Origin of the sequence: Clostridium disporicum (genome assembly GCF_001405015.1) — a bacterium.
Classification (GTDB): domain Bacteria; phylum Bacillota; class Clostridia; order Clostridiales; family Clostridiaceae; genus Clostridium; species Clostridium disporicum_B.
In genome coordinates this window covers 1-57,671 of sequence record NZ_CYZX01000023.1, presented here as the reverse complement: position 1 = coordinate 57,671, position 57,671 = coordinate 1, and the positions used below count along the sequence as shown (strand labels likewise).

At 29.9% G+C, this 57,671-nt stretch carries 45 protein-coding genes and 1 tRNA gene (1 of these 46 running past the window's edge); 43 read left to right on the top strand and 3 right to left on the bottom strand.

The window, feature by feature from the left end:
- A tRNA-Pro gene (locus ARA56_RS13800) sits at nt 1-39 on the bottom strand; it reaches 37 nt to the left of the window's first position.
- A gap of 285 nt (nt 40-324) precedes the next feature.
- Here ARA56_RS13800 and ARA56_RS13795 point away from each other — a divergent pair.
- The 3 genes from ARA56_RS13795 (at nt 325) to rsmI (ending at nt 3,203) form a co-directional block, all read left to right on the top strand.
- Entirely contained in the window at nt 325-1,536 is a 1,212-nt protein-coding gene (locus ARA56_RS13795; RefSeq protein WP_055267667.1) for a C40 family peptidase, read from the top strand.
- Nucleotides 1,537-1,612: 76 nt separating this feature from the next.
- Nucleotides 1,613-2,353 carry a tRNA1(Val) (adenine(37)-N6)-methyltransferase gene (locus ARA56_RS13790; RefSeq protein WP_055267665.1) on the top strand — a complete coding sequence of 247 codons (741 nt, stop codon included), beginning with the start codon at nt 1,613-1,615 and terminating at the stop codon, nt 2,351-2,353.
- A 1-nt stretch (nt 2,354) separates the two neighbouring features.
- Nucleotides 2,355-3,203, top strand: coding sequence for a 16S rRNA (cytidine(1402)-2'-O)-methyltransferase (gene rsmI / locus ARA56_RS13785; protein ID WP_055267663.1), 849 nt, complete (start codon nt 2,355-2,357; stop codon nt 3,201-3,203).
- A 114-nt stretch (nt 3,204-3,317) separates the two neighbouring features.
- On the opposite strand, the gene ARA56_RS13780 is transcribed toward rsmI, so the two are convergent.
- Nucleotides 3,318-3,563, bottom strand: a complete 246-nt coding sequence (locus ARA56_RS13780; protein WP_032120359.1) for an AbrB/MazE/SpoVT family DNA-binding domain-containing protein — start codon at nt 3,561-3,563, stop codon at nt 3,318-3,320.
- 408 nt (nt 3,564-3,971) lie between these two features.
- Between ARA56_RS13780 and ARA56_RS13775 the strand changes: the two genes are divergently transcribed.
- Both ARA56_RS13775 and ARA56_RS13770 read left to right on the top strand, forming a co-directional pair.
- Nucleotides 3,972-4,562, top strand: a complete 591-nt coding sequence (locus tag ARA56_RS13775) for a DUF1836 domain-containing protein (RefSeq protein WP_055267661.1) — start codon at nt 3,972-3,974, stop codon at nt 4,560-4,562.
- A gap of 87 nt (nt 4,563-4,649) precedes the next feature.
- Nucleotides 4,650-6,938: an ATP-dependent DNA helicase gene (locus ARA56_RS13770; RefSeq protein ID WP_055267659.1), complete on the top strand. Its 2,289-nt coding sequence runs from the start codon at nt 4,650-4,652 to the stop codon at nt 6,936-6,938.
- A gap of 242 nt (nt 6,939-7,180) precedes the next feature.
- On the opposite strand, the gene ARA56_RS13765 is transcribed toward ARA56_RS13770, so the two are convergent.
- Nucleotides 7,181-8,062 carry an aldose 1-epimerase family protein gene (locus ARA56_RS13765; RefSeq protein ID WP_055267657.1) on the bottom strand — a complete coding sequence of 294 codons (882 nt, stop codon included), beginning with the start codon at nt 8,060-8,062 and terminating at the stop codon, nt 7,181-7,183.
- Between the two features lie 156 nt (nt 8,063-8,218).
- Here ARA56_RS13765 and ARA56_RS13760 point away from each other — a divergent pair, with 156 nt between their 5' ends.
- From ARA56_RS13760 to ARA56_RS13575, 38 genes are all read left to right on the top strand, one after another.
- Complete coding sequence (locus ARA56_RS13760; RefSeq protein WP_055267655.1) at nt 8,219-9,073, top strand: YihY/virulence factor BrkB family protein; 855 nt, start codon at nt 8,219-8,221, stop codon at nt 9,071-9,073.
- A gap of 191 nt (nt 9,074-9,264) precedes the next feature.
- Nucleotides 9,265-9,627, top strand: coding sequence for a single-stranded DNA-binding protein (locus tag ARA56_RS13755; RefSeq protein WP_055267653.1), 363 nt, complete (start codon nt 9,265-9,267; stop codon nt 9,625-9,627).
- 290 nt (nt 9,628-9,917) lie between these two features.
- Nucleotides 9,918-10,247 carry a DUF6514 family protein gene (locus ARA56_RS13750; protein ID WP_055267651.1) on the top strand — a complete coding sequence of 110 codons (330 nt, stop codon included), beginning with the start codon at nt 9,918-9,920 and terminating at the stop codon, nt 10,245-10,247.
- Nucleotides 10,248-10,287: 40 nt separating this feature from the next.
- On the top strand, nt 10,288-10,659 hold the full coding sequence (acpS, locus tag ARA56_RS13745) for a holo-ACP synthase (RefSeq protein WP_055267649.1): 372 nt from the start codon (nt 10,288-10,290) through the stop codon (nt 10,657-10,659).
- Nucleotides 10,660-12,156: a bifunctional ADP-dependent NAD(P)H-hydrate dehydratase/NAD(P)H-hydrate epimerase gene (locus ARA56_RS13740; RefSeq protein ID WP_055267647.1), complete on the top strand. Its 1,497-nt coding sequence runs from the start codon at nt 10,660-10,662 to the stop codon at nt 12,154-12,156. It begins immediately after the preceding gene.
- Between the two features lie 65 nt (nt 12,157-12,221).
- Entirely contained in the window at nt 12,222-12,830 is a 609-nt protein-coding gene (locus tag ARA56_RS13735) for a germination lipoprotein GerS-related protein (RefSeq protein WP_055267645.1), read from the top strand.
- A gap of 31 nt (nt 12,831-12,861) precedes the next feature.
- Nucleotides 12,862-14,022: an alanine racemase gene (alr, locus tag ARA56_RS13730; protein WP_055267643.1), complete on the top strand. Its 1,161-nt coding sequence runs from the start codon at nt 12,862-12,864 to the stop codon at nt 14,020-14,022.
- Between the two features lie 87 nt (nt 14,023-14,109).
- Entirely contained in the window at nt 14,110-14,358 is a 249-nt protein-coding gene (locus ARA56_RS13725; RefSeq protein ID WP_055267641.1) for a hypothetical protein, read from the top strand.
- Nucleotides 14,359-14,363: 5 nt separating this feature from the next.
- A complete protein-coding gene (locus ARA56_RS13720) occupies nt 14,364-14,717 on the top strand; it encodes a type II toxin-antitoxin system PemK/MazF family toxin (RefSeq protein WP_032120348.1) in 354 nt (117 codons plus the stop codon).
- Between the two features lie 461 nt (nt 14,718-15,178).
- The gene (locus ARA56_RS13715) at nt 15,179-15,997 is read left to right on the top strand and encodes a transketolase (protein WP_055267639.1); all 819 of its coding nucleotides are present in this window, start codon (nt 15,179-15,181) and stop codon (nt 15,995-15,997) included.
- 1 nt (nt 15,998) lies between these two features.
- Nucleotides 15,999-16,943, top strand: a complete 945-nt coding sequence (locus ARA56_RS13710) for a transketolase family protein (protein ID WP_055267637.1) — start codon at nt 15,999-16,001, stop codon at nt 16,941-16,943.
- A 258-nt stretch (nt 16,944-17,201) separates the two neighbouring features.
- Nucleotides 17,202-18,053 carry a YitT family protein gene (locus ARA56_RS13705; protein ID WP_055267635.1) on the top strand — a complete coding sequence of 284 codons (852 nt, stop codon included), beginning with the start codon at nt 17,202-17,204 and terminating at the stop codon, nt 18,051-18,053.
- Nucleotides 18,054-18,089: 36 nt separating this feature from the next.
- Nucleotides 18,090-18,929 (top strand): YitT family protein, encoded by an 840-nt coding sequence (locus ARA56_RS13700; RefSeq protein WP_055267633.1) that lies wholly within the window; start codon nt 18,090-18,092, stop codon nt 18,927-18,929.
- Between the two features lie 101 nt (nt 18,930-19,030).
- A complete protein-coding gene (gene ftsE, locus ARA56_RS13695) occupies nt 19,031-19,717 on the top strand; it encodes a cell division ATP-binding protein FtsE (protein WP_055267631.1) in 687 nt (228 codons plus the stop codon).
- Nucleotides 19,707-20,597: a permease-like cell division protein FtsX gene (gene ftsX, locus ARA56_RS13690; RefSeq protein WP_055267629.1), complete on the top strand. Its 891-nt coding sequence runs from the start codon at nt 19,707-19,709 to the stop codon at nt 20,595-20,597. The genes ftsE and ftsX overlap by 11 nt, the downstream gene beginning before the upstream one ends.
- Before the next feature lie 127 nt (nt 20,598-20,724).
- A complete protein-coding gene (locus ARA56_RS13685; RefSeq protein ID WP_055267627.1) occupies nt 20,725-21,984 on the top strand; it encodes a S41 family peptidase in 1,260 nt (419 codons plus the stop codon).
- A gap of 13 nt (nt 21,985-21,997) precedes the next feature.
- Nucleotides 21,998-23,260, top strand: a complete 1,263-nt coding sequence (locus ARA56_RS13680; RefSeq protein ID WP_055267625.1) for a PDZ domain-containing protein — start codon at nt 21,998-22,000, stop codon at nt 23,258-23,260.
- Between the two features lie 420 nt (nt 23,261-23,680).
- Entirely contained in the window at nt 23,681-25,648 is a 1,968-nt protein-coding gene (uvrB, locus tag ARA56_RS13675) for an excinuclease ABC subunit UvrB (protein WP_055267677.1), read from the top strand.
- 123 nt (nt 25,649-25,771) lie between these two features.
- Nucleotides 25,772-28,597 (top strand): excinuclease ABC subunit UvrA, encoded by a 2,826-nt coding sequence (gene uvrA, locus ARA56_RS13670; RefSeq protein WP_055267623.1) that lies wholly within the window; start codon nt 25,772-25,774, stop codon nt 28,595-28,597.
- Between the two features lie 76 nt (nt 28,598-28,673).
- Nucleotides 28,674-29,126, top strand: a complete 453-nt coding sequence (locus ARA56_RS13665) for an FHA domain-containing protein (protein WP_055267621.1) — start codon at nt 28,674-28,676, stop codon at nt 29,124-29,126.
- An 11-nt stretch (nt 29,127-29,137) separates the two neighbouring features.
- Nucleotides 29,138-30,358: an FtsW/RodA/SpoVE family cell cycle protein gene (locus tag ARA56_RS13660; protein ID WP_055267619.1), complete on the top strand. Its 1,221-nt coding sequence runs from the start codon at nt 29,138-29,140 to the stop codon at nt 30,356-30,358.
- Between the two features lie 3 nt (nt 30,359-30,361).
- Entirely contained in the window at nt 30,362-31,918 is a 1,557-nt protein-coding gene (locus tag ARA56_RS13655) for a peptidoglycan D,D-transpeptidase FtsI family protein (RefSeq protein WP_055267617.1), read from the top strand.
- 248 nt (nt 31,919-32,166) lie between these two features.
- Nucleotides 32,167-34,032 (top strand): excinuclease ABC subunit UvrC, encoded by a 1,866-nt coding sequence (uvrC, locus tag ARA56_RS13650; protein ID WP_055267616.1) that lies wholly within the window; start codon nt 32,167-32,169, stop codon nt 34,030-34,032.
- Nucleotides 34,033-34,117: 85 nt separating this feature from the next.
- On the top strand, nt 34,118-35,035 hold the full coding sequence (murB, locus tag ARA56_RS13645) for a UDP-N-acetylmuramate dehydrogenase (protein WP_055267614.1): 918 nt from the start codon (nt 34,118-34,120) through the stop codon (nt 35,033-35,035).
- A gap of 299 nt (nt 35,036-35,334) precedes the next feature.
- Nucleotides 35,335-36,219 carry an RNase adapter RapZ gene (rapZ, locus tag ARA56_RS13640; RefSeq protein ID WP_055267612.1) on the top strand — a complete coding sequence of 295 codons (885 nt, stop codon included), beginning with the start codon at nt 35,335-35,337 and terminating at the stop codon, nt 36,217-36,219.
- Nucleotides 36,216-37,553, top strand: coding sequence for a gluconeogenesis factor YvcK family protein (locus ARA56_RS13635; RefSeq protein WP_172675774.1), 1,338 nt, complete (start codon nt 36,216-36,218; stop codon nt 37,551-37,553). Before rapZ ends, ARA56_RS13635 begins: the two co-directional genes overlap by 4 nt.
- 261 nt (nt 37,554-37,814) lie before the next feature.
- A complete protein-coding gene (whiA, locus tag ARA56_RS13630) occupies nt 37,815-38,765 on the top strand; it encodes a DNA-binding protein WhiA (RefSeq protein ID WP_055267609.1) in 951 nt (316 codons plus the stop codon).
- Between the two features lie 148 nt (nt 38,766-38,913).
- Entirely contained in the window at nt 38,914-42,468 is a 3,555-nt protein-coding gene (locus ARA56_RS13625) for a DNA polymerase III subunit alpha (RefSeq protein WP_055267607.1), read from the top strand.
- 391 nt (nt 42,469-42,859) lie between these two features.
- Nucleotides 42,860-43,819: a 6-phosphofructokinase gene (gene pfkA, locus ARA56_RS13620; protein ID WP_055267675.1), complete on the top strand. Its 960-nt coding sequence runs from the start codon at nt 42,860-42,862 to the stop codon at nt 43,817-43,819.
- Between the two features lie 50 nt (nt 43,820-43,869).
- The gene (gene pyk, locus ARA56_RS13615) at nt 43,870-45,282 is read left to right on the top strand and encodes a pyruvate kinase (RefSeq protein ID WP_055267605.1); all 1,413 of its coding nucleotides are present in this window, start codon (nt 43,870-43,872) and stop codon (nt 45,280-45,282) included.
- Between the two features lie 538 nt (nt 45,283-45,820).
- Nucleotides 45,821-47,200 (top strand): 23S rRNA (uracil(1939)-C(5))-methyltransferase RlmD, encoded by a 1,380-nt coding sequence (gene rlmD / locus ARA56_RS13610; protein WP_055267603.1) that lies wholly within the window; start codon nt 45,821-45,823, stop codon nt 47,198-47,200.
- Nucleotides 47,201-47,768: 568 nt separating this feature from the next.
- On the top strand, nt 47,769-49,451 hold the full coding sequence (locus ARA56_RS13605; protein WP_055267600.1) for an FAD-binding protein: 1,683 nt from the start codon (nt 47,769-47,771) through the stop codon (nt 49,449-49,451).
- 342 nt (nt 49,452-49,793) lie between these two features.
- Nucleotides 49,794-51,464 (top strand): FAD-binding protein, encoded by a 1,671-nt coding sequence (locus ARA56_RS13600; protein WP_055267598.1) that lies wholly within the window; start codon nt 49,794-49,796, stop codon nt 51,462-51,464.
- A 297-nt stretch (nt 51,465-51,761) separates the two neighbouring features.
- Entirely contained in the window at nt 51,762-52,349 is a 588-nt protein-coding gene (locus ARA56_RS13595; RefSeq protein WP_055267596.1) for a TetR/AcrR family transcriptional regulator C-terminal domain-containing protein, read from the top strand.
- Between the two features lie 182 nt (nt 52,350-52,531).
- Nucleotides 52,532-53,113 (top strand): manganese efflux pump MntP, encoded by a 582-nt coding sequence (locus ARA56_RS13590; protein ID WP_055267593.1) that lies wholly within the window; start codon nt 52,532-52,534, stop codon nt 53,111-53,113.
- Between the two features lie 15 nt (nt 53,114-53,128).
- Nucleotides 53,129-54,535 (top strand): radical SAM/SPASM domain-containing protein, encoded by a 1,407-nt coding sequence (locus tag ARA56_RS13585; protein WP_055267589.1) that lies wholly within the window; start codon nt 53,129-53,131, stop codon nt 54,533-54,535.
- A 125-nt stretch (nt 54,536-54,660) separates the two neighbouring features.
- Complete coding sequence (locus tag ARA56_RS13580) at nt 54,661-55,482, top strand: MerR family transcriptional regulator (RefSeq protein WP_055267587.1); 822 nt, start codon at nt 54,661-54,663, stop codon at nt 55,480-55,482.
- A gap of 89 nt (nt 55,483-55,571) precedes the next feature.
- Nucleotides 55,572-57,506: an FAD-dependent oxidoreductase gene (locus tag ARA56_RS13575; protein ID WP_055267585.1), complete on the top strand. Its 1,935-nt coding sequence runs from the start codon at nt 55,572-55,574 to the stop codon at nt 57,504-57,506.
- Nucleotides 57,507-57,671: the final 165 nt, after the last annotated feature.

Here is a 57,671-nt window from a genome sequence, read left to right as displayed (position 1 = left end):
GTCCCAAACCACGCGCGCTCCCATCTGCGCTACACCCCGTAGCACATGATTATTATAAAACTTATATAGATATATGTCAACAAGTTTTTTAAAAAATATATAAATTTTTTTAAAAGTATAATAAATTAAGAAATTTAGTAATATAAATAAAATGATAAATCATTTTCATACAAGTATAAGTATGGTAATTTGTATGTATTGTATACATTATAATAGCGTATTATGGCTAAATAAGAAAAATTACCATTGTCCTAACTTTCCATAAGTGTTATAATGGTAATGTGTTACAAAAGGAAAGGGGGAAGGTCTGAAGACCAAGCAAAGATGAGAAAGAAAATTTTATCTGCGATTTTGGCCACGACAATTATAGCAAGTTTTAGTATGCCAGCTTTCGCAACACCAGAACAAGATGTAATAGAAAATCAACAAGAATATGACAGATTAACTCAAAAAATAGATGAAATAAATGGTGAGATATATGCGTTAAATGGACAAATCGAGCCATTACTGGAAACGATAGAAAATAACCAAAAACAAATGGATGACATTAAAGTTGAGGTTACAAATACTGAAAAAGAAATTGAAGCTGCCAAAGAAAAAATACAGAAAACAGAAGAAGTACTAGGTAAAAGAGTTAGAGAACTATACAAGTCAGGTGGACAAGCAAGTTATTTAACACTTATATTTAGTGCAGATAGTTTTAATGATTTATTAACTAAGGTAGAAGCTACATCAAGATTAATTAACATCGATAAAAAGATGGTTAAAGAACTTAATGACAAGCAAGAAAAACTAGATAATAAGATTAAGTCACTTGATGAGAAAAATGCTGAATTAGCTAAGATTAATGAAGAAACCTCAAAAACTTTAAGTGAATTTGAAGAAAAGAAAGCAGAACAAGAAAAATTAATTGAAGAAGCAAAAGCAGAACAAGCTATATTTGAAAGAGATTATTTAGCTGTATCTGAAAGAAAATTAATTCAATATCAAATTGGTGTAATTCAAGATTCATCAAGTTCGCTTGATGAACTACAAAGTGCAATTAGCCAATTAAGAAACATCAGAGACAATCAAATTAAGAGTAGTATAGTTGAAGAAGAAATAAATGAATATATAGAAACTGCTAAGGTTAGGGTTGCTGAGATTGAAGCTGAACAAGCTGCTGCTAATAAACCTAACAGAGGTGAAGTTTCTGCAACAGGAAATGCTATAGTTGATTTTGCTTATGGATATCTTGGGTCTCCATACGTTTGGGGAGCTACAGGTCCAACAAGCTTTGACTGTTCAGGATTTACAAGTTTCGTATATAGAAACGCTGCAGGTGTTGAAATTACAAGAACAACTTATAGCCAAATGGGAGTAGGAACTGCTATTTCTTACGATCAACTTCAACCAGGAGATTTAGTATTTACTTATGGTGGAGATCATGTTGGTATATATGTTGGAGGAGGAAGTTACATACACGCTCCAACTGAAGGAGATGTTGTTAAGGTATCACCTGTAACATCATTCTACACAGCTAGAAGAGTACTTTAATATGTATTTTAGGACTAGGGTTTAATTCCTAGTCTTTTTTGTGCATAATAGTAGTAAAGATATTTGGAGGATTAATATGGACGTTAATATAAATATAGATGAGAGTATTGATGATTTACAGTTAAATGGATTAATGTTAATTCAAAAGCAATCAGGATTTAGATTTGGTGTAGATGCTGTGCTTTTATCAGATTTTGCTAATGTGAAAAAGAAGCATAGAGTCTTAGATTTATGTACAGGAACAGGAATAGTTCCATTTTTAGTTTATGGAAAGTATAGTCCTAAAGAAGTATGGGGGGTAGAAATCCAAGAAGATATGGTTGAGATGGCCAATAGAAGTTCACAATTAAATAAAACTGATGATATAGTAAAGTTTAAGTGTGCTGATTTAAAAGATAAAAAGCTTGTTAATGAATTAGGTAGATTTGATGTTGTTACTGTTAATCCACCATATAAGCTTAATAATGCTGGAATTTTAAATCCTAATGATAAACTTGCTATAGCTAGACATGAAATACTTTGTAATTTAGAAGATGTTATAGTGTCAGCTAGAAGATTATTAGCTGATAACGGAAGAATGTTTATAGTACATAGACCAGAGAGATTAGCTGATATATTTGGGTTAATGAGAAAGTATAATATAGAGCCTAAAAGGGTTAAGATGATTCATCCAAGTGCTAAGAAGGCACCTAATATAGTTTTAGTTGAAGGACAAAGAGATGGTGGAGTATTCTTAAAATGGGATGAACCGTTGTATGTATATGATGAAAACGGAAATTATAGCAAAGAAATAGATAAGATTTACGGGAGACTTTAAAATGAGTTTAGGAAAAATATTTTTAGTACCAACTCCAATAGGAAATTTAAAAGATATAACATTAAGAGCGTTAGAGGCCTTAGAAAATGCTGATGAAATAGCAGCTGAAGATACAAGACAAACTTTAAAATTGCTTAATCATTTTAATATAAAGAAACCTTTATTTAGTTATCATCAACATAATGAGCAAGGAAAGAGTGATGATATAATAGAAAAACTAAAGGATGGCAAAAATATTGCTTTGGTTACTGATGCTGGTACACCAGGAATATCAGATCCAGGAAGTGTAGTGGTTCAAAAATGTATTGAACAAGATATACCTTTTGAAGTATTACCAGGGGCAACAGCTTTTACAACAGCTTTAGTTTATTCAGGACTAGATACTACTAAATTTGTTTTCAGAGGGTTTATACCAAGGGAAAACAAAGATAGAAAATCTCTTATGGAAGAAGTAAAAGATAAAAGAGAAACAGTTATTTTCTATGAATCACCACATAGGCTTATAGAAACTTTAGATTTCTTAAATAAATCATTAGGAAATAGGAGAATAGCTGTATGTAGAGAATTAACTAAATTACATGAAGATATATTTAGGGGAACAATAGAGGAAGCGTATAATTGGTTTGTAGCTAATAGACCAAGAGGTGAGTTTGTTTTAGTTATTGAAGGTAAAACAGATAGTGAGATTAGAGCTGAAAAAGAAGAAGCATTTGCTAACATTTCTATAGAAGATCATTTAAAAAAACTTATAGATACTGGAATAAGTAAAAAAGAGGCTATAAAGGTCGTATCTAAGGAAAGAGATTTACCTAAGAAGGATGTTTATAAGATAGCAATAGAAATTGAATAAAAGTGTGCACTAAGTGCATAAGTGAAAAGGCAGCTACACCGAAGTGATTTGCACTTTGTTAAAAAAGGAGCATTGCATTTAAGCAAAGCTCCTTTTAAAAAATATGTATATAAACTATCTATCTGACTTTAATTCGTTTAAGCAGTTTTTACAGATGTTTTTACCTTTGTAGTTAGCAACATCTCTAGCATCTCCACAGAATATACAAGCAGGCTCGTATTTCTTTAAGATTATTTGCTCACCATCTACATAAATTTCTAAAGCATCTTTTTCAGCTATATCTAAAGTTCTTCTTAACTCTATAGGAATAACTATTCTCCCTAGTTCATCTACTCTTCTAACAACACCAGTTGATTTCATTTTAAATTCCTCCTTAACAAGTTTCGACATTTTGCAGTTCAATATTAACAAATTTGTAATTTAAAGTCAATACAAAAACGTAAAAAAAAATATTTATATAGAATATTAATTCTAAATAAATTTATAAATAAACTATACTACCATATTTTTGAAAAGTCAAGGGCGTTTTAAAAAAATATGTAATAAAATGAATGATGAAAAATGGCTTGCTTACTAAGCTTTCGGTAAAAATATTCGCAAATTGAAGCAAATTAAAAAAAAAATAAAAAAATTGGTAAAAAATGAGATGGGGAGTGAGGAAATATTAAAATGACTAAAAATAATTACAAAAAAAGGGAAAAGTAACTTGTAATAAGTTTTTCTTTACTATATAATATAATAAATAAATAAAATATGAGGTGAATAGGAATGGCTGATAAAATGGACGAAAACTATATAAGAGAATTGGCAGAAGAAATTTCTAAAGATTCTATAGTATCATATGATGATTTACCTAAATATGACCTTTTCTTATCACAAGTTATAGATTTTTTAAATGATAAATTTGTAGATGATAAATATACTAATAATATAGTACAAAATTATATTAAAAGTGAAGTAATTAGTAAGCCAGAAGATGGTAAGAAAAGAGGATATACTAAAATTCATTTAGTTCAACTTGTATTATTAAGTTTTATGAGACCTGTACTTACTACTGAAGAGATTAAAAAAGTATTTAGGTTAGCATTTAATGATATAAACGATAGATCGGATGATATTATTGCATGGGAAACAGCGTATAAAATTTTTGTCGAAACTCAGAGCAATAGCTTTACAGAGTATTTAAATACCCCAGCATTAAATGAAGATAAATTAAATGAAGTAATAAAAGAACTTAAATTAGATGAAAAAGATGAAAATAGTATAAGAACTTTTGTTGTAGTTATGACATTAATTGCTCAAGCAAGTGCAATTAAGAAATTAGTTCAAAAAATAGTAAACGAATATCATTCAGAATAAGAACTGTCTTAAGTGGGCAGTTCTTTTATTATGATTACTATTAAAATTTGATATAATAAGTATATTAGATTTAGGTAGGGATAAGACATGAATTTAGTAGTTAAAGAATCTGTAAGAGGAATAGTTGAATATATATTACAACAAGGAAGTCTTGACGATAGGCATGTATCAAGAATGAGAGCTATAGAAGGAACTATAGCTCATGGAAAACTTCAAAGCGATAATGCAAAGATATATGTCGAATATGAAAAAGAAGTTAAGATGGAAGGGAAATTTGACTATGGAGATATTTTATTATTAGTAGAAGGTAGAGCAGATGGAATAATAAAAGAAAATAGTGAAGTTATAATTGAGGAAATTAAATCTACTTATAGAGATTTATTATATATAGATGAAGATTATAATCCATTACATTGGGCTCAAAGTAAGTTTTATGGATATTTTTATTGTAAGGATAATGAATTAGATAGTATTTCTATAAGATTAAGTTATTATAATTTGAATACTAGTGAAGTAAAAAGTTTTCAAAAGGTATTTTCATTTAATTTATTAAAAGAGTTTGTATTTAATATAGTAGATAAATATATAGATACTGTTAGATTAAGAGAAAATTTCAAAGTTGAAAGAAACAAAAGTATAAAAGAGATTAAATTTCCTTTCGACACATATAGAAAAGGGCAACGAGAGTTAGCAATGAACTGTTATAGCTCTATAAAGCAGAGATGTATATTATTTGCTCAAGCGCCAACTGGCATAGGAAAGACTATATCTACTATATTTCCTTCTATAAAAAGCTTAGCTGAAGGAAGAGGGGAAAGAATAGTATATCTAACATCTAAAACTATAACTAGAGTTGTTGCAGAAGAAGCTTATATGAGACTTATTAATAATGGATTAAAGTTTAGATTTATAACCTTAACTGCTAAAGAAAAAGCTTGTATAAACAGCGAAGTTAAATGTAATCCAGATGATTGCCCATATGCAATAGATTATTTTACAAAGATTAATTCAGTAATAAGTGAAATATTAAGAGAGGAAAGTATATTTTCTAGGACAACATTAGAGAAGTATGCAAGAAAATTTAAAGTATGTCCTTTTGAATTAGCTTTAGATTTATCATTATGGTGTGATGGAGTTATTTGTGATTATAATTATGCATTTGATCCTAGAGCAAAATTAAAACGGATTTTTGAAGATGACAATGAAAAAAATATAATCTTAATAGATGAGGCTCATAATTTAGTAAACAGAGCAAGAGATATGTATAGTGGAGAAATATTTAAAAGTAAAGTTCTATCAATTACTAGGTTATTAAAAGGGAAAGTTCCTAAATTATATAAAGTGGCTAATAATATAAATAAAGAATTAATTGAAATAAGAAGAGAATTAGAGGAAAGAAATGTTAATACGCTATATCACAATGTTCAATATAAAGAATTAATTAAATTACTTAAGGTATTTATAGCTGAAGCAGATGAGTATCTAGTAAAAAGCAAAAATACTAATGGATATGAAGAAATATTAGATTTTTATTATGAGGTAAGAAGCTTTGTTTCTTTAAGTGAACTATATTCTAAACAATATACAACAATACTAAAAAAAGAAAAAAATGAGTTTTCCATAAAAATATTTTGTATAGATCCATCTAAAAATATAGGTGAAGTTATAAATGGTTCATATTCAACTGTAATTTTTTCAGCAACGCTATCACCTATTAAGTATTATATAGACTTATTAGGGGGAAGTGAAAGTAGTTTTAGAGTTAAATTTAGCTCACCATTCAAAAAAGAAAATTTATCAACATATTTATATCCGTTAGATATGAGATATGTGAATAGATATAATAATATAGATAAGTTATGCACAGTTATTAATAAATTTATTAATGAGGTAAAAGGAAATTATATGGTCTTTTTACCTTCATTCGAATATTTGAAAAAAGTCTATTCAAGATATGTTGAAATTTATAGTGAAGAAAATACTATAGTTCAAGGAGAAGGACTTTCTGAGAGTGATAAAGAGGAATTTTTAAATAAATTTGAGGAAGGGGCAAATTTGGCTGCTTTTTCAGTAGTAGGTGGAATGTTTTCGGAAGGAGTAGATCTACCAGGCGATAAATTAATAGGTGCTGTTGTAGTAGGAGTAGGATTTCCTATGGTATCTATTGAAAATGACATAATTAGAGAATATTTTGGGGTAAATGGGTTTGATTATGCATATGCCTATCCAGGAATAAATAAAGTTTTACAGTCAGCAGGAAGAGTTATAAGAACTGAAACTGATAAAGGAAGGGTTTTATTAGTAGATAACAGGTATAATAGTTCGAAATATAGAAGTATGTTACCACAAGAATGGGAATTAGAACTATATAAATAAAGAGCGAATCACTTTGGTGAAAAGTTTGACTTTGCCAAATGGGAAAAGTCAGCTGAAGGAAAAATGTCACTGACGTGACGGTGAAAGGATTGCATATAGCAATTAGAGAAAGTATATCGGTGTTACTACTTTCATTGCTACGATAGTAGCACTTTCACTTTAAATTAACTTTTCCCTGCTACGTGAGTAGCATTTTCAGTTAGACGAAGTCGACTTTTAACCTACGAGATTCGCTCTTAATATTATTCTGTTACTATTATGCTGTATGAGCAGTTAAACTCTTTACCGATTTCTAGTGATTGAATTCCTGCTTTATCTTTTAGCTCTCCATCGAAGTCTACAAAATCAGCATGACCGAACCAAGGTTCTATACAAACAAAAGGACATCCTGTTGGCATAGCCCATAAGCCCATATAAGGGAATCCTGTGAAATCCATTGATAACACTTGATTATGATTTTTAGATTTAATACTAATTAAGTTAGAGTCTAAATTTTTGAATATTAAAGCATCGTTTTTAAATAATTCTTTATGAAGAGGAATAATATTTTCATCGTTTAAATATGGAATAGTATTATGAGATATTAATCCAACATTCATATCTAAAGTCATTAGCTCAGCAGTTTCTTTTTTATTAAATTCAAAGTAGTAATCGTTAAGAGTTTCATTATCTTTTAAAGGACACATAAAACCAGGATGAGCACCTATTGAAAAATAAATAGTCTTATTATCTAAATTAGTTACTTTGTAAGAAACTTTAAGATTGTTATCTATTAATTCATATGAAATACATAAAGAAAATTTATAAGGATAAACTTTAAGAGTATCTTCTGAATAAATTAATTCATAAGTAATTTTGTTGCCTTCAGAGTTTTTAATAGAAAAATCTTTAACTCTAGCAAGACCATGTTGAGGAAGTTCGTATGTTTTTCCATCAACTTTATATTTACCATCTTTAACTTTACCTACTATAGGAAAAAGAATTGGAGCATGATATTTCCAAAAGTCAGGATTTCCGTTCCATAGATATTCAGTATTAGTTTTTTTACTTTGTATACTGTGAAGTTCTCCACCGTGTATTGATGAAGAGATTTTTAAAAAATCGTTTTCTATTACTTGTAGCATTAGTACACCCCCGAAAATTGTTATTTAATTGAATTATACAACATAGTTATTAAATAATTAAGATAGAAAAATAAAAATATTATAAGTATAATAAAATTTGGTAAAAACTATTATATAATATAATAACAAATTATTTATAAAGATGTGGTGAGATTTATGTCGAAAGAGAACAGGATTAATAAGAGGTCTTTCTTTGATTTTATGATATATTTTATTATTAAGATTAAGAATGATGATATCTTCGCACTAGGAGCACAGTTAGCATATTATTTAATATTATCATTTTTCCCTTTTCTAATATTCTTGATGACAATAATAGGTTTTAGTAAGTTGGATTCTATGCAAATAATTGAAGGGCTAAGTGCTATACTTCCTAGTAGTGTTTTTGAATTAACATCTAGCATTGTAGTGGAGGTTGTAGAAAATCAATATACAGGATTATTAGGAGTATCTATAGTATTATCTATGTGGGCAGCATCTTCTGCATTTAGAGCTGTTACTAAAGGTATTAATAAGGCGTATAATTTAAAAGAAAATAGGTCATTTATAAAGAGAGTAATAATAGCTTTAATATGTACATTTGCTTTAGCATTTACTATAGTTGTAGCATTGGTATTATTAGTATTTGGAAATCTGATAGGCAATTTATTGATTTCATATATACCGTATAATGCACTCATAGGAAAGCTATGGAATTTGCTGAGATATATCATGGTTTTAATTATAATGATTTGTATATTTGCAGGAATATATAGATATACACCAGCTAAAAGAATAAGCTGGAGGGAAGCATTTCCAGGAGCTATAGTTAGTACAATTGGGTGGCTTATAGTTTCATTATGCTTTTCATTTTATATAAATAATTTTAGTAATTACTCAAGACTATATGGTAGTCTTGGAGCTGTTTTTGTATTAATGACTTGGCTTTATATATCATCGATAATTTTAATCTTAGGTGGAGAAATAAATTCTGTCCTTGTAATTCGAAAAAATAATTTAAGAATAAAGTAAAAAAGATTATGCATAGCATAGTCTTTTTTTAGTTAAGATTGGATTTCAGAGATTTATTTAAAAGTATTCTTACTCATTATTTTAATTAAATACACAATTTTTAATTTGTTAAAGAAAAAATAGATATAAAATGTATAGAATGCATCTAGTTGGGCATAATCAAAGAAGTAATATTCAGGAGGTGGAATTTAATGAATAAAATAGTTTTAGTAGGAAAATTAATTAAAGACCCTGAACTAAAAACTATAGAAGATGGTGAGAAGGTATTTACTAGATTTATAGTTGCAGTTGAAAGAAATTTTAAAGCAGCTGATGGAACAAGAAAAGCTGATTTAATACCAGTTACTATATGGGGTAGAAAAGCGGAAGTAATATGTAAGTATATGAGAAAAGGAAGCTATATTAGTTTAAGTGGTAGATTAAGGACTGGAAGCTATGAAGATAAGCTTGGTAATAAGAAATATATAGCTGAAGTAGTAGCAGAGGACTTCAAATTTGTCGGTAATAGAAGAATTGATAAAAATGATGAAGATATGAATATAGAAACTCAATAAATTTGTTAAAAGTGGCTGTAAAAAAGAATGAATAAATTACTAAAAAAGTAGTTTATAAATCTTTTTTATCAGCCTTTTAATTTATGTATTATATTATTCGACAATAAGCAAATAAAAATTGCTTTATATTTACAAATAGAAGGGTAAAACGTAATGGTAAATAATTTAAAATAACATTTTATGTAGAATTAGTAAGGAATTTTTAGATAAATATGGAACAATTTTTGACATAATTTGAAAAAATAATGTGATATCTTTAATAATATGAAATATGTGAAGGAGGTATTACTATGAAGATAGTAGAATCATTAAGTTTAGCTATTGAAAATAAAGGAAAAAAGATTATGTACTTCTACAGATTAACTCAATGTCAAACAAAAAGCGGACAAGCTTTTGGAATTGAGGTCGAAAGACAAGACTTTAAAGATGAATCTTTAATAAATATTGAAAGAGATTCTGTAGATATAATTTCTACAAAAAAAGAAAAGGTTAGACCTATATTAGAATTATTGTATAAAAATAATGTATCACCTATCCATTTAATAGATATTATAGGTGCATATGTTGATGAGTGTATAGAAGATTTTAATAACGAGGAAGTTTTAGTTGCTAGTGTATAATTATTATGTATAGTATGATAGATACATAAGAGGTGATAGCATGATACTTGGAGTTGGAACAGATATCATAGAAATTGAAAGAATAAAAAAGGCCATAGAAAGAACACCTAAGTTTTTAGAAAAGACATTTACTGAAAAAGAAATAGAATTATTTAAGAGCAAATCTATGAAGCTTGAAAGTATAGCAGGAAATTTTGCTGCTAAGGAAGCTATAAGCAAAGCTATAGGAAGAGGATTTAGGGGATTTTCTTTTAATGACTTAGAAGTTCTTAGAGATGAACTTGGAAAACCTATAGTTAATATATCTAATAAGGTGAAGGAATTTTTAGAATACGAAGAAGTTATATTTCATATATCTATATCACATAATAAAAGTTGTGCAATTGCATTTGTTACTATGGAGGTTAGATAAATGTATGTTATGAGTAGAGATGGCTGTAAAATGATAGATAAAAAGGCAATAGAAATAGTAGGTATTCCAAGTATTGTTCTAATGGAAAATGCAGCTAATGAAGTGTTTTCAAAAATTAAAGATTTAGGTCAAAGTTTTACAGTTATTTGTGGAACTGGGAATAATGGTGGAGATGGACTTGCTATTGGCAGAAAACTTGTATTAGCTAAAAGAGAAGTTCATTTTGTTATTATAAGCCCAAGAGAAAATTATAGTAATGATTTTAATGTTAATTATAACATAATTGACAATATGAACTGTAAAATATCTTTTATAAAAGACATAAGCGATATACATAACTTAAAAGAAATAATAAATTTTAATGAAATAATTATAGATAGCATATTTGGGATAGGCATAAATAAAGAATTAAATGAATTTTATAAAGAAGTAATAAAGGTAATAAATGATAGCAAAAAATATATAATAGCTGTAGATGTTCCTTCGGGACTAGATTGTAATACTGGGAATCCGATGGGAGGAGCTGTTAAGGCATCAACTACATATACTTTTGAAGTGGTAAAATTAGGGTTTATAAATTACAATTCATTTAAATATCTAGGGAACCTTGAAGTAATTCCAATTGGTATTCCTAATGAAATAAAAGATATTATAAATGAAGGTGTAACTATTTTAGAAGATTATTATTATAGAGACATTATAAGAAAAAGAGAAATATATGGGCATAAAGGTGATTATGGTAGAGCAATAATTTTTGCTGGTAGCAAAGGATTTACAGGGGCAGCGTACTTGGCTACAAAAGCTTGTTTAAAGACTGGAGCAGGATTGACTACATTAATTACTCCTAAAGATATACAAGATATATTAAGTGGAATGTTAATAGAATCCATGACTTCTAATTTTAATGAAGAAGAAAAGGTGGACAAGTTAATATCAACAGCAAATGCTATAGCATATGGGCCTGGATTACCAAGTAGTAAGGAATATGAAGATTTTCTATTATATATTTCTAAAAATAGTAGTTGTCACTTAGTTATAGATGCTGAAGGGATAAATATATTATCAAGAAGGCCTGAAATATTAGATAGATTAAAAGGAAGAATGATTTTAACACCTCATCCTGGAGAAATGTCTAGGCTTGTTGGTAAAAGTATCTCAGAAGTAGAAAGTGATAGAATAAATATTGCCAAAGAATATGCTAAAAAATATAAGAGTATAGTTTTATTGAAAGGTTATAATACAGTTATTACAGATGGGGAAAAAACATATATAAATACCACTGGTAATAGTAAAATGGCCGCTGGTGGCTCTGGTGATTGTTTGACTGGAATGATAGTATCATTATTAGCACAGAAACACAGTCCTCTTGAAAGTGCATTAATCGGTGCATATGTTCATGGGAAAGCTGGAGAAATAGCAGGTAAATACAAATACTCAGTGACTGCAAGTGATATAATAGATAACATTTCAACTATTATTCATAATATAATAATGTAAAATATGAATAAATCTGAGGATTACTTAATATTAGTAATAATGAAATATTAGTAAGTGGAGGATTTATGAAGAAGAAAATTATTATAGCAGTATTATTATGTATTCCTTTTATTTCAATATTATTAGTTATTGTCTTTAGAGGAGTTATGCTTCCAACAAATGAGGAAATTATAAAATCTTTAAAAGATATAAAGTGCTATGAAGCCAACGTAGAATATATAATTAAAAATAGCAGAGGCGAAGAAAGAGAAGATACGGTACAGTATTATTCGAGGGATAAAGGCGTAAGAGTAGAGTTTGGAGAAGATATAGTTAAAGTATACAAAAACGATGGTATCCAAGTTATAGATAATATATCTAACTCAGATTATGTAATAGATAAAAGTTTAGATGTATTACATCCTTTAGCGTTTATGAATAGAATATTATCATTCCCAATTAAAAGTGATTCATTAAAACAAGATCAAGAAGAGTGGGGAGATACAGTTTATATACAAGTGGATTTAGAGTTGTTTTTAGATAATGAACATTTAAATGTAGCTAGATTATTTGTAGATAAAAAGAATAAAACGCCTATAGGAATAATTGTGTATAACAAAGATGGTGAAGATACACTAAGAATAATATTTAAGGATTTTAAAAAAGTAAAACAAATAGATGATAGTTTATTGTAGTTTGATATAATAAATATGAGGTGTTAGTAAAATGGATGTAAATATTAGACCAGTATGGGCAGAAGTAAATTTAGATAATATTATAAATAATATAAAAGAAATTAAGAAAAATATTAATGGTGAAGAAATTATAGCAGTTGTTAAAGCTAATGCTTATGGACATGGGGCTGTAGATGTAGCTCCTGTTCTTATAGAAAATGGAGCTGATAGGCTAGCAGTAGCTATGTTAAGTGAAGCTTTAGAGCTAAGAGAAGCAGGGATAAAAGTACCTATTTTAATTTTAGGATATACTGATGTAGCATTTTCAGAAATGCTAATAAATAATGATATAGAACAAACTGTTTACTCTTTAGACTATGCTAAAGAATTATCTAAAAAGGCAGAGGCTTTAGGAAAGGTAGCAAAAATTCATATAGCTGTTGATACTGGTATGGGTAGAATAGGATTTTTACCTAATGAGAAAAGTGTTGAAGAGGTTGTGGAAATTAGTAAATTAAGCAATTTAAGAATCACAGGGATATTTACACATTTTTCGAATGCAGATGAACAAGATAAAAGCTATGCACATAATCAAATAGAAAAATTTAATTCCTTTATAAATGAAATAGAGAAAAGAGAAGTAAACTTAGGACTAAAACATATTTCAAACAGTGCATCTATTATTGATATAGAAGATGCACATTATAATGCAATAAGACCAGGGATAATACTTTATGGTTATTATCCATCAGATTATATAAATAAAGATAAGTTAAAATTAATGCCAGCATTATCATTAAAATGTCAGGTTATTCATGTGAAGGAACTTCCAAAAGGTGAGTACATAGGGTATGGAAGAAAGTTTAGGACTGAAAGAGATAGCGTAATAGCTACTTTACCTATAGGATATGCAGATGGATATGTTAGAGGGCTTTATGAGAAAGCTCATGTAATAATAAATGGTAAGCTAGCTCCAGTAGTAGGAAAGATATGTATGGATCAATGTATGGTAGATGTTACAGATATAGGTCCAGTTAAGGTTGGAGATGAGGTCGTATTATTAGGAGAAGATAATGGAGTGAAGAATAATGCTGATGATATGGCCAAAATGTTAGATACTATAAATTATGAAATATTGTGTATGATAGGTAGAAGAGTTCCTAGAATTTATATTAAAGATGGGAAAATGGTAAATGTAAGAAATTATTTATAAAAATAAAGACATTTCTATTTACAAATTGACATATTTTGCAATATAATTTTCTTATGGTAGAAAATATGCACTCTTTGGAGGCGAAATATGTCAAAATTGTTCAATAATAAAAATAAATTAGAATTTAAAAAAAATAGGAAATTTATCGGCGAAGATTTAATAAGATATAATGAAGACAAAAATAATATGGAATTTTATGAATTAATGAAAAGTGGATATATTGAGATGGCTAATATTAATTTAGAAATTTCTCAGTTATTTGAGTCGTCACCTGAAACCTTACAGTATGAATTTGACAGTATTAATGAATATGAGAAATGGCTTTGCGGAGTGTGAATTTAATGACGACTATGGTTGTAAAAAGAGGGGATATTTTTTATGCAGATTTAAGCCCTGTTATTGGCTCTGAGCAAGGTGGAATTAGACCAGTGATAATAATACAAAATGATATTGGGAATAAATATAGCCCAACAGTTATTGTAGCTGCTATTACATCTCAAATTAATAAGGCTAAACTTCCAACTCATGTTGAAATTTCGTCTGAAGAATACGGATTAAATAGAGATTCAGTTGTATTGCTAGAGCAAGTGAGAACATTAGATAAGAGAAGATTAAAAGAGAAAATAGGGCATATGACAGATGCTGATATGAAAAAAGTAGATAGAGCATTACTTATTAGCATAGGATTGATTTAATATTTTACTATCTATTAAATTTAAAGCGGAGCGTAATTGCTCTGCTTTTATTTTGTAAAATGATAATTTTATATAATAATTACATATTAAATATATTGTTAATTAGATAAAAAAATAATTAATTAACAATAAGTGATATACAATATAACGAATAAAAGAAAATATGATATACTTTTTAAAAATATGTAGTATACAGTGATTAGTATTTATGGTAAAATATTTTTAAAGATTTTACATACAATAGATTTATACTTTTAAGTGAAGCTCCAAATTTTATTAGAAGGATACATATAATTTGGCTAGCTGAACTTACACATTCGACAATAGGAGAAAGTGTTTCATATAAGTGAAGCTCCAAATTTTACTCGAAGGGTACATATAATTTGGCTAGCTGAACTTACACATTCGACAATAGGAGAAAGTGTTTCATATATATAAATTAAAGGAGGATGTTCAAAATTATGAATACCGAAGAATTAAAGTTAATGGCTAAAAATATAAGAGCAGACATAGTAACAATGCTGACTGAATCTGCATCAGGGCACCCAGGAGGATCATTATCAGCAGCTGATATAGTAACAACTCTTTACTTTAAAGAAATGAATATAGATCCATCAGATGACAAAAACCCTAATAGAGATAGATTTGTGTTATCTAAAGGTCATGCTGCACCAGTTTTATATAGTGCTTTAGCGAGAAAAGGATTTTTTGATGTAGAAGAATTAAAGACATTAAGAAAATTTGGTTCAAGATTACAAGGACATCCAAGTATGAAGTGTTTACCTGGAATAGATATGTCAACTGGATCATTAGGTCAAGGTATATCTACAGCTGTTGGAATGGCTTTAGCAGGGAAATTAGATAATAAAGATTATAGAGTATATACACTTCTAGGTGATGGAGAGTTAGAAGAAGGTCAAGTTTGGGAAGCTGCTATGTGTGGAGCTCATTACAAATTAGACAACTTAACTGCATTCATAGATTTTAATGGATTACAAATAGATGGAGATATTACAAAAGTAATGAATCCAACTCCAATAGATAAAAAATTTGAAGCTTTTGGGTGGAATGTTATGATTATTGATGGTCATAATATTGATGAAATAATAGATGCTATAGAAAAGGCTAAGAATCACAAAGGTCAACCTACTGCAATAGTTTGTAAGACTGTTAAAGGTAAAGGTGTATCATTTATGGAAAATGAAGCTGGATGGCATGGAACTGCACCAAGCAAAGAACAATGTGAAAAAGCTTTAGCTGAAATTGGAGGGGACAGATAAAATGAGCAAGAAGATAGCAACAAGAGAATCTTATGGTAAAGCGTTAGCTGAATTAGCAAATACAAATACTAATATAGTAGTTTTAGATGCAGACCTTTCAAAATCAACTAAAACTGCTGATTTTAAAGCTGTTTGCCCAGAAAGATTTTTAAATATGGGAATAGCTGAAGGAAATATGATGGGGGTAGCTGCTGGTTTATCAACTTGTGGTAAGATACCATTTGTAAGTACTTTTGCCATGTTTGCAGCAGGAAGAGCTTTTGAGCAAATCAGAAATTCAATATGTTACCCAAAATTAAATGTTAAAGTATGTGCTACACATGCTGGTTTAACAGTTGGAGAAGATGGTGCGTCTCACCAATCAGTCGAAGATTTATCATTAATGAGAAGTATACCAAATATGGTAGTTATATCTCCAAGTGATGATGTTGAAACTAGAGCGGCTATAAAGGCTATAGCAGAATATAATGGACCTTGCTATGTAAGATTAGGTAGAGCTGCAGTTAATGTTATTAATGATGAAGCTACTTATAAGTTCGAATTAGGTAAAGGTGTTGTAGTTTCTGAAGGTACTGATGCAACTATATTTGCTACAGGTATAATGGTTGATTCAGCTATAGAAGCAAAAGATATATTAAGTAAAGAAGGAATCAACGTTAAGGTTGTTAATATACATACTTTAAAACCAATAGATGAAGAATTAATAATAAAATCAGCAAAAGAAACTGGTGCTATAGTTACTGCTGAAGAGCATAGCATAATTGGTGGATTAGGATCAGCTGTAGCTGAAGTTTTAGCTGAAAATTATCCAGTTCCAGTTTTAAGAGTTGGAATAAATGATACTTTTGGTGAAAGTGGTAAGCCAGATGAATTATTAAAAGCGTATAACTTAACTTCAGAAGATATAGTAGCTAAAGTAAAAAAAGCAATTAATTTAAAGAAATAGATAAATTATGACTAAAGACTGCGGTTAAGAATCGCAGTCTTTTATAGTTAGAAATTTTTTAATATAAGATAATAATAAAGAAAGAAGAGTTAAAATATAATTTGAAAATTTCCATTAATTACAACATATTTAGGTCTTTTTTAATAAAATATTAATTAGAAAAACTTGACTCTTATCAAGTTTTAGAATATTTTGGATAAATGAGGTATAAATGAGTAAAACTAATAGAAGTGAATTTGGTTAATAAGGAGAGAGAATATGAGAACGGATAAAATAAAAGATTTTGTATTATTAACTATTGGTGTATTATTAGTAGCGATATCAGTTGTTTATTTTTTTGAACCTAATAACATTACAGCTGGTGGAATAACAGGGTTAGCAATAGTTATAAATAATTATTTGCCATCTATACCAATAGGTGTTCTTATGCTTATAATGGATGCTATACTATATGTAGTTGCATTTTTAATTATAGGGAGTAAATTTGGCAGGAAGAGTATATATGCAAGTATAGTATTATCAACATTTATATATATATTGGAAAAGTTTGCACCTTTTAATATAACGAATGATTTAATGCTAGCTACTGTTTTTGGGACAATTATTTCAGCTTTGGGTATGGCTATAGTATTTAATGCTAATGCATCAACCGGAGGCACTGATATTATTGCAAAGATATTAAATAAGTTTATGCACATTGATATAGGAAAAGGGTTATTAATGGTAGATTTTTTTGTAACACTATTAGGAGCAATTACTTTTGGAATAAATGCAGGTTTATATTCGTTACTATCTGTAATAGCAAATGGATTTGCAATTGATAATGTTATAGCTGGTTTTAATGTGTGTAAGGAAGTTACGATAATAAGTCCTAAAAATGAAGAGATTAGTAAGTTTATATTAGAAGACCTTGAAAGAGGATGTACCTTTATAAATGGAGTAGGTGGGTTTACTGGAAAAGAAACAACACTTTTATATACGATATTAGGTAGAAATGAATTTATAAAATTGAAAAGATTTATAGCTGATGTTGATAAAAATGCTTTCATAACAGTTGGGGAAGTTCATGAGGTTATGGGAGAAGGTTTTAAAGGTATTGATGAAGAGTAAGAGATGAATAATTAATGATGGGATGGGTGGTTAAAGATGAAAAAAATTAAGGAGTATTTACTTATAACGATTGGAATAGCGTTAACAGCTATAGCATTAGAATATTTCTTCTTTCCAAATGATATTGCCTCAGGAGGGGTATCTGGTATAGGGTTAGTAGTTAATAGCCTTACAGGAATAAGCACAAGTATAGTTGTATTTGTACTTAATATACTATTATTTGTGGTAGCCTTTTTTGTTTTAGGAAAATCATTTGGAGCTAAAAGTATTTATGCAACTATAATGCTTTCAGTATTTATGTATATTATTGAAACATTTTTTACTCCAGGAATTTTAACAGAAAACTTATTTTTAGCTAGCTTTTTTGGGTCAGGAATTTTAGCCATGGGAGCAGCTATTGTATTTAATGAGGGAGCATCAACAGGAGGAACTAGTATAATAGCAGCTATAATAAGCAAATATACAGCAATAGGTGTTGGAAGTGCAGTTCTTATTACAGATTCATTAGTTTGTTTAATGGCTATTGGAGCTTTTGGTGTTGATAAAGGATTATTTGGATTCTTTAGCGTAGTTATGATTGGAATATTAATAGATAAATTTATTGATGGATTTAATACTTGTAAACAAGTATTTATCGTAACTAATAAGGAAAAATTAGTTTTAGAATACATAACTAAGGATATAAATAGAGGTTGTACGGTGTTAAATGCACAAGGTGGATTTACAGGAAGTGATGTTAAGATTATATATACAGTTTTAGATACTAAACAATTTATAACTTTAAAGAAATTTATAAAAGAAAAAAATCCTGAAGCATTTATAACAGTAAACGAATCTGCAGAAGTATTAGGTGAAGGATTTAAATCATATAATTAAGAGAAAATAACTGGAAAAACTTTAAAACTTGGTGTAATAATGCTATTATGATATAATAAGCCTATAGTATAAGGATGAACATGTGGAGGAGAGGTGTAGATATGATAGAGTTTAAAGGCGTATCTAAAATATACAATAATAATGTAAAAGCACTATCAGATGTAAATGTTAAAATAGATACAGGTGAATTTGTATTTTTAGTTGGACCTTCAGGATCAGGTAAATCAACTTTTATAAAAATGTTACTTAAAGAAGTTGAACCTACAACAGGAGATGTAATAGTAGCAGATAAAAAACTAGCTGATATTACAAGAAAGCAGGTTCCATATTACAGAAGAAAGATAGGGATGGTATTCCAAGACTTTAGATTAATTCCTAACTTAAATGTTTATGAAAATGTAGCCTTTGCTATGAGAGTAGTAGAAGCATCACCAAGAGAAATAAGAAAAAGAGTACCAACAGTATTATCTCTAGTTGGATTATCTCATAAATATAAAATGTTCCCTAATGAATTATCAGGGGGAGAACAACAAAGAGTTTCATTAGCAAGAGCTATTGTTAATAATCCATCAGTATTAATTGCCGATGAGCCTACAGGAAATTTAGATCCAGAAACAGCTAAAGAAATAATGGATCTCCTTAAGGATATAAATACAGCAGGGACAACTATAGTAATGGCTACTCACGCAAAAGACATAGTAGATACTATGAAAAAGAGAGTTATAGCTATAGAGAGTGGAAATATTGTAAGAGATGATTCGAGGGGGATGTACGAAAATGAAGATTAATACTATTAACTATTTTATAGTAGATGCCCTAAAAAGTATAAAAAGAAATAGAACTATTAGTTTTGCCGCAATGCTAACTGTTTTAATAACATTCTTTATATTTGGAACATTTACTTTATTAGCATTAAATTTTAATAAAAGTATTGAAGATATAGCATCTCAAGTAGAAATAAGAGTATACTTAAATGATGATATAAAAATGGTAGATCAAAGAGAAATAGAAGTAAAACTTAATGAGCAAACAGGTGTAAAAAATGTTACATATGAATCAAAAGATGAAGCTTTTTTAAACTTACAAGAAAGTTTAGCTGAAAATAAGGGTATATTAGAAGGGTATGACTTAACAAATAACCCATTACCAAGTTCATTTATAGTAACTTTAGAAGATCCAAGTTATGCTGATGCAGTAAGCAATGCAGTTGAAAAAATGAGCGGAGTTGAAAGTATAAGAAATCAAAAAGAACAAATTGAAAAGATAAGCTCATTTGTTAAGGTTGTTCAAGTAGTAGGTATAGGATTATTTGTAATATTCATAGGAGTATCTGTTTTCTTAATAATGAATACTATTAAATTAACTGTTTACTCTAGAAGAAGAGAAGTAGGAATAATGAAGTTCGTTGGAGCTACAGATTGGTTTATTAGATGGCCATTTGTTATTGAAGGTATTATAATTGGTTCTATAGGAGCAGGTTTATCAAGTGTTCTTTTATACTTCGCATATAATGGGGTATTTAATTGGATACTATCATCAATGTTCTTAATTAATTTAGTTACTCCAGCATTTGTATTAACTACTATGTTAGGTGGATTTATACTTGGTGGTGTAATTGTAGGTGCAATAGGAAGTATTGCAGCTTTAAGAAAATTCTTAATAGTTTAATATAATCTAGTTTTCTAGGGATTTTTTATTGATATGATGTATCTGCATTAGTAGATACATCATATCAATATTTTAATATAAAAAAATGATAATTTTTCAAAATTTATTTCGAAAGGAAGTATAAGGTATGGAGGATTTGAACAGAGGTGAAAATAATTCTAAAAAGGGAGGAAAAAAGGCTTTAAGGATAGGGTTGATAGTTGTAGTATTATTAGCCTCACATGGACTACTATTATATTTAGGAAATGTATTAGCCATTAATGGAGTTATTTTTAAGGGTGCACCTCAGAAAGCTATCGCGGACTTATCAAGTGTAGGAGATACTTCGAAATATAAGTACTTATTTACATTAAGAGATCTTATCTATTCAAAATATGATGGCGATATAGATGATCAAAAATTATTAGAAGGAGCCATGAAAGGTATGGCATCAGCTGTTAAAGATCCATATACTGTTTATATGACTCAAGAAGAATTTGATACTTTTATGGAATCAAGTCAAGGAAGTTTTTATGGAATAGGAGCTCAATTAGGTGTTAGAGATAATAAAGTTACGATAATTGCACCAATTGAAGGTTCACCTGCAGAAGAAGCAGGATTAAAAGCTGGAGATGTAATATTAAAGGTAGATGATTATGAAGTAGTTGATCTTAATACTGAAGCAGTAGTAGCTAGAGTAAGGGGAGAAGAAGGTCAGCCGGTAACGTTAACTATCCAAAGAGGTGATGGTGAGCCATTTGAAGTTGAGATAGTTAGAGCAGAAATTAAAAATGAATCAGTAAAAGGTGAAATGCTGGATGATTCAACGGCATATGTTCAGATAACTACATTTAGTGATGAAGAAGTAAGCCAAAAATTCACAGATGAAATAAATGAATTAAAAGCGCAAGGAATGAAAAAACTAATATTAGATTTAAGAGGAAACCCAGGTGGATACTTAGATCAATGTGTTGAAATAGCATCTCATTTTATTAAAGAAGGTGAAATCGTTACTTATACAATTGATAAGTATGATCAGAAAGTAGTTTCAAAATCAAAAGGTGGAGATTTACTAGGAATGCCATTAGTAGTACTTGTAGATGGAGGAAGTGCTTCTGCATCAGAAGTAGTTACAGGTGCTTTAAGAGATCATGATGCTGCTACAATAATAGGAACTACTACTTTTGGTAAGGGTATAGTTCAACAACTTATAAGTCTTCCAGACAATGAAGGAGGATTAAAAGTTACAACTTCTAAGTATTATACTCCAGATGGAGAAAATATACATGGAACTGGAATATCTCCAGATATAACTGTAGAAATTCCACAAGAAGTATTAGAAGTAGAATATAGTAGAAATATAGACCCACAATTTCAAAAAGCTTTAGAGGTAATTAAAGAAAAGTAAATAGGAGACTAATATGGATTTAATAATATATACTTTAAAATCCGTAGCGACAGCTATAGTTGAGCCATTACATTTGCTTATGCTTATAATTATGGGAATAATGTTTTATCTTAAAAATAGACGTATCTCAATTGTTCAAAAGATGACTTTAGGGGAAAGCTTAGACTCTCCCCTAGAACTTACATTATCTCAAATTGTATTAGGTATAATTGCAGGTGCGCTAGGTAGTTTAATATTAAGTTTATTAGGAGTAACTTTTTATGAAAACTCAGGTATAGAGTTTGTGTTTATGATTTCTATACTAATGTTATTTTACAAACCTAAATTTGTTGAGTTTGCATACTCTAGTGCTATATTAGCTATATTAAGTTTAGTGTTTAATATTTTAGCTAGCTTAATAAATCAGAAATCACTTATTAGTGTTGATATATTATCTCTTATGACTTTTGTAGGAGTTATATATATTATTCAAGGTATATTAATAATAATTGATGGAAGTAGAGGTGCAATTCCTGTATTTACAAGTAAAGAAGGAAAGATAATAGGTGGATTTTCATTAAATAGATATTGGGCATTACCTATAGCTATTTTTATGATTTTTAATAATCAAATATCATCAGGAACAACAATGACAGCACCAAATTGGTGGCCAATTATTAATCATACAAATATATTAAGTATTTTAACAACAGCGATGATAGCTACAATACCTTTCTATGGAGTTATAGGATACAATGCTGTTACATTTACGAAGAAAAAGAAGGAAAAATCATTAAGTTCTGGAGCAATAGCTTTACTTTATGGCATTTCAGTAATATGTGTAGCTCAGATAAGTGGTTTTGGAATAGTAGGACAAATATTAACAATAATATATGTACCACTTGCTTATGAAGGTATCTTAAGATATCAAAGAAGAATTGAAGCAAAAGGTGAATATATATATGTTAGTGATGAAGAAGGAATTTCTGTTTTAGAAGTAGCTCCAAGTTCTCCAGCATTTGAAGCTGGCATACGAAGAGGAGATAAGATTCTAGCTATTAATGATGAAGTGGTTAAGTCAGAAACAGATATTTTTAAACTAGCAAAAGATAGTATTTTTAAATTAAAGATAAGAATAAAAAAAGATGCAGGTAACGTTGTTGAATATTTGGTACAACCTAGAAACAAAAGGTTAGGGATATTATTAGTTCCTAAAATGGTAAAACAAGAGGATATACTAGGTGTAGGAGCGGATGATTTAAAGAAAGTATTAGAAGAACTTAGAGAAAAGAAGTAAATTTTGTTAAAAACTAAATATGAAAAGTTAAGAATTAATGTGGAAACTGCTTTGTGCAGTTTCTTTTATTTTAATATTAATTTTAATTTTAATGGAAGGCGTTGTAGATATACATTTACAGTGTAACTTGAAGTTTATAAATCGGATATTTGGACTTTCAGTTAAATTCGAAGAATCAGACTAAATATTTAAATTTAAAAAAGTAAGATTACTACTCATATGAATTTCTATGAGTAAGTTCGAGCAACCAAATATGAAATTTCTGAAGGTTAAATGAAATACCCTCTCACATGCGTTCGAATGTGTAAGTTCGCCCAACCAAATATGAAATTTGGGGGCTCACTTATAAAACATTTGAATATGGTAAAAATTAAAAGTAAAATTAGTATATTAGATTATGAAAAGTTTGGAGTTGAAGTAATGGGAGAATTTAAGATACATTCTAAGTTTAAGCCTATGGGGGATCAACCTAAGGCTATTGAAAGTCTAGCTAATGGTATAGAGAGTGGAGAAAAGTTTCAGACATTATTAGGAGTTACTGGATCAGGGAAAACCTATACTATGGCAAATATAATTGAAAAGGTACAAAAGCCTACTATTGTTTTAGCTCATAATAAAACTTTAGCAGCTCAATTATGTTCAGAATTTAAGGAGTTTTTCCCAAACAATATAGTAGAGTACTTTGTTTCTTATTATGATTATTATCAACCAGAAGCATATGTTCCTCAAACAGATACATTTATTGAAAAGGATGCTTCTATTAATGATGAAATAGATAAGCTTAGACACTCGGCTACATCAGCACTGTTTGAAAGAAGAGATGTAATAATAGTAGCTTCAGTATCTTGTATTTATGGATTAGGTAATCCTGATGAATATAAAAAGCTTACAATATCACTTAGAGTTGGAATGGAAAAAGAAAGAGATGAAATTATTAGAAAGCTAATAGAAATACAATATGAACGTAATGATATAGATTTCTCTAGAGGTACTTTTAGAGTAAGAGGAGATTCTTTAGATATTGTACCGGCATCATCATCTACAAAAGGAATTAGAGTAGAGTTTTTTGGAGATGAGATTGAAAGAATTAGAGAGTTTGATATCTTAACAGGTAAGATATTAGGTGAAAGAGATCATATAGCTATATTCCCTGCATCTCACTTTGCTGCTTCACAAGAAACTATTGATAAAGCTATACATAAAATTGAAGATGAATTAGAAGTAAGGCTTAAGGAACTTACATCTCAAGATAAGTTATTAGAAGCACAAAGATTAAGACAAAGAACAAACTTTGACCTAGAAATGATTAAAGAGATGGGATATTGTAGTGGAATAGAAAATTATTCGAGAATACTGGATGGAAGAGACCCAGGAACAGCACCGAAGACTCTTTTAGACTTCTTCCCAGACGATTTTTTAATGTTTATAGATGAAAGCCATGTTACATTACCACAAGTTAGAGCTATGTATGCCGGTGATAGATCAAGAAAGGACTCATTAGTAGAGTATGGATTTAGACTTCCATGTGCTTATGATAATAGACCTTTAAAATTCCAAGAGTTTGAGAAGAAACTAAATCAAGTAGTATTTGTATCTGCAACACCAGCTCAATATGAGTTAGATCATTCAACTAATATTGCTGAGCAAATAATAAGGCCTACAGGATTATTAGACCCAGTAGTAGAAATAAGACCTGTTACAGGACAAATAGATGACCTTTATGCAGAGATTATTAAAACTTCTGAAAGAGGATTTAGAACACTTGTAACTACACTTACGAAGAGAATGGCTGAAGATTTGACTAAATATTTAACTGAACTAGGAGTGAAAACAACTTATATGCATTCTGATATAGAGACTATAGAAAGAATGAAGATAATTAGAAGTTTAAGATTAGGAGAATTTGATGTTCTGGTAGGAATAAACCTTTTAAGAGAAGGTCTAGATATTCCAGAAGTAGCTTTAGTAGCAATATTAGATGCTGATAAGGAAGGATTTTTACGTTCGGAAACATCAATGATACAAACTATAGGTAGAGCTGCAAGAAATTCTGAAAGTAAAGTAATAATGTATGCTGATAGAATCACTGGTTCTATGGATAGAGCTATAAAGGAAACTAATAGAAGAAGAGAAATTCAAAATAAATATAATGAGGAGCACGGAATTGTTCCAAAGACAATTATTAAGGCTGTTAGAGATGTAATAGAAGCAACTAAGGTAGCAGAGGAATCTTCAGATTATAATGTTGATGAAAAGGTTGAATTATCAGCTAAGGATAAGAAGAAGTTAATTAAGCAATATACAGATGAAATGATGGATGCAGCTAAAAACCTTCAATTTGAAAGAGCCGCAGAGCTTAGAGATATGATAGAGAAACTAAAGAAATAACAATTGACAATTTCCGTGGAAATATCTACAATAATATACAAACACAAGTTCGGGGTTAAAGGTCGGAAATTATGTGAAAAATAAGTAATATACGAGGTTAATACTGAAAGATTGGAGTAGTTTATGAAAGATAAAATCATTGTAAAGGGTGCAAGAGTACATAATTTGAAAAATGTTTCATTAGAGATACCAAGAGATAAATTAATAGTGTTTACTGGATTATCTGGTTCAGGAAAATCTTCATTAGCATTTGATACTTTATATGCAGAAGGTCAAAGAAGATACGTAGAATCACTATCTGCATATGCAAGACAATTCTTAGGGCAAATGAATAAACCAGATGTTGATTATATAGAAGGATTATCTCCAGCAATTTCAATAGATCAAAAGACAACAAGTAAAAATCCAAGATCTACTGTTGGTACTATAACAGAAATTTATGATTATTTAAGGTTATTATATGCAAGGGTAGGAATTCCTCACTGTCCTAAGTGCGGAAAGCAAATATCCCAACAATCAGTGGATCAAATTGTTGATAAGGTAATGGAGCTTGGGGATAAAACTAAAATTCAAGTTTTAGCTCCTATAATCAGGGGAAAAAAAGGTGCTCATGAAAAACTATTAGAGAATATTAAAAAGAATGGATATATTAGAGCTAGAGTTGATGGTGAAATATATGAGCTAGCAGAAGATGAAATAAAACTAGAAAAGAATAAGAAACATAATATTGATGCAGTTGTCGATAGAATTATTATTAAAGAAGGAATTGAAGGAAGGCTAACAGATTCTATAGAAGCAGCTTTTAAATTAGCTGATGGGTTAGTTGTTATAAATATTATTGGTGGAAAAGACATTTTATTTAGTGAAAACTTTGCTTGTCCTGATTGTGGTATAAGTATCAATGAACTAGAACCAAGATTATTTTCTTTTAATACACCATTTGGAAAGTGTGATAGATGTGATGGATTAGGAACTTTGATAGAGCTTAATCCAGATTTAGTAATACCTAATAAAGAATTAAGTATTATGGAAGGGGCTATAGCAACTTGGGGAGAAGGAAGACTTAAGGAAGATTCTTGGACATTTGCTATATTAAAGGCGTTAGCTAAGGAATATGATTTAGATTTAAATAAGCCTGTAAAGGAGTTAAGCAAAAAGGATTTAGATTTAATTCTTTATGGAACTAATGGGAAGAGGCTAACAGTAGAGTATGTTAAGGATGGAGTGAAATCTAAGTATCTTTATTCATATGAAGGTGAATTAAATGCATTAGAAAGAAGATATAGAGAAACTAACTCAGATGTTATTAAAGGCGAAATAGAGCAGTATATGAGCAATAATAAGTGTCCAAAGTGTAAAGGAGCTAGATTAAATAATGAAGCATTAGCTGTTACTATTGGGGATAAGAATATTTATGAATTCACAACAATGTCAATAAAAGAAGAACTTGAATTTATAAATAAGGTACAATTATCAGATAAAGAAAAGATAATATCAGAACAAGTATTAAAAGAAATAAAAAGTAGACTGAATTTCTTATTAAACGTAGGATTAGACTATTTAAGTTTGGCTAGAAGTTCTGGAACTTTATCAGGAGGAGAGTCTCAAAGAATAAGACTAGCAACTCAAATTGGGTCAGCTCTTATGGGAGTTTTATATATTTTAGATGAACCAAGTATAGGACTTCATCAAAGGGATAATGATAGACTTATTGAAACTCTTAAAAATTTAAGAGATGTAGGTAACACTGTTATAGTAGTTGAACATGATGAAGATACTATAAGAGAAGCAGATTTTATAGTTGATATTGGACCTAGAGCAGGAGAACATGGTGGAGAAATTATAGCAGCAGGACCTGTTGATGTAATTAAAAACTGTAAAGAATCTATAACTGGTCAATATTTAACTGGGGTAAAGGAAGTTAAGGTTCCAGAAGTAAGAAGAGAAGGTAATGGTAACTTTATAACTGTAACTGGAGCAAAGGAAAATAACTTGAAAAATGTATCTATTAAAATTCCTCTTGGAGTTTTAACTATGATTACTGGGGTATCAGGATCTGGAAAGAGTACTTTAGTAAATGAGATATTATATAAGGGATTAAATAAAATAATAAATAAGAGTAAAAATCCAGTTGGTCAATATAAAGAAATAACAGGATTTGAAAATATAGATAAGATTATAGATATCGACCAAAGTCCTATAGGAAGAACACCTAGATCAAACCCAGCAACATACACAGGAACCTTTGATATAATAAGAGAATTATTCTCACAAACAACAGAAGCAAAGATGAGAGGATATAAACCAGGAAGATTTAGCTTTAATGTTAAAGGTGGAAGATGTGAAGCTTGTACAGGAGACGGAATTATTAAAATTGAAATGCAATTCCTTTCTGATGTATATGTACCTTGCGAGGTTTGTAAAGGAAAGAGATACAATAGAGAGACTTTAGAAGTAAAATATAAAGGTAAAAATATAGATGATATATTAAATATGACAGTTGAAGAGGCTTTAGAGTTCTTTGAAAATATACCTAGAATTAAAAATAGAATTCAAACTTTATATGATGTAGGTTTAGGATATATAAGATTAGGTCAACCATCAACACAATTATCAGGTGGTGAAGCCCAAAGAATTAAGCTAGCATTTGAACTGTCTAAAAGAAGTACAGGAAAGACTTTATATATATTAGATGAACCTACTACAGGACTTCACGTAGATGACGTAAATAGATTAGTTGAGATATTACAAAGACTAGTTGATGCAGGAAATACTGTAGTTGTTATTGAACATAACTTAGATATGATCAAATGTGCAGATCATATAATAGACCTTGGACCAGAAGGTGGAGATAAAGGTGGAACGATAATTGCCACAGGTACCCCTGAGGAAGTAGCGAAGGTTGATAAGTCTTATACTGGAAAATATCTTAAAAAGATATTAAGATAGCGTGCTATATCTTGTTATTTTTATAGATAAGATTTAATATATAATGGTAAATATAAGAAAAATATGAGGTGGAGTAATGAATATAAGTAGGCTGATTACATTTGCATCAGGAATAGTATTTATCATAATCCTATACTTAATAATATATTATGCATTAAAAATAATGTACAAGGATGTTAAGACAGGAGGAAAGAAGAATACAAATCCTAATTTAAATAAATATGGTCTTGAAATTACAAAAGCTGGTGGAAATGAGGACCTTGAAGAGGAATCAGTAATGTTAATAAGAGGTGATGTTACAATAGGTAGAATGGATGATAATGCTATTATATTATCTGAACCATTTGTATCAGGACATCATGCAAGAGTATATGCAAAAAATAATACATTATATATTGAAGACTTAAATAGTACCAACGGTATATATGTAAATGATGAAAAAGTTGAAGGAAAAATAAAACTTACAACTGGAGATGAAATAAAAATAGGAAGTGCTATTTTTACAGTACTAAGAGCAGATAAGCTTTAGAGGTGAAGTAGATGAAGGTATTGAAAAAAGAAAAAAGACTATTAAAACTAATATACTTATTATGCTTGCTGCTTTTTGTCAATCTAGGTTTTTTAGAACAACCTTATGATAAATTTGCAATAATTATGGGAGTTATTTTATGTGTATTAATAGGATATTCTCATTTTGTAATAAGGAGATTTTATCCCGATGGGGATAAATTCATCCTTATTTTTGCAAGTATATTAGCTGTAATAGGAATAGCTACCTTGTATAGATTAGATAAGATATTGGCAATAAAGCAGTTAGTGTGGGTTACATTGGGAATGGTTGGTTACATATTGATAGTAGCTATATTACCAGATTTAAGAAGTTTTGCTAAATATAAAAAGATATATATGATTATTACTTTAATACTTATGCCTTTAGCATTGATATTTGGAACAACAGTAGGTGGAGCTAAAAACTGGATAGAAATAGGGCCATTTATGTTTCAACCATCAGAGTTTGGTAAGATTGCATTAGTATTATATTTAGCATCTTCTTTAGCAACATATGAAAATAAAGAAACTTTTAAAGAGGATTTTAAAAGTTTATTAGAGCCTGCCTTAGTAACTATGTTTTCTTTAGCATGTATGGTTTTACAAGCAGATTTAGGTTCGGCATTAATTTTCTTTGGTATTTCTGTAACCATGTTATATGTTGCAACAGCTAAAAAGAAATATGTTTTTACTTGCTTGGGATTATCAGCAGTAGGAGCAACTGCAGCATACTTTTTATTTGCTCATGTCAAAAGAAGAGTTAAGGTATGGTTAGATCCGTGGGCTTATAGATATGATGAGGGAATGCAGATAGTTCAAGGATTGTATGGAATTGCATCTGGCGGATTATTTGGATCAGGATTGGGGCAGGGATATCCAGAGTATATACCTGTTAATGATTCAGATTTTATTTATGCAGTTATATGTGAGGAATTTGGAATTATATTCGCTATAGGAATTATGATAGTTTATTTTTTATTATTCTATAGAGGAATAAGAGCTGCTTTCGTCACTAATGATAAATTTTCACAATTAATAGCAGTAGGGTTTAGTACAATGATAGCATGTCAGACACTAGTAATTATAGGTGGAATATTTACTGTAATACCACTTACAGGTATAACTTTACCAATTATAAGTTACGGTGGTTCTTCGATTTTAACTACATTCTTTGCATTAGGAATATTGCAAAAGATTTCTGAGGAGGCATAAAGGATGAATGATTTAGGGAAAAGTGTAAGACATGTTATGACTATCTTTTTATTTTGTTTTATTGCACTAATATCTTATATAGCATATTTTCAGGTGTTTAAAGGTCCTAATATAGCGAATGATTCTGGGAATGTGAGATTATGGGCAAAAAGAAATGAAATATTAAGAGGGACTATTTACGATAGAAATGGAACAGCTTTAGCTACAAGTGAAAGAATAGATGAAACATCTCAACAAAGAAATTATCTATATGGAAATTTATTTGTTCATCCATTAGGATATATAGATCAAACATATGGCTTAAGTGGATTAGAGGAAACTTATGATGGTGAGCTAAGTAACTATAGTACATTTAGAAATGGAATAAATGATTTTTTAGATACTGTTCATCCAAGAGATTTTATAAGAAACTTAAAAGAAGATAAGGCTAATACAGGTAGCTTTAATTTTAAAGAAAACTTTAAGACATTTATTGATGATATGAATTTTGGAATGCTAGTTGGGAAATCAGATACTAAAGAGGGAAATGGAATAATAACAACTTTAGATACTACACTTCAACAAGTTGCTTATGATGCATTAGGAGATAATAAAGGGGCAGTAGTAGCTATAAATCCTAAAACAGGAGAGATTTTAGCTATGGTGTCTAAACCAACATTTAATCCAAATGATTTAGATGCAGAGATAGATAAGGCAAATTCAGGAAGTGCAGATGATACTCCTCTTATAAATAGGGCTATAGATGGGATATATCCTCCAGGGTCAGTATTTAAAACAGTAACTTTATCAAGTGCTTTAGAGAATATTCCAGGAATTGCTGAAAGACAATTTGATGATGAAGGTAAAATAACATTTGACGATGGGACAGAGCTTAATAACTTTGCTTATGAAGTTCACGGAATTATAGATTTAAGAAGAGCTTATAGGGTTTCAAGTAATGTTGTATTTGGTACATTGGCTATGGAATTAGGAAATGAAAAGTTAAAAGATACAGCAGAGAGCTTTGGATTTAACTCTGTAATTAGAGGAGAAGGATTTACAGCTACAGCGAGTCAATTTCCGACATTAGAAGATTACGAAAAAGGAAATATGGCTCAAAGCGGAATAGGTCAAGGATCAGTATTATCAACTCCAATGCAAATGGCACTAGTTACAGCTACTGTAGCTAATGATGGGGTACTAATGAAGCCAAAGTTAGTAAATAGTATAGTTGATAAGAATGGAAATATTGTTAGAAATATAGCTAGTACAGAAATACGTCAAGCTATTCCTTCAGATGTAGCAGCTACAGTAAAAGATTATATGAAATATCTTGTAGATAATAATATATATAGATGGCCAGCTTTTGAAGGAACAAATGCAGGTGGAAAAACTGGTACAGCAGATTATAATTTACCAGATGGAAGTGAAGCTGTGCCACATGGATGGTTTATAGCGGCAGCACCTATGGATGATCCACAAATTGCAGTAGCAGTTATAGTTGAAAATGGAGAAAGTGGTGCAGGATCAGCAGCAGTAATAGCTAGCCAAGTAGTACGACAAGCAGTTTTAGGATATTAAGCTAGTTAAGAGTGAAAAGTTATAAACGTTGGTGTAGAAACTTTTCGACACTCTTAGAGTTATTTCTTAATAAGATAGGTTATAGTAGATATAAATTAATAGATGTAATAGAAAAAACTAATAAGTTAGTAATTAATTTTGTAGAGTTAAAGGTTTGGGGATATCATAATTTTAGAAACTGAATACAGTTTCATCCTAAACTCTTAACTCTTATATTTTAACTTTTAACTATGGAGTGAGGTGGTTAAGTGTTTGATTTTGAGTATCATTTAAAGAATCTTCCTGATAAGCCTGGTGTTTATATGATGAAGAACTCTTTAGGTGAAGTTATATATGTTGGAAAAGCTAAGGTTTTAAAGAATAGAGTTAAAAGTTATTTTCAGAATTCTAAGAATCATTCTGAAAAGGTTAGAGTTATGGTTAAAAACATAGCTGAATTTGAGTACATAGTAACTGATTCTGAAATGGAAGCTTTAATTTTAGAATGTAACTTAATTAAGAAATATAGTCCTAGATATAATATATTATTGAAAGATGATAAGTTCTATCCATTTATTAAAGTAACACTTCAAGATGATTTTCCTAAGGTTTTTGTAACTAGAAATTATGCCAAAGATGGAAGTAAGTACTTTGGGCCATATACTAATGGAAGTGCTGTATATGAGACAATAAATCTTATAAATAAGATATTTCCAATAAGAACTTGTAAGTTATCAATAAAAGAGAATGGTGAAAAGTACAGGCCTTGCTTAAATTATCATATAAAAAAATGTTTAGGTCCTTGTGGAGGACATATATCAAAAGATGAATATAGAAAGATGATAGATAACATTATAGATATATTAAGTGGGAAAGATAATGTAGTTGTTAAAGATTTAAAATCACAGATGGAAGAGGCATCTATGAATTTAGAATTTGAAAAAGCAGCATCTTTTAGAGATAAAATTTTAGCTATTGAAGCTATAGTTGAAAAACAAAAGATTTTTAAGACTATGGAAGGCGATGAAGATTTTATTAATGTAGATCAAGATGAGAAGGATAGTTGTATCCAAGTATTTTTTTCACGTGATGGAAAGATTTTAGGAAGAGAACATTTTATATTTGAAAATACAGCAAATGAAAGTCTTGAAGAATTGCTTCAAGAGTTTATAACTTCGTTTTATTCAGGAACAGCCAAAGTTCCAAAGATGATATATGTACCAGCTATACAAGATGAGGATTTAATAGAAGAATATTTATCTATAAAAAGAGGGTCTAAAGTATTTGTTAAAGTGCCGCAAAAGGGTATGAAAAAGGAAATGCTAGAGATGGTTAAAAACAATGCTAAGATAACATTAGAAAAGTTTAAGGATAAATATTTTAGAGAAAAAGAAATAAATAGAATTTCTTTAGAGGAATTACAACAACTATTAGATTTAGAAAATTGGCCAACAAGGATTGAGGCATATGATATATCAAATATTCAAGGTGTTGATTCTGTAGGAACTATGATAGTTTTTGAAGAGGGTAGATCTAAAAATAGTGATTATAGAAGATTTAAGATAAAGACAGTAAAAGGTGCTAATGATTATGATAGCATGAGAGAAATACTTACAAGAAGATTTACTCACGGATTAGAAGAAATAAAAGCTATACAAGAAAGTAAAATAAAATTTTCAGCAGGAAAATTTTCGGTATTTCCTGATTTAATAATGATGGATGGTGGAAAAGGTCAAGTAAATGTGGCTCTTGAAGTTTTAAAGGAGCTTAATATAGATATACCAGTCTGTGGACTTGTTAAGGATGATAAACACCAAACTAGAGGAATTGTATATAATAATACAGAATTAATTATTAATAGGTCATCAAATTTAATGCAGATGATAAGAAGAATACAAGATGAAGTTCATAGATTTGCAATTACTTATCATAGAAGCTTAAGAGATAAAAGAACGTTACATTCAATATTAGATGATATACCATATGTAGGAGAAAAAAGAAGAAGAGCATTACTTATGAAATTTGGAAGTGTTGATAAGATAAGAGAAGCTACACTTGAGGAAATATTAGAAACACCATCAATAGATAAGAAAGCAGCAGAAAGTATATATAATCACTTTAATGGAAATAAATAGAATATAAGTGAAAGCACTTGTTAAATATTAGTATTTAATTTATACTATTTAACTATGGAGAATATCGAAAAATAAGGAGCCAATAATGAATAAGTATAATAATTACGTGGATTTATTTACTAGTTTTTATAGTGATGAAGATGTTAAGATAAATGAAAAATTAAGCCAATATGTAAATTTTAAGGTAGGAGGTCCTGCAGATATATTAGTTACTCCTAGAAATAAGGAGCAAATAATAAGAACGGTTAATATTTGTAAGGAAAATAATATACCTTTTTATGTTATAGGAAATGGGTCAAATTTATTAGTTAAAGATGGTGGATTTAGAGGTGTAGTTATGTCATTAACTAAGGTTAATAATATAACTGTAGATGGAGAAAGAATTGAAGCAGAGTGTGGAGCAATGCTAAAGCAGGTTTCAGATAAGGCTGTTGAAAATTCATTAACAGGGTTTGAATTTGCATGTGGTATCCCAGGAACTGTAGGTGGAGCTGTATTTATGAATGCAGGTGCTTATAATGGAGAAATGTCACAAGTAATAGAAAGTGCAGATGTTATAAATGAAAATGGTGAGATAATTACTTTAAATAATGAAGAATTAGATTTAGGTTATAGATCATCGATAGTTATGAAAAAAGGGTATGTAGTTTTATCTGCAGTCTTCAAACTAGAAAAAGGTATAGTAAAGTCTATTAAGGATTTAGTTGCAGATTTAACTAATAAGAGAGAATCAAAGCAACCTTTAGAGTATCCATCAGCAGGAAGTACATTTAAGCGTCCTGAAGGATATTTTGCAGGGAAGCTAATACAGGATGCTGGATTAAAGGGGTATAGTATAGGTGGAGCAGCTATATCAGAAAAACATTCAGGATTTGTTATAAATAAAGGTGGAGCAACTGCTAAAGATATACTTGATTTAATACATCATATACAAGATGAAGTTAAGAAACAGTTTGGAGTAGAGCTTCATACAGAAGTAAGAATAATTGGTGAAGATTTATAATTTTTATATAAGAAAAGGCTCGTCTTATAATTGTTTAATAAGATAAGCCTTTTATTTTATAATTTAGTATCAGATATATAGAAATAATTACTAAAGTATTTGTGTAAAGCCTTTGATGTTAATATATAAAATTGTTTATAGGATATATTGTGATATAATTTAATTGGTAAGGTAATTATAGTTAAGAAAAGCTTAGATGGGATTAATGAGAGTTAAATTTTAATAAATAAGTTTTAAGATAAGAAGTGATTTTATATTCTTAACTAGTAACTTTTAATTATATAAAGTGGAGGTAAAAGATGAGATTTATTATAGTAACTGGATTATCAGGGGCAGGGAAATCAGAAGCAACTAATAGTTTAGAGGATATGGGATATTTTTGTGTGGATAATCTTCCGCCAACATTAATAACAAAGTTTGCTGAAGTATGTAAGCAAAGTGATGGAAAGATTGACAAAGTAGCTTTAGTAATAGATATACGTGGTGGTATATTCTTTGATGACTTATTTGATAGCTTAAAGGAGTTATCTAAGGAACAATTTAAATATGAAATATTATTTTTAGATACTTCTGATGAAGTTCTTGTTAAGAGATTTAAAGAAAAAAGAAGAAGTCATCCATTATCTCCAGGAGGAAGAGTAATAACTGGAATAGAGCTAGAAAGAGAAAAATTAAGAGAAGTAAAAGAGAAAGCAGATATAATAATAGATACATCAAAATACGCAATAAAAGATTTGAGAGAGGAAATGCTTAAGAATTTTGGTGATGTGGAAGCACCACAAAAGCAATTATCAATAACTGTATTAAGTTTTGGATTTAAGTATGGAATTCCTGTAGATTCAGATTTAGTATTTGATGTAAGATTTATACCTAATCCATTCTACATTCCAGAATTAAAACCTCATTCAGGTAATGATGAACCAGTTAAAGATTATGTATTACAACAGGAAGAAACTAAGGTATTCTTAGAAAAAGCTGTAGATATGTTACAGTTCTTAATACCAAATTATAATAAAGAGGGAAAACGTCAGCTTATAGTATCGATAGGATGTACAGGGGGAAGACATAGATCTGTAGCTATAGCAAATGCTATATATGAAAAGTTACATGCTAGTAACTATAATGTGTATGTTGAGCATAGAGATATTAAAGAGGATGTTCATAAGGGAGATAAAAAATTATGATACTTGATTACTTGATGAAACCAGGAGCTAGAATAAAAAGATGGGTATTACTTGGTTTCGTCGGAACTATACTACTTGCATTAGGAGTAGGAGAAGTATTTATTCATAAAGAATATGATTTAACTAGAAAAATGGTATGTATATTTTTGGGGTTATTGGGAGTAGTGGTTATAGTTATATCTATATCTGAAGGATTAAAATCTATATTAAGATTAATCAATAGCGATAAGATAAATATAACTATTAATGATAAAAATGTAGAAGACTTAATAGATGATGAAAGACTTTCTGTAAGTGGTCCTAAGATAGTAGTAGTTGGAGGGGGAACAGGTCTTTCGACTATGCTTAGAGGGCTTAAGAACTACACTAATAATATAACTGCTATAGTAACTGTTGGAGATGATGGTGGAGGTTCTGGAAAGATAAGAGAAGATTTTGGGATGCTTCCTCCAGGAGATATTCGTAACTGTATATTAGCATTAGCAGATACTGAACCAATAATGGAGAAATTATTACAATACAGATTTAAAGAAGGTAGTCTTGAAGGGCAAAGCTTCGGTAACTTATTTTTAGCTGCAATGGCTGGGATAAGTGATAATTTCGAAGAGGCTGTACAAAGAATGAGTTCAGTACTTGCTGTTACAGGTAAAGTATTACCGGTAACTCTTGATGATATGAAGCTTGTAGCTATATTAGAAAATGGTGATGAAATTGATGGAGAGTCAAGAATACCAGATGAGGCTATAGCAAGAAAGTCTAAAATAAAAAAGCTTATGATAAATCCTGAAAATGCTAAACCTTTAGTTGATGCGCTTAAAGCAATAGAGGAAGCTGACGCTATTATAATGGGGCCAGGAAGTCTTTATACAAGTATAATTCCTAATCTGCTAGTAACTGATATAGCTGATACAATATGTGAAAGTGATGCAATAAAAATATATATATCAAATATAATGACTCAACCAGGAGAAACAGATGACTTTACAGCAGCTGATCATTTAAAAACATTAATAAATTATGGTGGCAAGAAATGTGTTGATTATGTAATTGCTAATAATGGTACTATTCCGGATGATATTAAAGAAAGATATTTGAAAGAAGGTTCAAAGTTAGTTGAATTGGATAGGGATAATATTAAAGGCTTAGGTGTAGAAATAGTTGAAGAAAACTTAGTTAAGATAACTAAAGGATATGTTAAACATGATTCAGAATATTTAGCTGATATAATAATGAAAACTGTGATAGAAAAAGAATTAAAATGGGATAAAGAAAAAATACTGGAATATGTTTATTCGCTTCAAAAAATGAGAGAAAAAAGAAATACTAGAGAGTAATATAGTATAATAGTTATTTGTTAGATAAAAATATTTAATGAAGAATTAGAAGTAGATATATAAATATGTCATTTAAATAGTAGTTATAGCTATTTGAATGACATGTTTTTATTTTAAGTCCTGTTATTTTAAAAGTAAAAGTACATTTTCTTAATAAAGTTATATTTATCCTTTAATAGTTATTGTTTTTCTATGACACAGTTGGGTCAGTTTATGATATAATAAAAAATATATTTAAACATAGTTAGGAGAAATAGAAGTATGTCATTTTCATCAAAAGTTAAAGGAGAAATATGTAGGTATATAGAGATATCTAAAGAAGAGGCTTTAGCTGAGATATCAGCAATAATGAAGGTAAGTGGAACTATTGGTTTTAGTGGAAAAGGACTTAGCTTTAAAATAACTACAGAAAATCCAGCATCAGCGAGACATATATTTACGATATTAAAAGATTATTTTGATATACACTCAAAACTTCTAGTTAAAAAAAGTAATTCTTTAAAAAAGAACAATATTTATATGGTTCTTATAGAAGAAGATATGGGCGTAAGAGAATTACTGAAAGAAACAGGAATATTTAAAGAAGTTGATGATGTGTTGACTATAGATTATACTATCGAGCCAGAGATGGTTAAAACAGAAGAACTTAAGAGAGCGTATATACGAGGAGCATTTATTGGAGGGGGGAGCATTAGTAACCCAGAGAAAACATATCACTTAGAGTTTGTTACTCATAGTGAAGAATATGCTATTCAGTTATGTAAACTAATAAACTCTTTTGGTTTAAGTTCAAAAGTTATTCAAAGAAAGAACAGCCATATTATATATATAAAAGAAGGAGAACAAATAGTTGACCTTCTAAACATAGTTGGAGCGCATACTTCATTATTAGAACTTGAAAATATAAGAATAATGAAGGAAATGAGAAATAACGTAAATAGACTAGTTAACTGTGAGACTGCTAATTTAAGTAAAACTGTTAATGCAGCAGTAAGACAGGTAGAAAGTATAAAATTAATTCAAAGTACAATAGGACTTCAAAGATTACCTAAAAACTTAAGAGAAGTAGCGGAATTAAGATTAAGTTATCCTGATGAGTCTTTAAAAGAGTTAGGTGAAATGCTAAATCCACCAGTAGGAAAATCAGGAATTAACCATAGATTACGAAAAATAGAAAAAATAGCAGAAGAAGTAAGGTCAGGAAACTACTAATATAGTTAAGAATGAATAATTAAGAATTGATGAGTGAATTCAAATTGATTTAAATTTAGCAATTTATTTTTATTTAGTAAAACTATGAAGTAGTTTCATAATTAAAAGTGAAAAGCGCCTTATGGCATTGGAAAAGTGAGGTGATACCTTGAGTGAAAAGAAGTTTTGTCATTTACATCTTCATAGTGAGTATAGTTTGCTTGATAGTTCTGCTAAGATAAAGAAGATTATCTCAAGAGCTAAAGAGCTTGGGATGGAAAGTATAGCACTTACTGACCATGGAGTTATGTATGGATGTGTTGCCTTTTACAAAGAAGCAAAGGCACAAGGCATAAAGCCTATATTAGGATGTGAGGTTTATGTAGCTGCAAAGTCTAAGGACATAAAGATAAATGATAAAGATAATAGTACGCATCATTTAGTTTTATTAGTTAAGAATGAAGTTGGATATCAAAATCTTATGAATATAGTATCTACAGCTTCAATAGATGGTTTTTATTATAAACCGAGAATTGACCATGACTTTTTAAGACAGCATAGTGAAGGGCTTATAGCATTAAGTGCATGTCTTGGAGGAGAAGTACAAAGCTGGATTTTAAAAGATAACTATGAAAAAGCAAAAGAGGTAGCTTTACTTTATAAAGATATATTCCATGGTGATTTTTATTTAGAGATACAAGACCATGGAATGCAAGAACAAAGGAAGGTTATCGATACTAATATTAAGTTATCTAAAGAGACAGGAATACCTTTAGTAGCAACAAATGACGTTCACTATATAAATAAAGACGATTCTAAAGCACATGACATATTGATGTGTATTCAAACAGGAAAAACCGTTGATGATGTTAATAGAAGAAGGTATCCATCAGACCAATTCTATTTAAAATCACAAGAGGAAATGTATGATTTATTTTCATATTCGAAAGAAGCATTAGAGAATACTGTTAAAATTGCAGAACAATGTAATTTTGATTATGAGTTCCATGTATCAAAGCTTCCAAATTTCCCTGTACCAGAAGAATATAAAACACATTTTGATTATTTAGAAGAGGTTTGTTTTGCCGGACTTATAGATAGATATGATGTATTTAAAGAGTTTAGAGGGAAAGAAGTAAATCTTGATGAGATAAGAGAGTTTAGTAACTCTAATGAAGAGGCTTTAAGTTATGTTGAAAGACTTAATTATGAGCTTGGAGTAATAAATCAAATGGGATATGTTGATTACTTCTTGATAGTTTGGGATTTTATAAAGTATGCAAATGATAATGGAATTCCAACAGGTCCAGGAAGAGGATCAGCAGCAGGATCAATAGTTGCTTATACTTTAGGAATAACAAAAATAAATCCGATAAAATATAGCTTACTTTTTGAAAGATTTTTAAATCCAGAAAGAGTTAGTATGCCCGATATTGATTCGGACTTTTGTTACGAAAGAAGACAGGAAGTAATTGATTATACTGTTGAAAAGTATGGAGAGAAAAATGTATCTCAAATAATTACATTTGGTACAATGGCTGCAAGGCTTTGTATTAGAGACGTAGGAAGAGCAATGAATTACTCATATTCAGAAGTTGATAGAGTTGCTAAGATGATTCCTACAATGCTTGGAATTACAATTGAAAAGGCTCTTGATTTAAATCCAGAGTTAAAGAAGATATATGATACAGAAGAAAGAGTAAGGAATCTAATAGATGTTAGTAAAACTTTAGAAGGATTACCAAGACACTCATCTACTCATGCAGCTGGTGTTGTTATAGCGTCAAGACCATTAGTAGAATATGTACCTTTACAAAAAAATGATGAGTCTATAGTAACTCAATTTGATATGACAACTCTTGAGGAGCTTGGATTATTAAAGATGGACTTCCTTGGTCTTAGAACTTTAACTGTTATGAATGACGCAGTTAAGATGATTAAGGAAAATAGAGGTATAGACATAGATTTAGATAAAATAGATTTTGAAGATAAAGAAGTTTATAAAATGATTGGGGAAGGTAAGACCGCTGGTGTGTTTCAGCTAGAGTCACCAGGAATGACATCTTTCATGAAGGAATTGAAGCCAGACTGTTTAGAAGATATCATAGCGGGGATATCGCTATATAGACCAGGTCCAATGGCCGAAATACCAAGATATATAGAAGGAAAGAGAAACAAAGATAGTGTACACTATGAGACACCAGAGCTGGAAAGTATTTTAGATGTTACGTATGGAGTAATGGTGTATCAAGAGCAAGTAATGCAGATAGTAAGAGATTTAGGTGGTTACTCTCTTGGTAGAAGTGACATGGTTAGAAGAGCCATGTCAAAGAAGAAGCATAGTGTTATGGAACAAGAAAGAAAGAACTTCATATATGGTATAGTTGACGACAATGGAAATGTTGAAGTTCCTGGATGTTTAAGAAATGGAATCTCAGAAGAGGCTGCAAATAAAATATTTGACTCAATGATGGACTTTGCTTCATATGCTTTTAACAAATCACATGCAGCAGCATATGCAGTTGTTGGATATCAAACTGCATACCTAATGCATTATTATCCTGTTGAAATGATAGCAGCAATGTTAAATTCAGTTATGGGAACTGCTGAAAAAGTAGCTCATTATATAAATTTTGCAGAAAGTCAGGGGATACAGGTACTTCCTCCTGCAATAAATGAAAGTTATTCAAAATTTACTGTTAAAGGTGATACTATAAGATTTGGATTAGCTGCAATAAAAAATGTTGGATTTAATGTAGTTGAAAGTATAGTAGCTTCAAGAAGTGATAAAGGTAGATTTGAATCTTTAGTAGATTTTATAAATAAGATAGATTTATCAGCTATTAACAAGAGAGCTGTTGAGAGTTTAATAAAGGCTGGGGCTTTTGATGAGTTTAAGATATTTAGATCAAAGCTTTTAGCTGTATATGAAAAGGTAATGGATAGTGTATCTAATGAGAAAAAGAGAAATATAGATGGACAAATAAGCTTATTTGGATTAGTTGAGGAAAATATAAATGAACCAGAAGTAAAATACCCAAATATAAATGAATTCTCAAAAAATAACTTATTAGCTATGGAAAAAGAAATGACAGGTATGTATCTGACAGGGCATCCATTAGATGAATATGTTCAAAGCTTAAAAATGTACACTTCAATAAGTATAGATGATATTTATAAATGTCAACAAGCTCATTTAGAAGGTGTTGATGGTGAGGAGTACTCTATTCATGATGAAGATAAGGTAATACTTGGTGGGATTATCGCTGAAGTGAATCAAAAAGTAACTAGAAGTAATTCGATTATGGCGTTTTTAAAGCTTGAAGATTTAAGCGGGAGCATAGAAGTAATAGTGTTTCCTAAGATTTTAGATAAGGTAAGAAATTTAATTACTCCAGATAGTATGGTTATAATTAAAGGTAGAGTAAGCATGAAGGAAGATGAACCTGTTAAACTTATATGTGAAACTATAGAACCTTTAGAAAAGGTAAATTCAACAAAAGTATTTATAAGAGTTGATAATCTTAAAAAGGCAAAAGAAACGAAACCAAGTCTAATAGGAATAACGTCTGAACATAAGGGTGATTCTGCCTTATATATCTTTACAGCAGATGATAGAAAAAACTATAGGATGCCTAGAGAAATGTGGGTAAGAGTAAATAATGATTTATTAGACCAATTATATAAATTATACGGTGAAGAAAATATAAAAATAGTAGAATAAGAGGTTAATAATAACCTCTTATTTTATTTTTTATAAAAATCCTCAAAAAAATAATAAAATACATAAATAGTGTAACACATATAAAATGATAAAGTTTACAAAATTCCATTTATGGAAATAAATAGCTGAATAATGAGCATATATAAGAGTATACATATTAAAAAAGTATATATTTTCGTCAACATTAGGGTATAATAGACAGTGAAATCAAGATTTTATCGATAAAAAACTACAAACAAGATGGTTATTTTAGTTGCATTAGTTTATATTTGCAAGTAAAATAAAAAAGGTAATAAAAAGTTAATAATAAAATAATAATATAGAGGAATATTTCAAACTAGGTGGGACATGCACAGACCACCATGGTGACGAGGAGGAATATTTTATGAGTATCAAAAAGATAGCTGTTTTAACTAGTGGTGGAGATGCACCTGGAATGAACGCAGCAATAAGAGCTGTTGTTAGAACTGCACTACATCATGGCCTAGAAGTAGTTGGAGTTCAAAGAGGATATGCAGGATTAATTAATGGTGAATTATTTGAAATGGATAGATCATCAGTATCAGACATAATCCATAGAGGTGGTACAATATTAAGAACTGCTAGATGTTTAGAATTTAAACAAGAAGAAGTAAGAAAAGAAGCTGCTGAATTATTAGCAAAAAATGGTGTTGACGCTTTAGTTGTTATAGGTGGAGATGGTTCTTTCATGGGAGCTAAATTACTATCTAAACTAGGTGTTAAGACTATAGGGCTACCAGGAACTATTGACAATGATTTAAGCTATACAGATTACACAATAGGATTTGATACAGCTTTAAATACTGTTATAGAAGGTGTAGATAAGATAAGAGATACTTCAAGTTCTCACGAAAGAGTTTCTATCGTAGAAGTTATGGGAAGAAACTGCGGAGATTTAGCTCTTTATGCAGGTGTTGCTTGTGGAGCTGAATACACAATAACTCCAGAAAAAGGATTCGATAAAGACGAATTATGTAACGTAATAAAACAAGGTAAAGAAGTTGGAAAAATTCATAACCTAGTTTTATTAGCAGAAGGTATTGGCGGGGCTTATGACTTAGCTAAATATGTTGAAGCACAAACAGGAATTGAAACAAGAGCAACTATATTAGGTCACATTCAAAGAGGTGGATCACCATCTGCATTTGATAGAGTGTTAGCTTCAAGAATGGGATCAAAAGCTGTTGAGGTATTATTAGAAGGAAAAACTTCAAGAGTTATCGGAATTAAGGAAAACCAAATTTTTGACCAAGATATAGATGAAGCTTTAGCTTTAGGTAGAAAATTTGATGATAAATTATTCTCTATTTCAGAGGAAATATCAAAGTAACAAGCTTTGTTAATAGATATAAAACTAAATCAAGAAGGAGTGTTATTTACATGAGAAAAACTAAAATAATATGTACTATAGGTCCAACTAGTGAAAAACCAGAAGTATTATCACAAATAATTGAAGCAGGAATGAACGTTTCAAGACACAACTTTTCACATGGTGATCACGCAGAGCATGCAGATAGAATTAACTTAGTTAAAGAATTAGCTAAGAAGCACAATAAGCAAATTGCTGTTATGTTAGATACTAAAGGACCAGAAATCAGAACTGGTAAATTCGAGCCTAAGAAGGTTGAATTAAAAGCAGGAGATAAATTCACTGTACACGCAGGTGGAGATGTTATAGGTAACACTCAAGAATGTTCAGTAACTTATGCTGGATTAGCTAATGATGTTAAACCAGGAGATACTATATTAATAGATGACGGTTTAGTTGGATTAACAGTTGAATCAATAGATGGAAATCAAATCCACTGTGTTGTTCAAAATACAGGATTTGTTGCTACTCACAAAGGAGTTAACGTTCCAGGAGTATCAATTAAGTTACCAGCTTTAACTGAAAAAGATATAGCTGACTTAAAATTCGGTTGTGAAATGGGAGTTAACGCTGTTGCTGCATCATTCATAAGAAAAGCATCAGACGTTGAAACTATTAGAAAGATATTAAACGAAAATGGTGGAGAACACATCCTAATAATCTCTAAGATAGAAAACCAAGAAGGTGTTGACAACATAGATTCAATTATCGAAGTTTCAGACGGTATAATGGTTGCTAGAGGAGACCTAGGAGTTGAAATACCATTCGAAAAATTACCAGCAGTTCAAAAGATGATGATCGAAAAATGTAACAATGCTGGAAAAATAGTTGTTACTGCAACTCAAATGTTAGACTCAATGATGAGAAACCCAAGACCAACAAGAGCAGAAGTTTCTGACGTTGCTAACGCAATATTAGATGGTACAGATGCTATAATGTTATCAGGAGAATCAGCTAACGGAGATTGGCCAGTAGAATCAGTTCAAACTATGGCTAAGATAGCTGTTGAAACTGAAAGACAATTAAGCTATGAAACAGCTGTTTCAAAGGCTAAGAAGCACATTCCTGCTATATCAGGAGTTATATCAAGAGCTGCTTGCAACGCTGCTAATGAATTACAAGCTGCTTCAATAGTTTGCTCAACTAAGAGTGGAGCTACTGCAAGAAGAATTTCTCAATGCAGACCAGACTGTGCTGTAGTTGCTGTAACTGAAACAGAAAAAGTTGCTAAGAGCTTAGCGTTCAACTTTGGAGTATACCCAATAGTTGCTGAGCACAAAAAGGTTATGGATGAAAGAATAGAAAGAGCTACAGAATTAGCAGTAGAAAATGGATTCGCTAAAAAAGGTGATACAATTGTTATAGCTGCTGGTATGGGTCAAGTTGGATCAACTAACCTTTTAAAAGTAAGTGTAATAGAATAATTTATATAAAAGAAGAAGTACAGAAATTTCTGTGCTTCTTTTTTTATGTTTTTATGTCAGAATTAAAAAAAGGTACGTCTAAGTATATGAAAGATAAATGGGGAAAGAATTATTGATTATTTTCTTTTATAATTTATTAACAAAATGGTTAGGTATATGGGGATATTAATAAGGAATATAAAAAATGAAGGAAAAAATTCAAAATTTAAATAAAATACCGTTAAAAATGCAATAAAATACATCAAAAATATGAAAAATATAAAAAGTTAACAGAATGTTAACAATTTATGTTGCGATTTTAGGCTATAATGTTAATATCATTGAAATTTCGTGGAGAGATTATAATGGTAACAGTGTGGCAACTGATTCCGAAAAATGCACCGTAAGGTGTATTTTTTTTATCCAAAATTTAGAATAGTACAAATTAAGTAGAGAACCATATTAGTATATGATAGAATAGTTATGTTTGTTAGCTTAAAAGAAATAAATTGCCATAAATAAAGTGCTTTGCACTTTATTTAAAAGGAGAAGATTATAGATGGTAGAAAAGAATAAAGAATATATTTTAGATATAGTATCTCAAGGGTATGAAGGAGAAGGAGTCGCTAAGATTAATGATACTTTTCCTGTTTTTATACAAGGTGCTTTAGTTGGTGAAAAAGTTAGAGTTAAGATAATTAAATCTAAAAAGAATTATGCATATGGAAAATTAATAGAGGTAATTGAATCCTCTGCTGATAGATGCAATCCAAAGTGTGATGTATATAAGAGATGTGGAGGGTGTAAGCTTCAACATAGTTCATATAAATCACAACTAGACTTTAAGCATAATAGAGTTAAAGACTGTATAGAAAAGATAGGAAAATTAAATCCTGAATTAGTAAAGTATCCACTTGGGATGAATGACCCTTGGAGATATAGAAATAAGGTTCAATTACCTATAGGACTTGTTAATGGAGAATTAAAGATAGGTTTCTTTGCGGAGAGAAGCCATGAAATTATAGATATGAAAAATTGTCTTATTCAAGATGAGTTAGCAGATAAAGTGGTTGAGTTAACTAGAGAGTGGATAATTAAAAATAATATAAAACCATATAATGTTGATGGACAATATGATGAAAATGGAATATTAAGACATATAATGATAAGACGTGGTTTTACAACTAATGAAGTAATGGTTGTAATAGTCACTAATGGTGATAAATTACCTTATAAAGATGAGTTCGTAAATATTATTAAAGATAATGTTCCAGGAATAAAGAGCATAATCCAAAATATAAATTCAAAGTCTACAAATGTTATTTTAGGTCTTGAATCAAAGACTCTTTGGGGAGAAGATACAATATCAGACTATATAGGAGAATTTAGATTTAATATATCTCCACTATCATTCTTCCAGGTTAATCCTACTCAAACAGAAGTATTATATTCGAAGGCATTAGAATATGCTAAGTTAACAGGTAATGAGACAGTATTTGATGCTTATTGTGGAACAGGAACTATAACTTTATTTTTATCAAAGAAAGCTAAGAAGGTTTATGGAGTAGAAATAATCCCTCAAGCTATAGATAATGCATGGATAAATGCTAAGGAGAATAATGTAGAGAATGTTGAATTCTTTGTTGGTGAATCAGAGGTAGTTATACCAGACTTAATAAATAAAGGGGTAAAGGCTGATGTAGTAGTTGTAGATCCACCAAGAAAAGGCTGTGACAAGAAATTATTAGATGCTATAAGCAATATAGATGCAAAGAGAATAGTATATGTAAGCTGTGACCCAAGTACTTTAGCTAGAGATTTAGCTATACTAGATGAAAATGGCTATAAGACATTAGAGGTTCAACCAGTAGATATGTTCCCACATACAGCTCATATTGAGAACGTAGCTTTACTTGTCAAGAAGACATTAAATTCTTAGTGAAATCGGAGATTGAACTTAGAATTTAAGTCCACATTTCGTAGAGTAGCGGAGAAATGTGTTCATTAAAGGGTGAAAAGTAATTAGCACGTTCCATGCAAGGGATGCCAAAGAGCGAACAAAGTGAGTGATTTGCTGAATCCTACTGCTGAGAACGTAGCTTTACTTGTCAAGGAGACATTAAATTCTTAGTGAAATAGGAGATTGAACTTAGAATTTAAGTCCGCATTTCGTAGAGTAGCGGAGAAATGTGTTCATTAAAGAATGAGAAGTAATTTTTAAGAAATAGTTTAGTTAAATTAGAAGGAGTGTGAATATAATTCACACTCTTTTTTATTATGATAAAAAATGGGGGATGACAAAACGAATTGTTAAAATATTAATTATCCAGAAAGTATATTTATAAGAATAATTATGCAAAATGTGAATTTAAAATGAATAAAATCTGTTTTGTTTGTGTATAAGTTGTTGACTTTGTGTGAAAATGTGTTAATATTATTCTATAAAAAGTTAATAATTTAACTATTTAATAACATTAACAAAAGAAAAAGGTTTTTTAGGGGGAAATATGAAAAAAATAATTTGCTTAGTAACAATGGCTTCTTTAATGTTAGCTGGTTGTTCGACGAACAATGGACCTAAGACAACGCAAGGAGTTGGACATGGTTATGGAGGAGATATTAAAGTAGAGTTAGTAACTGAAGGAAAAGAAATAAAAGATATTAAAGTTTTATCTAATGAAGAAACTTCAGTTGTATTTAACAGAGCATTGCCAATATTAGTAGAAAGAATAGTGGAAGCTCAAAGCCCAGAGGTAGATAGCGTATCAGGTGCAACATTTACATCATTTGGTGTTAAAGCTGCAGTAGCTGAAGCTATGAAAGAAGCTGGAATGGGAGAATATAAAATATCATTCGATACTAAAGGTCCAGAAGTTGAAAAGAAAGAGTTAGAAGAAGTTAAGACACAATTAGTTGTTGTAGGGGGAGGACCTGCTGGTTTATCTGCTGCTATAGAAGCTAAGCAAAATGGTGTTGAAGATATTATAGTAATTGAAAAACTTGATATATTAAGTGGTAATGGTAAATTTGACTTAGACTTTGTTGACCTTATTAATTCAGAAGCTCAAAAAGCTAATGGAATAGAAGATACAGTCGAAGATTTTGTTAAATATTTAAAAGAAACTAAAAAGGCATGGGATACTGATGAACGTATACTTGCTCAAGCAGAAGGTTCTTATGAATTAGATGCATGGTTACGTGATATGGGAATAAATTTAAATTATAACTTTGATACTCGTAATCATATGACAGAATGGGATGCGTATGCTGGAGAGCATATTCAAGAAAAAATGGAAGAAGAAATTAATAGATTAGGAATAGAAGTTAGAACAGGAACTAAAGGTCTTGATTTAATAATGGAAGATGGAAAAGCTATTGGTGTTAAAGCTGAATCTAAAGAAGGAACTTATGATATAAAAGCTGATGCTGTAATAGTAGCAACAGGTGGATTCTCTAGTAATAAGGAACTACTAGCGAAATATGCTCCAGGTACAGAAACACTTCAAACATCAAATCAAATGGGGACTACTGGTGATTTTATTCCTGTGTTTGAAAAGAATGATATAGCATTAGATAATATGGATATTACTCGTGTATTCCCATTCATTAATATACCAAGAAGAGATTTAACTGGTGGACCAGATGGATTTATTTTAGTTAATAAAGATGGTGAACGTTTCATAGATGAAACTAAGAGAGAAATGACAATGGCTACGGCAATTCAAGAGCAACCAGATGGTAAAGTATTCTATATTTATGATCAAGATTTATACGATAATACATATCGTCTACAAAAGCATACTAAATTAGGATACCATACAAAAGCAGAAACATTAGATGAATTAGCTGAAAAATTAGGTATAGATGCTGAAAACTTAAAAGCAACTGTTAAAACATTTAATGAAGCTGTTGAAGGAAAAATAGAAGATCCATTCCGTGAAAAAGCATTTACTAATACTATAAATGAAAATGGACCATACTATGGTGTTCAAGTAGAATCAGCTATACATATGACAAGAGGTGGGGTTGTTGCTAATGAAAAAGCAGAAGTTTTAAACAATGACAACGAGGTTGTTGAAGGTTTATATGCTGCTGGTGAAGTAACAAGTTCAAGCCAAGCTTATAGTGCAGCTGTAGTATTTGGAAGAATATCTGGTGAAGAAGCTGCTAAGCACATATTAAATAAATAAGTAATTATCGAGGAGCTGCCCTTAAAAAAGGATGCTCCTCTTTTATATATAAATTAATTGTTATATTTATTAATAAATTAACAAAAGGGTAATATAATTAAAAAAATTTAATAGTATGCTGAATTCAGATTAAATTTATAGAAATGTAAAATATCTAAAAATTATTTAAATAAAAATACAATAAAGTAATAAAATGTAAATAATAACGTTTTACACAGTATTTTTTAACTCTAAATGAAATTTTATTGACTTTATTATAAATTATGTTAAAATAATTCATGCAAGGTTATATTGATAAAATAATAACTTAATAAGAGAAAAAGTGATTTTTTAGGGGGAACTATGAAAAAAATTATTTGCTTAGTAACAATGGCTTCTTTATTATTAGCTGGTTGCTCAACAACTAATGGAGGAGCTAAGACAACTCAAGGAGCTGGACATGGATATGGTGGAGAAATCAAAGTTGAATTATCTACTGAAGATGGAAAGATAACAGGAATTAATGTTGTATCTAACCACGAGACTTCAGTTGTATACGACAGAGCTTTACCAATATTAACAGAAAGAATAATCGAAGCTCAAAGCCCAGTAGTAGATAGCGTATCAGGTGCAACATTCACATCATTTGGTGTTAAAGCTGCAGTAGCTGAAGCTATGAAAGAAGCTGGAATGGGAGAATATAAAATATCATTCGATACTCAAGGTCCAGAAGTTGAAAAGAAAGATTTAGAAGAAGTTAAGACACAATTAGTTGTTGTAGGGGGAGGACCTGCTGGTTTATCTGCTGCTATAGAAGCTAAACAAAATGGTGTTGAAGATGTAATAGTTATAGAAAAATTAGATATATTAAGTGGTAACGGTAAGTTCGATATGAACTTCTATGACTTAATAAACACAGAAGCTCAAAAAGCTAACGGTATAGAAGATACTCCAGAAGCTTTAGTAGCTGATTTAAAAGATGGTGGAGCTTGGGATACAGATGAAAGATTAATGGCTCAAGCACAAGGTTCTTATGAACTTGAACCATGGTTAAAAGAAATGGGAATTAACTTAAACTACAACTATTCAGGAAGAAGCCACATGGCTGAAGCTGATGCTTATGCTGGGGAACACATCCAAGCTAAGATGGAAGAAAAGGTTAATGAATTAGGAATAGATGTTAGAACAGGTACTAAGGGTCTTGATTTAATAATAGAAGACGGAAAAGCTACTGGTGTTAAGGTTGAATGTAAAGAAGGATACTATGACATAAAAGCTGATGCTGTAATAATGGCAACAGGTGGATTCTCTAACAATAAAGAATTATTAGCTGAATACGCTCCAGGAACAGAAAGATTAGAAACTTCTAACCAAATGGGTACTACTGGTGATTTCATTCCAGTATTCATAGAAAATGATATTAAGTTAGAAAAAATGGACAACATAAGAATATTCCCTAACATCATAAGTGGTAGAAGAGACTTAACTGGTGGCGGATCTACTATATATGTTAACAAGAACGGTGAAAGATTCATAGATGAAACTAAGGGTGGATTAACTCTAGGTAACGCTGTATTAGATCAAGAAGGTGGAGCATTCTACATCTACGATCAAGATTTATATGAAAATTCATACAGATTACAAAAGCACAATGCTTTAGGATACCATGTACAAGCTGATACTTTAGAAGAATTAGCTGAAAAATTAGGAATCAATGCTGAAAACTTAGTTAAGACTGTTGAAACTGCTAACAAAGCTGTTGATGGTGAAATAGCTGATCCATTCAGAGAAAAAGCTTTATCTGATAAGATAGACAAAGGACCATACTATGGTGTTAAGTTCGAAGCTGGTGTTCACATGACTAAAGGTGGAGTTGCTGCTAACGAAAAGGCAGAAGTATTAAACAACAATGATGAAGTTATTGAAGGTTTATATGCTGCTGGTGAAGTTGCTAACTCAAGTGCTGCTTACTGTGCTGCTGTAGTATTCGGAAGAATATCTGGTGAAGAAGCTGCTAAATATATCTTAAAATAATTATATAAATAGAGTTTAAACTTTAATTTAAGAGTGTTGAAAGTAATTTCAACACTCTATTTATATTTTTTGCTATAAAATAAATTTAATATAAGTTAATAGTTAATTTACAGTGTTTTAAGTATAAAATTCACTTGAATTTAATAATATTTTATTAATAAGAAATAGTCACCTCCATTATAAATGGAGGTGATTTAATTATTAATTACAAAATATAATTAAATCTATGAAAAGAATATTTAATAATTTAACTTCAAGTAAAGATAAAATTAGATTTTATATAGGTGAAGGTGACATATGAATAATAAAAAGGAAGATGTTCATGAAGCATTATTAGAGAGTTTTAAAAACTTAATATTAAATTATGATTTTGATAAAATAACTATTAAGATGATTACTGATGAGGCTGGTTTTATTAGGCCAACATTCTACAATCATTTTGCTGACAAATATGAGGTTTTGGAGCAAATATGCTATGAGGATATATTTAAAGGCAGTGAAATGCTTATAAATAATAAGATGCCTTATGAAGCTATTCACTATATGTTTTCTAGAATTGAAAATAACAAAGAATTTTATCTTAAAGCAATAAAAGTAACAGGACAAAATTCTTTTGAGGAAATTATAAGCGGCAATTTAAATAAAATATTCAAAGAGTTATTTAATCAATATGGTAATAGCAAAAATGGTTATGAAGAACAGTTTTCTCTAGATGATATAGCAGAATATTACTCAAGAGGGTTAACGTTTATTATAAAAAGATGGATAGAAGATGGACTAAAGGTATCAGCAAAGACTTTAACTAAGCAATATGAGATATTAGTTACTAATTCATTAGATGACATTATACATGAGAGGATTAACTGTATGAATGGAGAAGGGTAATTAAAATTAATATATTCAAAGATTTCAAAAGTATAGACTATGACTACAATTTTATATATTTGTATATGTACGGCTACAAAGTCGTCTTTTCGTTTGTTTTAATATACATTTAAAAAATATCATATGTGTAAAAAGCTAAATTTGATATCTATAATGAAAGTGAAGGGAGGGAATTAGATAAAATGAGCTTATTTGAGGTGATTATAGTAGCTATTGGATTAGCACTTGATTCATTCACAGTAGCTGTATGTAGGGGGTCAAATCAAGGAAATTTGAAAAAATCAAATGCAGCTATAGTGGGGATTATATTTGGAGGAATTCAAACTTTAATGCTAATTATAGGAATGCTTATTGCTATATTCCCGATGTTAAATATAGAAAATCAAAAAATAATATCGATGAATCAGTGGTTTTCAGCAATAATTTTATTTTTCTTAGCTTTTAAGTCTTTTAAAAATGCATTCGTAAATACTAATATAGATGAACGAAGGGAAGAGTTTTTTGGGTATAAAGGTAGTGTAACTTTAGCATTAGCAACAAGTTTAGATGCACTTATTTTAGGAATTGGATTAGGATTATTGCAAACTAGATTTATAAGGACTATAATTATTCAATTTATAATAACTACGCTGTTGGTTGCTTACGGATTGTGGGTAGGATACTGCGTCGGTAATAAATATAAGAAACAAATTGATATTTGTGGTGGTATTATTTTATTAAGTATTGGTATAAAAGTTATTTTAAATTATTTTCAAATCATTTAAAGGAGAGGTGTATTTATGATAAGTCCAAAATTTAAAATTCAACAATTAGCTATAAAGCAAGTTCTAGGATATTTAAGAAAAGACCCTGAAAAGAATTTACCAAAGGTTGTATCATGGCTTAGGAAATTTGATACTGAGAATTTATATACAGCTCAATATGATATGGTAGATGAATACTTAAAAGACCCAGATAACAATTGGACAAGACTTATGTGTAATTTAGTTAATAATGTAGACTCTCATATAGTTGAAACTGTATTTACAAACTTTTTATTAAATGCATCAATTAAAGGATGGTCAGTAGTTGCACAAAGTAAGGAAAAGTATGGGTATGAAACTCCGTTTACAATATTAGTAGACCCTACTACAGCTTGTAATAAGAAGTGTATAGGATGTTGGGCCGCTGATTATAATAAATCATTAAATTTGAGTTATGATGAATTAGATAAACTATTTACAGACGGTAAAGAGTTAGGAATATATTTTTATATAATGACTGGTGGAGAACCATTAGTCAGAAAGAACGATATATTAAAATTAGCAAAAAAACATAATGATTGTGTATTTATGTTGTTTACAAATGGTACATTAATAGATCAAAAATTCTGTGAAGATTTAATAGAAGTTGGAAATTTAGTACCAACAATAAGTGTTGAGGGCTTTGATGATGCCACAGATGGTAGAAGGGGTGAAGGTTCATGGAAAGACATTATGAGAGCTATGGATTTAATGAAATCTAATAGAATACCTTTTGGTTTTTCAACATGTTTTACAACTGCAAACTGTGATAGCGTATTGTCAGAAGAATTTATAGATTTAATGATAGATAAGGGTGCTTATTTCTCTTGGTATTTTACATTTATGCCAATAGGATGTAAGACAGATACTTCATTAATGGCAACCCCAGACCAAAGAGAAAAACTGTATAGAACTATAAGAGCATGGCGTAATACAAAACCTATATTTAATATGGATTTCTGGTATGATGCAGAATATGTTGGTGGATGTGTTGCAGGGGGAAGAAGATACTGCCATATTAATGCTAATGGAGATGTAGAACCTTGTGTATTCTGTCATTATTCAAATGCTAATATAAAAGAAGTGTCTTTACTTGAAGCTCTAGGACAACCTTTGTTTAGAGAATATCAAAAAAATCAACCATTTAATAATAATCAGTTTAGACCTTGTCCTATATTAGATAATGCACCTAAAATTGCAGAGATGGTTAAAAATTCAGGAGCTAAATCAACAGAATTTATAGACCCAGAAGATGTGGATGATTTATGTAAGAAAACTATAAATTATGGATTAACTTGGGCTAAGAGAGCAGAACCACTATGGAAGGAAAATGTAGAAAATAAAAATAAGAATATGAAAGTACAAGAAAAAGAAATAGAAGAAAATGATTTAGTAAAGAAATAGAGGGAAGTGGTTTATCCACTTCCTTATATTTTAACTGATTATAAAAGATTAATATTTGAAAATTAGTTAGTATATAATATAATTGTTATATTATAAACGAGAGTATTTGCAAAATAGGAGATAATATGACAATAAGAAAAAGGTATAAGATTAAAGAGTTTTCTGAGGAAATGGGAGTAACTGTAGATTTGGTTAAACATTATGAGAAGTATGGAATAATTAATCCTATTAAGGAACAGGATTGTAAGTATAGATTTTATACAATTCAACATGGTGAGCGTATTTTGGCTAGTAAAAGATTTAGAAATATGGGATTCACAATTAGGGATTCTGCTAAGATTATGAATGAATATTCTTTGGAAGAAATACAAGCAACATTAGATAATAAAGCTAAGGATATTGAGAAAGAGATAATAAAATTGAATAGTATGAATAAGAGAATTATTGAATTAAAAGAACAGTGCGAGCTTTTTAAAAAATGCGAAGATAAAATAACTATAGTGATTTCACCAGGGTTCTATTTTTTGAAGCAAACTGAAAATGCTGAATTTGACCAAGATGAAATTACTAAGGAAAGAATTAAGGAATGGATTGAATATTTTCCTTTTGTTACAAAGGCTTTAAAGGTTCCTAAAGATTATTTTACTAATGAGAAATCAATAAATTACCAATGGGGATTAGTCATAGGTGAAGATACTGCTAATAACATAGGTATTAACTGTACATATCCTGTTGAGTATATTAAGCCTCAAAAATGCTATAGATATGTTGTAGCTAAACCTTATAATGGATCTAGCATTGAAGCGTTAGAGGAAGTAATTAATGAGGTTAAGAGAAAAAAATTAAAAGTAGTTGGAGATATGTTTCTAGAGGCTGGAATAGATTCTTTTAATAAAAAGATAAATTGCAGAGAAGTACATTATATATTTTGGATACCTATACAATGAATAAAATTTAACAAAGTTATTGACTAGTGTCTAACACATTAGTTTAAAATTTCCTTGTAAAGAAAATTATAGTATGGGGGAGATTTTAAATGAAAAAGATTGCAGCTTTAGTGTTATCTATAGTCATGGGACTAAGTGTGGTTGGATGTAGTAATACTAATACAAATAGTGGTGGAACAGATAGTAGTTCAAATACATATAAATCAGGAAAATATACTGCTATCGCTACAGGAAATAATGGAGACATAACAGTAGAGGTTGAATTTAATGAAAGCAGCATAGTAGGAATTTCTGTTATCGAAAGTAAAGAAACTGAAGGATTAGGTGATATAGCTATGGATAAGGTTATATCACAAATAGTTGACGGACAAACTTTGGCTGTCGATGTTGTATCAGGAGCGACAAACTCTTCTAATGCTTTATTAGAAGCAGTTGAAAAATGTGCTACTGAAGCAGGAGGAAATATTGATGTTTTAAAAACGAAAACAGAATCAGAATCTGAAAATAAGGTTGAAGAAATTGAAACAGATGTTGTAGTTGTAGGGGCTGGAGCTTCAGGTTCATTGGCAGCTTTAGCAGCAGTTAATAATGGAGCATCAGTAATACTTTTAGAGAAGGCTGGTACTGTAAGTGGAGCAGGGACTATGGCTGGGGGATTATTTGCAGCAGATAGTAACCAACAAAAAGAGGCTGGTAAAGAAGTAGATAAAGAATGGCTATACGAACAGTATGTAAAAGATAGTAGTTATTATGCTAATAGCAGACTTATAACTAAGATAATAGATGAAGCAGGTAAAACAGTTAATTACTTAGAGGAAAATGGTGTTAACTTATTACTTATGGATTCAGGTGCGGGAGCCCAATATGCTCACGTAGGAATGCCTTCAACTATTCACTATTATCAAGATGGTGGATCAGTAGCTATACAAACTTTACATGATAAAGTTGTAGATAATGGGGGACAAGTTTTATATGAAACTCCAGGAGAAGAATTAATATTTGATAAAGATAATAAAGTTGCTGGAGTTATAGCTAAAAAAGCTGATGGAACTACACTAAAAATAAATGCTAAATCAGTAATATTAGCAACAGGTGGGTTCGGTGGAAATGCTGAAATGATGGCAGAGGTATTTGGGGAAAAAGCTGGGACAGGACTTATTGGAACTGCTACTGGTGATGGATTAAATATGGCATGGAGTGCTGGTGCTGCTGAAGAGGGGATAGAAGTTGCTCAATGGTTTGGAATGAAATATGGTCCAGAAGCAAAACAAATGGAAAACTCATCAAAATTGACAGAACTTGTACGTAATCCTCTTTTATTCGTAAATAATAGAGGGGAAAGATTCTGTAATGAAGAAGAAGCTTATGAAAGTGCTGCATTAGGAACATATATGTATAATCAACCAGATGGAGACATGTATATAATACTAAATGATTCAATAATAAATGAAGTAGCTGAAAAAGGTCTTGCAGAAGTATTTGCTGACAGATGGGGACATTTATATGGGCAAGGTTTAACATATCAAGAAGCTGGACATGTTAAAGATTTAGATGCTATGTGTGAAACTAATAGAACTCCTTATGATTATAGTTCAACAATTGAAGATGCAGTAAAGTGTGGTGTAGCATTTCAAGCTGATTCTATTGAAAAACTAGCTGAATTAATCAATGCTCCATATTTAGTTGAGGAAGTTAATAACTATAATGAAATGTGCAAAAACGGTAAAGACACTCAATTCTATAAAGAGTCTAAATATATGTATTCTTTAGAAGAAGGTACTTTCTATGCTGTTAAAGTTGATTTAAGATGTTTAGGAACCCTAGGTGGAGTTAAGATAAATGAAAATATCCAAGCTGTAGATGAAGAAGGAAATCCAATAGAAAATCTTTGGGTTGCTGGGGCTGATGCAGGTGGATTATATGGTAATAATTATGTAATGTTTGAAGGTGGTACTTTAGGATTTGCATATACATCAGGAAGATTAGCTGGTGAAAATGCTGCTCAAAATGCTATTTCAAAATAAAATAAACAATAATTTTTATATGTGTACCCCCTAATTACACTATAAAATATAAAAAATGGGGCTGTATCAAAAAAAATTTGATATTTGCCGATAAAGAAAAGGAAGTTCGAATTTGAACTTCCTTTTTTGCGCATAGTAATAATATGAAAAACTTCACAAAAAATG

Coding starts and splice junctions, on each gene's coding strand:
- ARA56_RS13795 (WP_055267667.1), top strand. CDS start 325: ATGAGAAAGAAAATTTTATCTGCGATTTTGGCCACGACAATTATAGCA.
- ARA56_RS13790 (WP_055267665.1), top strand. CDS start 1,613: ATGGACGTTAATATAAATATAGATGAGAGTATTGATGATTTACAGTTA.
- rsmI (WP_055267663.1), top strand. CDS start 2,355: ATGAGTTTAGGAAAAATATTTTTAGTACCAACTCCAATAGGAAATTTA.
- ARA56_RS13780 (WP_032120359.1), bottom strand. CDS start 3,563: ATGAAATCAACTGGTGTTGTTAGAAGAGTAGATGAACTAGGGAGAATA.
- ARA56_RS13775 (WP_055267661.1), top strand. CDS start 3,972: ATGGCTGATAAAATGGACGAAAACTATATAAGAGAATTGGCAGAAGAA.
- ARA56_RS13770 (WP_055267659.1), top strand. CDS start 4,650: ATGAATTTAGTAGTTAAAGAATCTGTAAGAGGAATAGTTGAATATATA.
- ARA56_RS13765 (WP_055267657.1), bottom strand. CDS start 8,062: ATGCTACAAGTAATAGAAAACGATTTTTTAAAAATCTCTTCATCAATA.
- ARA56_RS13760 (WP_055267655.1), top strand. CDS start 8,219: ATGTCGAAAGAGAACAGGATTAATAAGAGGTCTTTCTTTGATTTTATG.
- ARA56_RS13755 (WP_055267653.1), top strand. CDS start 9,265: ATGAATAAAATAGTTTTAGTAGGAAAATTAATTAAAGACCCTGAACTA.
- ARA56_RS13750 (WP_055267651.1), top strand. CDS start 9,918: ATGAAGATAGTAGAATCATTAAGTTTAGCTATTGAAAATAAAGGAAAA.
- acpS (WP_055267649.1), top strand. CDS start 10,288: ATGATACTTGGAGTTGGAACAGATATCATAGAAATTGAAAGAATAAAA.
- ARA56_RS13740 (WP_055267647.1), top strand. CDS start 10,660: ATGTATGTTATGAGTAGAGATGGCTGTAAAATGATAGATAAAAAGGCA.
- ARA56_RS13735 (WP_055267645.1), top strand. CDS start 12,222: ATGAAGAAGAAAATTATTATAGCAGTATTATTATGTATTCCTTTTATT.
- alr (WP_055267643.1), top strand. CDS start 12,862: ATGGATGTAAATATTAGACCAGTATGGGCAGAAGTAAATTTAGATAAT.
- ARA56_RS13725 (WP_055267641.1), top strand. CDS start 14,110: ATGTCAAAATTGTTCAATAATAAAAATAAATTAGAATTTAAAAAAAAT.
- ARA56_RS13720 (WP_032120348.1), top strand. CDS start 14,364: ATGACGACTATGGTTGTAAAAAGAGGGGATATTTTTTATGCAGATTTA.
- ARA56_RS13715 (WP_055267639.1), top strand. CDS start 15,179: ATGAATACCGAAGAATTAAAGTTAATGGCTAAAAATATAAGAGCAGAC.
- ARA56_RS13710 (WP_055267637.1), top strand. CDS start 15,999: ATGAGCAAGAAGATAGCAACAAGAGAATCTTATGGTAAAGCGTTAGCT.
- ARA56_RS13705 (WP_055267635.1), top strand. CDS start 17,202: ATGAGAACGGATAAAATAAAAGATTTTGTATTATTAACTATTGGTGTA.
- ARA56_RS13700 (WP_055267633.1), top strand. CDS start 18,090: ATGAAAAAAATTAAGGAGTATTTACTTATAACGATTGGAATAGCGTTA.
- ftsE (WP_055267631.1), top strand. CDS start 19,031: ATGATAGAGTTTAAAGGCGTATCTAAAATATACAATAATAATGTAAAA.
- ftsX (WP_055267629.1), top strand. CDS start 19,707: ATGAAGATTAATACTATTAACTATTTTATAGTAGATGCCCTAAAAAGT.
- ARA56_RS13685 (WP_055267627.1), top strand. CDS start 20,725: ATGGAGGATTTGAACAGAGGTGAAAATAATTCTAAAAAGGGAGGAAAA.
- ARA56_RS13680 (WP_055267625.1), top strand. CDS start 21,998: ATGGATTTAATAATATATACTTTAAAATCCGTAGCGACAGCTATAGTT.
- uvrB (WP_055267677.1), top strand. CDS start 23,681: ATGGGAGAATTTAAGATACATTCTAAGTTTAAGCCTATGGGGGATCAA.
- uvrA (WP_055267623.1), top strand. CDS start 25,772: ATGAAAGATAAAATCATTGTAAAGGGTGCAAGAGTACATAATTTGAAA.
- ARA56_RS13665 (WP_055267621.1), top strand. CDS start 28,674: ATGAATATAAGTAGGCTGATTACATTTGCATCAGGAATAGTATTTATC.
- ARA56_RS13660 (WP_055267619.1), top strand. CDS start 29,138: ATGAAGGTATTGAAAAAAGAAAAAAGACTATTAAAACTAATATACTTA.
- ARA56_RS13655 (WP_055267617.1), top strand. CDS start 30,362: ATGAATGATTTAGGGAAAAGTGTAAGACATGTTATGACTATCTTTTTA.
- murB (WP_055267614.1), top strand. CDS start 34,118: ATGAATAAGTATAATAATTACGTGGATTTATTTACTAGTTTTTATAGT.
- rapZ (WP_055267612.1), top strand. CDS start 35,335: ATGAGATTTATTATAGTAACTGGATTATCAGGGGCAGGGAAATCAGAA.
- ARA56_RS13635 (WP_172675774.1), top strand. CDS start 36,216: ATGATACTTGATTACTTGATGAAACCAGGAGCTAGAATAAAAAGATGG.
- whiA (WP_055267609.1), top strand. CDS start 37,815: ATGTCATTTTCATCAAAAGTTAAAGGAGAAATATGTAGGTATATAGAG.
- pyk (WP_055267605.1), top strand. CDS start 43,870: ATGAGAAAAACTAAAATAATATGTACTATAGGTCCAACTAGTGAAAAA.
- rlmD (WP_055267603.1), top strand. CDS start 45,821: ATGGTAGAAAAGAATAAAGAATATATTTTAGATATAGTATCTCAAGGG.
- ARA56_RS13605 (WP_055267600.1), top strand. CDS start 47,769: ATGAAAAAAATAATTTGCTTAGTAACAATGGCTTCTTTAATGTTAGCT.
- ARA56_RS13600 (WP_055267598.1), top strand. CDS start 49,794: ATGAAAAAAATTATTTGCTTAGTAACAATGGCTTCTTTATTATTAGCT.
- ARA56_RS13595 (WP_055267596.1), top strand. CDS start 51,762: ATGAATAATAAAAAGGAAGATGTTCATGAAGCATTATTAGAGAGTTTT.
- ARA56_RS13590 (WP_055267593.1), top strand. CDS start 52,532: ATGAGCTTATTTGAGGTGATTATAGTAGCTATTGGATTAGCACTTGAT.
- ARA56_RS13585 (WP_055267589.1), top strand. CDS start 53,129: ATGATAAGTCCAAAATTTAAAATTCAACAATTAGCTATAAAGCAAGTT.
- ARA56_RS13580 (WP_055267587.1), top strand. CDS start 54,661: ATGACAATAAGAAAAAGGTATAAGATTAAAGAGTTTTCTGAGGAAATG.
- ARA56_RS13575 (WP_055267585.1), top strand. CDS start 55,572: ATGAAAAAGATTGCAGCTTTAGTGTTATCTATAGTCATGGGACTAAGT.